This is a genomic window from Micromonospora sp. NBC_00330 (genome assembly GCF_036136635.1).
GTDB classification, from domain to species: domain Bacteria; phylum Actinomycetota; class Actinomycetes; order Mycobacteriales; family Micromonosporaceae; genus Micromonospora; species Micromonospora salmantinae.
This window is the reverse complement of sequence record NZ_CP108012.1, coordinates 3,720,377-3,777,143: the sequence shown is the minus strand read 5'-3', so window position 1 is coordinate 3,777,143 and position 56,767 is coordinate 3,720,377. Positions and strand designations below refer to the sequence as shown.

53 protein-coding genes and 1 riboswitch (1 of these 54 only partly in view) are annotated in these 56,767 nt (G+C 72.3%); of the genes, 26 read left to right on the top strand and 27 right to left on the bottom strand.

All coding sequences use genetic code 11. The features are described 5' to 3' along the window. Positions 1 to 90 precede the first annotated feature (90 nt). A complete protein-coding gene (corA, locus tag OG598_RS16935) occupies positions 91 to 1,221 on the top strand; it encodes a magnesium/cobalt transporter CorA (protein WP_328650070.1) in 1,131 nt (376 codons plus the stop codon). Between the two features lie 15 nt (positions 1,222 to 1,236). Here the strand turns inward: corA and OG598_RS16930 are convergent, their stop codons facing one another. Both OG598_RS16930 and OG598_RS16925 read right to left on the bottom strand, forming a co-directional pair. Then, positions 1,237 to 1,422: a hypothetical protein gene (locus tag OG598_RS16930; RefSeq protein ID WP_238677098.1), complete on the bottom strand. Its 186-nt coding sequence runs from the start codon at positions 1,420 to 1,422 to the stop codon at positions 1,237 to 1,239. Positions 1,423 to 1,631: 209 nt separating this feature from the next. Further along, positions 1,632 to 2,147, bottom strand: a complete 516-nt coding sequence (locus OG598_RS16925) for a 2'-5' RNA ligase family protein (RefSeq protein ID WP_328650069.1) — start codon at positions 2,145 to 2,147, stop codon at positions 1,632 to 1,634. Positions 2,148 to 2,225: 78 nt separating this feature from the next. On the opposite strand from OG598_RS16925, the gene OG598_RS16920 reads away from it, so the two are divergent. The 3 genes from OG598_RS16920 to OG598_RS16910 all read left to right on the top strand — a co-directional run bounded on the left by OG598_RS16920 (position 2,226) and on the right by OG598_RS16910 (position 5,277). Then, positions 2,226 to 2,735: a mycothiol transferase gene (locus OG598_RS16920; RefSeq protein WP_328650068.1), complete on the top strand. Its 510-nt coding sequence runs from the start codon at positions 2,226 to 2,228 to the stop codon at positions 2,733 to 2,735. 80 nt (positions 2,736 to 2,815) lie between these two features. Beyond that, positions 2,816 to 3,223, top strand: a complete 408-nt coding sequence (locus OG598_RS16915) for an SCP2 sterol-binding domain-containing protein (protein ID WP_328650067.1) — start codon at positions 2,816 to 2,818, stop codon at positions 3,221 to 3,223. Next, entirely contained in the window at positions 3,220 to 5,277 is a 2,058-nt protein-coding gene (locus tag OG598_RS16910; RefSeq protein WP_328650066.1) for an amylo-alpha-1,6-glucosidase, read from the top strand. The genes OG598_RS16915 and OG598_RS16910 overlap by 4 nt, the downstream gene beginning before the upstream one ends. A gap of 43 nt (positions 5,278 to 5,320) precedes the next feature. Here OG598_RS16910 and OG598_RS16905 read toward each other — a convergent pair whose 3' ends face one another. After that, entirely contained in the window at positions 5,321 to 5,824 is a 504-nt protein-coding gene (locus OG598_RS16905) for a DinB family protein (RefSeq protein WP_328650065.1), read from the bottom strand. 134 nt (positions 5,825 to 5,958) lie between these two features. On the opposite strand from OG598_RS16905, the gene OG598_RS16900 reads away from it, so the two are divergent. Continuing rightward, positions 5,959 to 6,864 carry a DUF72 domain-containing protein gene (locus tag OG598_RS16900; RefSeq protein ID WP_328650064.1) on the top strand — a complete coding sequence of 302 codons (906 nt, stop codon included), beginning with the start codon at positions 5,959 to 5,961 and terminating at the stop codon, positions 6,862 to 6,864. A gap of 54 nt (positions 6,865 to 6,918) precedes the next feature. Here OG598_RS16900 and OG598_RS16895 read toward each other — a convergent pair whose 3' ends face one another. Next, positions 6,919 to 7,290, bottom strand: coding sequence for a hypothetical protein (locus OG598_RS16895; protein WP_238677105.1), 372 nt, complete (start codon positions 7,288 to 7,290; stop codon positions 6,919 to 6,921). Between the two features lie 198 nt (positions 7,291 to 7,488). Further along, positions 7,489 to 8,115, bottom strand: coding sequence for a hypothetical protein (locus OG598_RS16890; RefSeq protein ID WP_091401358.1), 627 nt, complete (start codon positions 8,113 to 8,115; stop codon positions 7,489 to 7,491). Positions 8,116 to 8,312: 197 nt separating this feature from the next. Here OG598_RS16890 and OG598_RS16885 point away from each other — a divergent pair, with 197 nt between their 5' ends. Beyond that, the gene (locus OG598_RS16885; protein WP_158629581.1) at positions 8,313 to 8,483 is read left to right on the top strand and encodes a hypothetical protein; all 171 of its coding nucleotides are present in this window, start codon (positions 8,313 to 8,315) and stop codon (positions 8,481 to 8,483) included. A 19-nt stretch (positions 8,484 to 8,502) separates the two neighbouring features. Here OG598_RS16885 and OG598_RS16880 read toward each other — a convergent pair whose 3' ends face one another. From OG598_RS16880 to OG598_RS16870, 3 genes are all read right to left on the bottom strand, one after another. Continuing rightward, positions 8,503 to 9,366, bottom strand: coding sequence for an alpha/beta hydrolase family protein (locus OG598_RS16880; protein WP_328650063.1), 864 nt, complete (start codon positions 9,364 to 9,366; stop codon positions 8,503 to 8,505). A gap of 140 nt (positions 9,367 to 9,506) precedes the next feature. Continuing rightward, positions 9,507 to 10,763 (bottom strand): hypothetical protein, encoded by a 1,257-nt coding sequence (locus OG598_RS16875; RefSeq protein WP_328650062.1) that lies wholly within the window; start codon positions 10,761 to 10,763, stop codon positions 9,507 to 9,509. A 184-nt stretch (positions 10,764 to 10,947) separates the two neighbouring features. Then, entirely contained in the window at positions 10,948 to 11,646 is a 699-nt protein-coding gene (locus OG598_RS16870) for a hypothetical protein (RefSeq protein ID WP_328650061.1), read from the bottom strand. Positions 11,647 to 11,922: 276 nt separating this feature from the next. Here OG598_RS16870 and OG598_RS16865 point away from each other — a divergent pair, with 276 nt between their 5' ends. From OG598_RS16865 to OG598_RS16855, 3 genes are all read left to right on the top strand, one after another. Beyond that, a complete protein-coding gene (locus OG598_RS16865) occupies positions 11,923 to 13,980 on the top strand; it encodes a DNA gyrase/topoisomerase IV subunit B (RefSeq protein ID WP_328650060.1) in 2,058 nt (685 codons plus the stop codon). A 92-nt stretch (positions 13,981 to 14,072) separates the two neighbouring features. Then, on the top strand, positions 14,073 to 16,556 hold the full coding sequence (locus OG598_RS16860) for a DNA gyrase/topoisomerase IV subunit A (RefSeq protein WP_328650059.1): 2,484 nt from the start codon (positions 14,073 to 14,075) through the stop codon (positions 16,554 to 16,556). Between the two features lie 424 nt (positions 16,557 to 16,980). Next, the gene (locus OG598_RS16855) at positions 16,981 to 17,358 is read left to right on the top strand and encodes a TrmH family RNA methyltransferase (RefSeq protein WP_328650058.1); all 378 of its coding nucleotides are present in this window, start codon (positions 16,981 to 16,983) and stop codon (positions 17,356 to 17,358) included. Positions 17,359 to 17,365: 7 nt separating this feature from the next. Here the strand turns inward: OG598_RS16855 and OG598_RS16850 are convergent, their stop codons facing one another. From OG598_RS16850 to pseB, 7 genes are all read right to left on the bottom strand, one after another. Continuing rightward, positions 17,366 to 18,001 carry an alpha-ketoglutarate-dependent dioxygenase AlkB gene (locus OG598_RS16850; RefSeq protein ID WP_328650057.1) on the bottom strand — a complete coding sequence of 212 codons (636 nt, stop codon included), beginning with the start codon at positions 17,999 to 18,001 and terminating at the stop codon, positions 17,366 to 17,368. Between the two features lie 80 nt (positions 18,002 to 18,081). After that, positions 18,082 to 19,239, bottom strand: coding sequence for a PseG/SpsG family protein (locus OG598_RS16845; RefSeq protein ID WP_328650056.1), 1,158 nt, complete (start codon positions 19,237 to 19,239; stop codon positions 18,082 to 18,084). Beyond that, a complete protein-coding gene (locus OG598_RS16840) occupies positions 19,236 to 20,009 on the bottom strand; it encodes a glycosyltransferase family protein (RefSeq protein ID WP_328650055.1) in 774 nt (257 codons plus the stop codon). Before OG598_RS16840 ends, OG598_RS16845 begins: the two co-directional genes overlap by 4 nt. Then, positions 20,006 to 21,832, bottom strand: coding sequence for a class I SAM-dependent methyltransferase (locus OG598_RS16835; protein ID WP_328650054.1), 1,827 nt, complete (start codon positions 21,830 to 21,832; stop codon positions 20,006 to 20,008). Before OG598_RS16835 ends, OG598_RS16840 begins: the two co-directional genes overlap by 4 nt. Next, positions 21,822 to 22,670 carry a hypothetical protein gene (locus OG598_RS16830; RefSeq protein ID WP_328650053.1) on the bottom strand — a complete coding sequence of 283 codons (849 nt, stop codon included), beginning with the start codon at positions 22,668 to 22,670 and terminating at the stop codon, positions 21,822 to 21,824. Before OG598_RS16830 ends, OG598_RS16835 begins: the two co-directional genes overlap by 11 nt. 10 nt (positions 22,671 to 22,680) lie before the next feature. Next, entirely contained in the window at positions 22,681 to 23,838 is a 1,158-nt protein-coding gene (locus OG598_RS16825; protein WP_328650052.1) for a DegT/DnrJ/EryC1/StrS family aminotransferase, read from the bottom strand. Next, positions 23,835 to 24,818 carry a UDP-N-acetylglucosamine 4,6-dehydratase (inverting) gene (pseB, locus tag OG598_RS16820; RefSeq protein ID WP_210816822.1) on the bottom strand — a complete coding sequence of 328 codons (984 nt, stop codon included), beginning with the start codon at positions 24,816 to 24,818 and terminating at the stop codon, positions 23,835 to 23,837. The genes OG598_RS16825 and pseB overlap by 4 nt, the downstream gene beginning before the upstream one ends. Positions 24,819 to 25,183: 365 nt before the next feature. On the opposite strand from pseB, the gene OG598_RS16815 reads away from it, so the two are divergent. After that, on the top strand, positions 25,184 to 26,920 hold the full coding sequence (locus OG598_RS16815) for a hypothetical protein (RefSeq protein WP_328650051.1): 1,737 nt from the start codon (positions 25,184 to 25,186) through the stop codon (positions 26,918 to 26,920). Between the two features lie 101 nt (positions 26,921 to 27,021). Here the strand turns inward: OG598_RS16815 and OG598_RS16810 are convergent, their stop codons facing one another. After that, complete coding sequence (locus tag OG598_RS16810) at positions 27,022 to 27,531, bottom strand: GNAT family N-acetyltransferase (protein ID WP_328650050.1); 510 nt, start codon at positions 27,529 to 27,531, stop codon at positions 27,022 to 27,024. 100 nt (positions 27,532 to 27,631) lie between these two features. Here OG598_RS16810 and OG598_RS16805 point away from each other — a divergent pair, with 100 nt between their 5' ends. Genes OG598_RS16805 through OG598_RS16790 form a run of 4 tightly spaced genes read left to right on the top strand, consistent with a single transcriptional unit; the run spans position 27,632 to position 30,419 of the window. Beyond that, entirely contained in the window at positions 27,632 to 27,883 is a 252-nt protein-coding gene (locus OG598_RS16805; RefSeq protein ID WP_091401397.1) for an acyl carrier protein, read from the top strand. Beyond that, the gene (locus OG598_RS16800; RefSeq protein WP_328650049.1) at positions 27,880 to 29,160 is read left to right on the top strand and encodes an AMP-binding protein; all 1,281 of its coding nucleotides are present in this window, start codon (positions 27,880 to 27,882) and stop codon (positions 29,158 to 29,160) included. Before OG598_RS16805 ends, OG598_RS16800 begins: the two co-directional genes overlap by 4 nt. Next, entirely contained in the window at positions 29,153 to 29,908 is a 756-nt protein-coding gene (locus tag OG598_RS16795; RefSeq protein WP_328650048.1) for an SDR family NAD(P)-dependent oxidoreductase, read from the top strand. The genes OG598_RS16800 and OG598_RS16795 overlap by 8 nt, the downstream gene beginning before the upstream one ends. After that, positions 29,892 to 30,419 carry a hypothetical protein gene (locus tag OG598_RS16790; protein ID WP_328650047.1) on the top strand — a complete coding sequence of 176 codons (528 nt, stop codon included), beginning with the start codon at positions 29,892 to 29,894 and terminating at the stop codon, positions 30,417 to 30,419. Before OG598_RS16795 ends, OG598_RS16790 begins: the two co-directional genes overlap by 17 nt. Before the next feature lie 173 nt (positions 30,420 to 30,592). Here OG598_RS16790 and pseI read toward each other — a convergent pair whose 3' ends face one another. Both pseI and OG598_RS16780 read right to left on the bottom strand, forming a co-directional pair. Further along, on the bottom strand, positions 30,593 to 31,645 hold the full coding sequence (gene pseI / locus OG598_RS16785; protein ID WP_328650046.1) for a pseudaminic acid synthase: 1,053 nt from the start codon (positions 31,643 to 31,645) through the stop codon (positions 30,593 to 30,595). A gap of 133 nt (positions 31,646 to 31,778) precedes the next feature. Continuing rightward, positions 31,779 to 32,942: a glycosyltransferase family 2 protein gene (locus OG598_RS16780; protein WP_328650045.1), complete on the bottom strand. Its 1,164-nt coding sequence runs from the start codon at positions 32,940 to 32,942 to the stop codon at positions 31,779 to 31,781. Positions 32,943 to 33,238: 296 nt separating this feature from the next. Here OG598_RS16780 and OG598_RS16775 point away from each other — a divergent pair, with 296 nt between their 5' ends. The 5 genes from OG598_RS16775 to OG598_RS16755 all read left to right on the top strand — a co-directional run bounded on the left by OG598_RS16775 (position 33,239) and on the right by OG598_RS16755 (position 38,270). Further along, positions 33,239 to 34,474 carry an acyltransferase family protein gene (locus OG598_RS16775; RefSeq protein ID WP_328650044.1) on the top strand — a complete coding sequence of 412 codons (1,236 nt, stop codon included), beginning with the start codon at positions 33,239 to 33,241 and terminating at the stop codon, positions 34,472 to 34,474. Positions 34,475 to 34,566: 92 nt separating this feature from the next. Further along, positions 34,567 to 34,989 (top strand): hypothetical protein, encoded by a 423-nt coding sequence (locus OG598_RS16770; protein ID WP_328650043.1) that lies wholly within the window; start codon positions 34,567 to 34,569, stop codon positions 34,987 to 34,989. A 133-nt stretch (positions 34,990 to 35,122) separates the two neighbouring features. Further along, positions 35,123 to 35,893: a hypothetical protein gene (locus tag OG598_RS16765; RefSeq protein WP_328650042.1), complete on the top strand. Its 771-nt coding sequence runs from the start codon at positions 35,123 to 35,125 to the stop codon at positions 35,891 to 35,893. A gap of 284 nt (positions 35,894 to 36,177) precedes the next feature. Next, a riboswitch (cyclic di-AMP (ydaO/yuaA leader) is annotated at positions 36,178 to 36,318 on the top strand. Positions 36,319 to 36,551: 233 nt separating this feature from the next. Beyond that, positions 36,552 to 37,400 (top strand): C39 family peptidase, encoded by an 849-nt coding sequence (locus OG598_RS16760; RefSeq protein ID WP_328650041.1) that lies wholly within the window; start codon positions 36,552 to 36,554, stop codon positions 37,398 to 37,400. 123 nt (positions 37,401 to 37,523) lie between these two features. After that, a complete protein-coding gene (locus OG598_RS16755; RefSeq protein ID WP_328650040.1) occupies positions 37,524 to 38,270 on the top strand; it encodes an alpha/beta hydrolase in 747 nt (248 codons plus the stop codon). Positions 38,271 to 38,276: 6 nt separating this feature from the next. Here the strand turns inward: OG598_RS16755 and OG598_RS16750 are convergent, their stop codons facing one another. The 4 genes from OG598_RS16750 to OG598_RS16735 all read right to left on the bottom strand — a co-directional run bounded on the left by OG598_RS16750 (position 38,277) and on the right by OG598_RS16735 (position 43,348). Beyond that, a complete protein-coding gene (locus tag OG598_RS16750; protein ID WP_328650039.1) occupies positions 38,277 to 39,947 on the bottom strand; it encodes a CDP-glycerol glycerophosphotransferase family protein in 1,671 nt (556 codons plus the stop codon). Between the two features lie 33 nt (positions 39,948 to 39,980). Beyond that, positions 39,981 to 41,498, bottom strand: coding sequence for a bifunctional cytidylyltransferase/SDR family oxidoreductase (locus OG598_RS16745; protein ID WP_328650038.1), 1,518 nt, complete (start codon positions 41,496 to 41,498; stop codon positions 39,981 to 39,983). A 145-nt stretch (positions 41,499 to 41,643) separates the two neighbouring features. Continuing rightward, positions 41,644 to 42,420 (bottom strand): ABC transporter ATP-binding protein, encoded by a 777-nt coding sequence (locus tag OG598_RS16740; RefSeq protein WP_036412239.1) that lies wholly within the window; start codon positions 42,418 to 42,420, stop codon positions 41,644 to 41,646. 34 nt (positions 42,421 to 42,454) lie between these two features. Then, positions 42,455 to 43,348, bottom strand: a complete 894-nt coding sequence (locus OG598_RS16735; RefSeq protein ID WP_112585543.1) for an ABC transporter permease — start codon at positions 43,346 to 43,348, stop codon at positions 42,455 to 42,457. 180 nt (positions 43,349 to 43,528) lie between these two features. On the opposite strand from OG598_RS16735, the gene OG598_RS16730 reads away from it, so the two are divergent. The 3 genes from OG598_RS16730 to OG598_RS16720 all read left to right on the top strand — a co-directional run bounded on the left by OG598_RS16730 (position 43,529) and on the right by OG598_RS16720 (position 48,390). Further along, positions 43,529 to 44,167 carry a TetR/AcrR family transcriptional regulator gene (locus OG598_RS16730; protein WP_328650037.1) on the top strand — a complete coding sequence of 213 codons (639 nt, stop codon included), beginning with the start codon at positions 43,529 to 43,531 and terminating at the stop codon, positions 44,165 to 44,167. A gap of 125 nt (positions 44,168 to 44,292) precedes the next feature. Continuing rightward, positions 44,293 to 46,404, top strand: coding sequence for a DUF6077 domain-containing protein (locus OG598_RS16725; RefSeq protein WP_328650036.1), 2,112 nt, complete (start codon positions 44,293 to 44,295; stop codon positions 46,402 to 46,404). A 228-nt stretch (positions 46,405 to 46,632) separates the two neighbouring features. Beyond that, a complete protein-coding gene (locus tag OG598_RS16720; protein ID WP_328650035.1) occupies positions 46,633 to 48,390 on the top strand; it encodes a CDP-glycerol glycerophosphotransferase family protein in 1,758 nt (585 codons plus the stop codon). Positions 48,391 to 48,471: 81 nt separating this feature from the next. Here OG598_RS16720 and OG598_RS16715 read toward each other — a convergent pair whose 3' ends face one another. Then, entirely contained in the window at positions 48,472 to 48,810 is a 339-nt protein-coding gene (locus OG598_RS16715) for a DUF952 domain-containing protein (protein WP_328650034.1), read from the bottom strand. Between the two features lie 113 nt (positions 48,811 to 48,923). Between OG598_RS16715 and OG598_RS16710 the strand changes: the two genes are divergently transcribed. From OG598_RS16710 to OG598_RS16700, 3 genes are all read left to right on the top strand, one after another. Continuing rightward, on the top strand, positions 48,924 to 49,235 hold the full coding sequence (locus OG598_RS16710) for a hypothetical protein (protein ID WP_328650033.1): 312 nt from the start codon (positions 48,924 to 48,926) through the stop codon (positions 49,233 to 49,235). Positions 49,236 to 49,332: 97 nt separating this feature from the next. Next, complete coding sequence (locus OG598_RS16705; RefSeq protein WP_091401433.1) at positions 49,333 to 49,989, top strand: response regulator transcription factor; 657 nt, start codon at positions 49,333 to 49,335, stop codon at positions 49,987 to 49,989. Positions 49,990 to 49,998: 9 nt separating this feature from the next. Next, entirely contained in the window at positions 49,999 to 51,429 is a 1,431-nt protein-coding gene (locus OG598_RS16700) for a sensor histidine kinase (protein WP_328650032.1), read from the top strand. A 10-nt stretch (positions 51,430 to 51,439) separates the two neighbouring features. Here the strand turns inward: OG598_RS16700 and OG598_RS16695 are convergent, their stop codons facing one another. The 4 genes from OG598_RS16695 to OG598_RS16680 form a co-directional block, all read right to left on the bottom strand. Then, on the bottom strand, positions 51,440 to 52,396 hold the full coding sequence (locus OG598_RS16695; protein WP_442931299.1) for a TAXI family TRAP transporter solute-binding subunit: 957 nt from the start codon (positions 52,394 to 52,396) through the stop codon (positions 51,440 to 51,442). Between the two features lie 64 nt (positions 52,397 to 52,460). Beyond that, on the bottom strand, positions 52,461 to 53,213 hold the full coding sequence (locus tag OG598_RS16690) for a hypothetical protein (RefSeq protein WP_328650030.1): 753 nt from the start codon (positions 53,211 to 53,213) through the stop codon (positions 52,461 to 52,463). Between the two features lie 106 nt (positions 53,214 to 53,319). After that, positions 53,320 to 54,117, bottom strand: coding sequence for a peroxide stress protein YaaA (yaaA, locus tag OG598_RS16685; protein ID WP_328650029.1), 798 nt, complete (start codon positions 54,115 to 54,117; stop codon positions 53,320 to 53,322). Positions 54,118 to 54,182: 65 nt separating this feature from the next. Beyond that, complete coding sequence (locus OG598_RS16680) at positions 54,183 to 55,838, bottom strand: ArnT family glycosyltransferase (protein WP_328650028.1); 1,656 nt, start codon at positions 55,836 to 55,838, stop codon at positions 54,183 to 54,185. A 174-nt stretch (positions 55,839 to 56,012) separates the two neighbouring features. On the opposite strand from OG598_RS16680, the gene OG598_RS16675 reads away from it, so the two are divergent. Further along, positions 56,013 to 56,767: the 5' portion of an App1 family protein gene (locus OG598_RS16675; protein WP_238686268.1), read on the top strand. 286 nt of this gene lie beyond the right edge of the window; 755 of the gene's 1,041 nt are visible here — the first part of the coding sequence; the start codon lies at positions 56,013 to 56,015; its stop codon lies beyond the right edge, outside the window.

Genomic DNA, 56,767 nt, shown 5'->3' with positions numbered 1-56,767 from the left:
AGCCGACGCCGCTGCGGGTTTCAGGGCCCGGGACACTGGGGAAGCAGCGCCCCGGGCTGGATCGGACGGCACCGGGGGAGGGGACAGGGCATGGTCGGCGGCCGTCGCTTCCGCCCGGGTGGTGGCTTCGGCCGCCAACTCGACGAGTACGAGACGACTGTCGGTGTGCCGCCGTCCACGGAGTCGCCCGCCGCGTCCCAGGGCGGCCTGGTGGACAGCGCTGTCTACATCCGGGGGCACCGGTTCGCCTCGCCGTCCGGCCTCGCCGAGACGTACCGCTGCCTCCAGGAGCAGGACGGCGCGATGGCCTGGATCGGGTTGTACCGGCCCGACATCGAGCAGATCACCTCGCTGGCCCGGGAGTTCCGGCTGCACGACCTGGCGGTCGAGGACGCGATCAACGCCCACCAGCGGCCCAAGCTGGAGCGGTACGGGCACACCCTGTTCGTGGTGCTCCGCGCCGCCCGCTACGACGACCTCCGGGAGGAGGTCGAGTTCTCCGAGCTGCACCTGTTCATCGGCCCGGGCTTCGTGGTCACCGTCCGACACGGTGAAGCGCCCGACCTGGCGGCGGTGCGGCGGCGGCTGGAGACCGAGGCGCAGATGCTCGCCCGAGGGCCGGAGGCGGTCCTGTACGCGATCCTCGACCAGGTCGTCGACGGGTACGCGCCGGTGGTGGCCGGACTGGAGAACGACATCGACGAGATCGAGACCCAGGTGTTCGGTGGCGACCCGAACGCCAGCCGCCGCATCTACGGGCTCAGCCGAGAGGTCATCCAGTTCCAGCGGGCCGCCCGCCCGCTGCTCAGCGTGCTCGACGCGCTGGCCGACGGCGCCGGCAGCGCCAGCGCCGACGAGGAGCTGCGCCGCTACCTGCGCGACGTGACCGACCACCTGACCCAGGTGGTGGAACGGGTGGACGGTTTCCGGCACCTGTTGCAGAACATCCTCACCGTCAACGCCACCCTCGTCTCGCAGCAGCAGAACGAGGAGATGCGCAGCCTCACCGCGGCCAGCTACAGCCAGAACGAGGAGCTGAAGAAGGTCTCCTCCTGGGCGGCGATCCTCTTCGCTCCCACGCTCATCGGCACCGTGTACGGCATGAACTTCGTCCACATGCCGGAGCTGAACTGGCGCTTCGGCTACCTCTTCGCGCTGCTGTTGATGCTGCTGGTCTGCGGCACCCTCTATGTGATCTTCAAGCGGCGCGGCTGGCTCTGAGCCACGCGGCCGGGATCACTCGATGCCGCGCAGGATGTGCCGTTCGTCCTCGACGTCGTCGTCGCCGGCACTGATCCGGCCGAGCAGTACGGCGGCCGCCCAGATCGTCAGTGGTGTGGCCGCCCCGGTCATTCCGCCGCCGGTCCGGTCGTCCCGGGTCTGGCTCCGCTCCGTGCGCGGTGGCCTGCGCTGAGCCTGCATGGGCCCTGCCTCTCCTCGTCGAAGCCGCCGTGGGTGGCGCGGGGTGACCTCGCGCCACACCGGCCGGGCGGACCGCCTGTGAGCAGCCCACCACCGGTACGACAGCCACTCGAACCTTCCCACGCCCGGCCGCATCCGCACCGCTTGTTTTCGGGTTTCCGACTGTCGCCCGCCAAACCGGACATTACGCCTCGACGGTCGAGGGGCGGTCAAGGCAGCGGGTGGGCGATGCCGCGCGCGTGGTCGGTGAGCGCCGCGCCGACCACTGTCGCGGCCAGCGGCAGCACCTCCAGACAGCGGCGCACCGCGGCGGCCATCAGCGTGTTCGGCACCCGCATGGAGAGCGTGCAGTGCGGCACCCACCGACCCGGCTGGTAGTGCTCGGCGAGGGCGATGCCGGCGCCGGCGAGCCGGTCGTGCACCAGCCGGTGGTGCGCCAGCAACTCCGGGGTGGGCGCCGGGCCGAGCCAGAGCACCCGACCGACGAACTGGCCGGCGTGCTGGAAGTCGAGCCGCAGCGGGGTGGCCACCACCGTCCCCTGTAGCGCCTCGGCGACCTGCTCCGGATCGAAACGGGGCGCCACCATGAGCGAGACGTGCGGACGGTGGCGCTGCTCCAGCAGCGAGCGCATGCTCTGCACCCCCTCGGCCTCCAGCGCGTCCCAGAGTACCCGGATCCGGCGGGTGGCGTCCGGGTCCAGGTACAACTCCACCGCGGCGACCATTCGATCACCGTAGCGGCCGAGGTTTGCGCGCCCTGGTCCGGCGGTACCTGTTCGGAAACCGACCAGGAAGGCGTACCCGTGGACGTGAGTGACCTGCTGACCGAGGCGTACGACCGGCTGCCCGACCTCGTCCGCGCGGCCGTCGACGGCCTCGGCCCCGAGCAACTGCGCCACCAGCCCGGGCCGGGCGCCAACTCGGTCGGCTGGCTGGTCTGGCACCTCACCCGGGTGCAGGACCACCACGTCGCCGACCTGCTCGACGCGGAGCAGATCTGGGTGAGCGGCGACTGGGCGGGTCGTTTCGGGCTCGCCGCCGACCCCGACAACACCGGCTACGGGCACTCGCCCGCTCAGGTCGCCGCGGTGCGGCCGGAGAGCGCGCAGGCGCTGATCGACTACTACCAGGCGGTCGCGGCGCGTACCGGAAGCTTCCTGGCCGGCCTGGGCCCGGCGGACCTGGACCGCGTGGTCGACGAGGCGTGGGACCCGCCGGTCACCCTCGGTGTCCGGTTGGTCAGCATCGTCGACGACGACCTGCAACACGTGGGCCAGGCCGCCTACGTGCGCGGCCTGATCGAGGCGGGCTGACGCACCCCTCACCCTTTCCAGGTGAGCCGGGATCACCCCGACGGGGGTGATCCTGCGGGAAACCGTGGGGAGGGGACCCGATGGGCGCGACGGCGGAGCAGTACCTGCGACAGTTGGACACCGGTCGGCGGCCCGACCTGCCGGAGACCACAGCGGGGACGCTGCGGCTGGACGTCCGCGACGACGGCAGCACCGATCACTGGTACCTGAGCATCGCCGACCAACAGGTCCGGGTGACCCGCTCGGCCGACGACGCCGAGCTGGTGGTGCGGGCCGACCGGGCGGTCTTCGACCGGATGGCCCGCGGCGAGCTGCACCCGGGGGCGGGCCTGCTGCGCAACGAGCTGACAGTGCAGGGCAACATGCAACTGCTGATGCTGCTGCGGCGGATCTTCTCCGGGCCGGACGGCGCCCGTCACCCGCACGAGCTGGGCCGGGCCGCGCTGGTTGGCCGGGCCGCGACGACCGCTCGGGATGAGCGGTCGTGAAGCAGGAACTCGTGCACGTCATCGCCGGCAACCTGTTCGCGATCAGCGACGCCCAGGGCGACATCGAGGCCGATCCGCAGGCCCCGCTCGGACTCTTCGCGTACGACACCCGGTTCCTGTCGCACTGGGTGCTCAGGATCGACGGTGAACGGATCAACGCGCTCTCCCGCGACGACCTCACCTACTTCGAAACCCGGTTCTTCCTGGTCCCCGGTGCGGCGAGCCACTACGTCGACGCCGACGTGTCGATCATCAGGCACCGTTCGGTGCACGACTGCTTCCACGAGAACATCACAGTGCTCAATCACTCGTCGGAGCCCGCCGAGTTCACCGTCCGGGTGGAGATGGCCAGCGACTTCACCGACATCATCGAGGTAGGGCAGCTCCGGCGGCGGGCCGTCGAGGTCAGCGCCGACTCGGCGAGCCAGCAGCTCGTGCTGCGCTACCAGCGGGACCGGTTCGTCCGCGAGACCACAGTGCGCAGTACCGTCCCCGCCGAGGTGGACGAGCGGGGGATGACGTTCCGGATCCGGATCGCACCCGACGGCACGTGGGAGACCGACCTGCACGTCAGCGTGACGATGGGCGGCGAGGGCGGCCGGGATCTCCGCGCCGACCTCCAGTCGCACCAGCAGATCGTGCGGACGGGGATGCGCGAGGACCTGGCGCAGTGGCTGGACCGGGCACCGCAGCTGGTGGCCGAACGCAAGGGCCTGGAGGAGCTCTACCAGGGCAGCCTCGCGGACCTGGCGGCGCTGCGCTACCGGCCGCTGTCGTACCGCGAGCGGGTGCCGATCGGTGGTCTGCCGTGGGCGATGGGGTTGTGTGGACGGGACGCGATCATCACCTGCCTTCAGACGATGGCCTTCACCCCCGAACTGGCTCCCGCGACGCTACGGATGCTGGCGCTCATGCAGGGCGGCCAACTCGACGACGCGCTGGACGAGGAGCCCGGCAAGATCCTGGCCCAGCTCCGGTACGGCGAGACGGGGGCGTTCAGCGACCGGGCGAGCGCGCTGTACTACGGCGCGGCGGACACCACCCCGCTCTTCGTCGTGCTGCTCGACGAGTACGAGCGCTGGTCCGGTGACGCGAACCTGGTCCGCGAGCTGCGCCACCCGGCCCGGATGGCGCTGGACTGGATCGACGAGTACGGCGACCTGACCGGGGACGGCTACCTGCGCTACCAGCGTCGCAACGAGCGCGACGGCACGATCAACCAGTGCTGGAAGGACTCCCCGGACGCCATCGTCGACGCCCACGGTCGGCAACCCGCCTTCCCCCGCGCCACCTGTGAGTTGCAGGGCTACGCGTACGACGCGAAGCGGCGTGGCGCCCGGCTGGCCCGGGAGTTCTGGGGTGACCCCGCGTACGCCGACCGGTTGGAACGGGAGGCGGCAGCGCTGAAGGAGCGCTTCAACCGGGACTTCTGGCTGCCACACCGGGAGTACTACGCGTTGGCGCTCGACCCGTACGGCGAACCGGTCGATGCGCTGGCCTCCAACATGGGGCATCTGCTCTGGAGCGGGATCGTCGCGGACGACCGTGCGGAGGCGGTCGCCGAGCACCTGGCCGGGCCGCGACTGTTCAGTGGGTGGGGAGTACGCACGTTCGCCACGGGGCAGCGCACGTACAACCCGGTGGGCACGCACCTGGGCGCGGTGTGGCCGTCGGACAACGCGCTGATCGCCGCCGGGTTGCGCCGCTACCGCCTCGACGTGCAGGCGGCCCGGATCGCACACGGCATCTTCGACATGGCGCAGACGCTCGGTGGCGCGGCGCCGGGAGTGATCGCCGGCTACGAGCGCGACCTGACGACCTACCCCGTGCGGTTGACGACGAGCTGCCGCCCGCAGGCGTGGGCGTCGGGGGCGCTGCTGATGCTGCTCGGCACCATGCTGGGGCTGCGACCCACCGGCGACAACCTGTTGGTGAACCCGGCGGTGCCGGAGGGGTTCGGTCGACTGGAGCTGTTGGACATCCCGGGCCGTTGGGGTCACTCCGACGCCTACGCGAGGGACCGGACCACCGAACGCCGGCGCCGCCTGCGCTGAGGGGGCGCGGCAGCGCCCGGCCCGGCGACGGTCGGCGTCGGAGTCAGCCCATGGTCTTGGCGCCGTCGATCGACTCCCGGAGGATGTCGGCGTGCCCGGCGTGCTGGGCCGTCTCGGCGATCAGGTGCAGCAGCACCCGGCGGACCGTCCACCTCGCCCCCGGCTCGAACCAGGGCGCCTGCGGCAGCGGGTGCGCCGCGTCCAGGTCGAGGGTGGCTGTCAACTCGTCGGTCTGGGCGGCCACCTCCTGGAAGCGCTCGACCAGCCCGGCGAGGGTCTCGCCCGGCAACATCTGGAACTGGCCGACCCAGTCGATCTCCTCGCGGCCCATCGCCTCCGCGCCGCCGACGGCGAAGAGCATCCACCGGTGCTCGACGCCGGCCACGTGCTTGATGAGGCCGCCGAGGCAGAGCCCACTGACGGTGGGGCGGCTGGCCGCCTGCTGGTCGGTGAGCCCGTCGACCGTCTGCAAGAGGAAACCGCGATGCCTGCGGAGTGTCTGCAGGAGGTCGGCGCGCTCACCGGTGAGCTGCTCAGTGCTGGTCATGCCGTCACCCTTCGTTGATGTCCACCCGGTGCCACCGTAGGGCGAGGCACCGACACTTCCCGGGCACGACACCTCTTCGACCGAAGACCCGCCAGCGGTTGCCGATCCGCGCCGGTGGCGGTCCACTGAATGACATGGGTGTGATTAAGGTGGGCACGTCGTCCTGGGCGGACCAGTCCCTGCTGCGCTCCGGGTGGTACCCACGCTCGGCCAGCACGCCGGCCCGTCGACTGGGCTTCTACGCCAGCCAGTTCCCGATGGTCGAGGTGGACACGTCCTACTACGCCATCCCCGTGCCGGAGACGACCCAGGGCTGGGTGGACGCCACACCTGACGACTTCACCTTCGACGTCAAGGCGTTCAGCCTCTTCACCGGGCACCCGACACCGGTCGCCGTGCTGCCCCGGGACCTGCGACCGGCCGCCGGTCCGAGCCGGATCCGCCGCCGAGACCTGCCCGAGCCGGCGTACGACGAGCTGTGGGCCCGGTTCCGCGCGGCCCTCGACCCGATCGCTGCGGCCGGCAAGCTCGGTGTGGTGATGTTGCAGTTCCCGCCGTGGCTGGTGCGCGGCCCTGCGGCCGAACGCCGGATCGTCGAGCTGGCGCAGCGCTGTCGCCCGTGGCGGGTCGGTGTGGAGCTGCGGCACGGCTCCTGGTTGGACGACGACGCCGCGTCGGACACTCTGGACCTGCTACGCGCCCACGACCTGTCGGTGGTCTGCGTCGACATGCCACAGGGGCACCCGTCGTCGCTGCCGCCGATCCTGACCATGACGGCGGAGCCGGCGATCGTCCGGTTCCACGGTCACAGCGACGCCTGGGGCGAGGGCGACAAGCAGGAGAAGTTCCGGTACGCGTACGCCGAGGACGAGCTGCGGCACTGGGCCGGGCTGCTGGCCGAGTTCGCCGATACCCCCGATGAGCTGCACGTGCTGTTCAACAACTGCTGCGCCGGGCAGGCCCAACGCGACGCCACACGGCTGGCGCAACTGCTCGCCGAGACGTTGCTCGTCGAGCAGGCCGTCCCGGCGACCGGCTGATCGCCGCACCGGCCACCCGGGCGGCGCCGGCCACCCGGCCGGACGCCGGTCCGCTCAGGACCGCCGTCCCCGGCTGCGCAGGGCGTCCTGGGTCGACTCGCCGATGTCCGCGTCGTCGGGGAAGCTCCGGCCGCTGGGGGCGGGATCGGGTGGGGCACCCGGTCCGGCCATCGTCGTACGGGTCGGCTCGACCGAGCCGAAGCCGTGTCGTCCCGCCGGGTCGGACCGGCCTGCCGGAGCACCCGCGCGTCGTTCGCCGCGTCGTCCCTCGGGCACCGCGGTCTCCTCGCTGCCCTCGTCCATCGGTGAGTCGTCGTCAGTGCCCCAGGGCGCGTCGGCGTCGAAGCCGTCGCCGGTGCCCCACGGCTTGGTCGCCTCCGGCTCCAGCCGGTCGTTGTCACCGCTGCGTCCCTTGTGCGCCGTCATGGCCACCCCGCTCGTCGGTCCGCCGCCACGGCGGACGATGTGCCGTCCTCGGGCCGGGACCGCCCGCCCGAGCGCGGCGCACGACATGTCGCCGGCACGCCGCCGCGCGCCCGGGACCCGTCATCGCTCCGGTGCGCGCGTAGGGCCGACCAGCGCCCCGCCGTCGAGGTGGCGGCGGGACGCCGGTCGGCCCGACGTTCAGCGTCCGGCCATCGCCATCGGCCGCTTGCCGTTGCTCATTCCCATCTTGATCATGCTCTTCGAGGCGCCCTTCATCCCACCGGCGCGACCGAGCATCCCGCGGAACACCTGGCCGGGCTTCTGCTGCTCACCCATGTACGCGGTGACCACGACCAGGGTCCCGGTCAGCGCCGGAATGGCCCACTGGAGCAGCTTCATCTGCCGCTGCGAGGAGGCCACACTGGCCGGGGTCTGGTGGTTCGGCTCGGTGGCGCCGCTCACCGACGGGCCGCCCGCCTTCTCCAGCCGCATGCCGATCAACCGGCTGTAGCCGGTGACCGCCAGCGCGCCGATGGTCAACGCCGTCTTGATGGCGCTGGCCCGGGCGACGCCGGACTGGGCCGCCACCCGTGGGCTCTCGGTCACCAGCTCGCCGACCGCGCCGGCCAGGTGCGCGCCGATCGCGGCGGCGTTGACCGGTGTCCACTTGGACCACCCGGCCGAGGCGACCGGGAGCCGCTGGGTCGAGTCGCTGATTTTCGCAGCTGCGCCGTTGACGCCGAAGGCCCCCATGAGGGAGCCGCCAAACCAGGCCGCCAGGCCCAGATCGTGCATCGAGCGCAGTGCGGTATGCCGTTCGGACATGTGATCCCCTTCCGCCGTGTCGGGCGGTGCGGCTTACCCGCCGGTCGGGCGGCTAACCCCGCCCCGGGCGGGCCGATCCCCGCCGTGGCGGGCCGCTACCGGACATCCGTGACCTCGGCGGGTCGACCTGCCCCGAGCAGGAGTCGTTCGCCCGGTGGCGGGTAGATCCCGAGCGACGCCGACGAGAGGGGAACGCGATGTCGCAGCCGGACGAGAGCCGGGAGAAGACCCCCAAAACAGACGCGGTGCTCATGCACCCCGACAACGACCCACACCGGAACACCGCAGAGGTCGCACCCCGCAAGGAGCACGCCGAGATCCAGGTGGAACGGGACGGTGAACTGGTGCCACTGGACCAGGACGAGTGAGCCGACCGGCCGGTACGGCTCAGCGGGGCGGCAGGTCGCCGACGAAAACGGCGATCTGCCGCGCCAGCGGGACGCTGGCGCGGACCCAGGTGAAGTGGTCCAACGTCGTACCGGCCTGCTCCACTGTGTACCGCTCCCGGGTCACCGGCGCGTCGGCGAGCTTCGCGCAGAGGTGGTCCATGGTCTCGTGCGGGGTGAACTGGTCGTCGTCCACGCTGACGGCCAGCACCGGGGTCCGCACCGCGCGGACGGCGGCCTCGGTGTCCGTACCGTCGAGCCGGGGGAATCGGCCGGTGCGCGCGGTGTGGGCCCAGTCGCGGATCACGCCGCGTGCCTGCCGACCGCCGAAGCCCCAGCCCGGCCAGACGCCGAGCAGCGCCGCCGTGGCGGCGATCCCCTGGGTGTAGGGCAGTACGCCGAGACCGCGCCGGCCCGGGTAGCTCCGCCAGTACGGGATGCCGACCGCGACCAGCGCCAAACCGTCCACCTCGCCGCTGCCGTGCAGGGCGAGGTGCAGCAGCGCGGCCTGCCCGCCGAGCGAGTGCCCGAGGAGCAGTCGGGTGCGTCCGTCCAGACGTGGCTTGAGGGCGGCCAGGACGGCGCCGACGTCGCCGGCCAGTTCGGTGTAACCGTGCCGGTCCGCCCGACTCGGCGCGGGCGTGCTCGCCCCGGTGCCGCGGAGGTCGGCCACGACCACTGCCAGTCCGGCGGCGCGCAGCGCGGCGGCGAAGGGCCGGTAGTACCGGGCCCGGACCCCCATCGCGGGCCAGATCACCACCACCGGCGCGCCCGGCGCCCCGGCCGGTTCCGGATAGACCTGCACACCCAACCGGCCACCGTCGACGTCGACGAACTCCTGCGCGTACTCCGGGTCCCCGTTCACCGGCCCAGCCTACGGCCTGACGTTACCGGCGGGTAGCAGCAGGCCGTGGGGTCCCCGACAGCGGTGGGCGGACGTGCCGCGCTCGACGGACGCGACGGAGGGCCCCGCCGAGTGGCGGAGCCCTCCGAGGGGCGTTGCGGTCAGGAGACCGAGATCGCCCCGTTGCTGGCCCGTACGCAGGCCACCGCGCGGGCGCTGGTGGAGGCCGCCCCGCTCAGGCACTGGCCGAGCACCTGGTGCCCGGTGGCGTTCGGGTGCCACGACTCCTGGCAGGTCTGGAAGTAGGTGACGCAGGTGTTCGCGATGCGCTGGATGGCGATCTTGTCCTTGCCGGCGAGGCTGGTGACGAAGGTGCCGGTCGCGCCGTCCTGAAGCCGGATCGGAGTGGCCAGCGCGCCGCTCGGGCTGCTGGTCTGCTCGCAGAGTCGGGCACCGTTGAAGGCCTGCTGCACGCTCAGGTACACCAGGTCGTCGGCGGGGAACTCGGCGGCCAGAGTGTCCCGGGTGGACTTCACGATGCTGCCCAGACCCTGGGAGAAGCGGTGCCCCGGCGCCAGGCTGGCCCGGTGGATCGGGCAACCGGCCGCGTACCGCTCGGCACCCAGGTCACGGAACTTGTCCCGGGTGTCGTCCCGGCTGTCCTCCTCGTGGAACTGCTGGTTCAGGTCCAGCGGCAGCGGGTTCGTGTAGTCCTGGAACACCACACGGTGCTGCCCGTCCGCGTCCACCTGGTCGAGGGTGGTCAGGATCTGGCGTACGGCCGCGGTGGTCTCCGCGGTCGCGGCGCTGAGCTGCGCGGCGGTGGCCAGGTCGGCGTCGCTGCACGGCTTCTGCTCCACCGGCCCGTTCAGGTACGCCCAGAACTCCCACCAGCCGGTCCAGGCGTCGGCGATGAACCGGTTGGCGCACTTCTCCGCGACGCTGCCGAAGGTGAACGAGCTGTTGTTGGAACCGAGGCCGACCAGCACCAGGTCGATGTCCTGGGTCTGCGCGACGGCGCGCAGCTGACTCAGCTGCGAGGCGACGGTACGACCGTTGGTCCGCGCCTGGGAGTCGTTGGCGATGTCGTGTGGCTGACCACCGGAGCAGGCCAGGTTGAACCGGTTCTGGATGCCCGGCAGGTTGGCCTGGTTGAGCGAGGCGTTCGCCGAGCGGTGGCAGAAGAACGCGTTGTTGTTCGCCGCGGTCCAACCGGGGAAGCCCTGGCTGACTCCGTTGACGTCGACGACCGGGGTGTAGGCCCCGGCGCCCTCGCCACTGATGAAGCTGTCCCCGAGGGCCACCGCGGCGGTGGGCAACGCGGCGGACGCGGGTGCGGGCAGCGCGACGGCTGTCGACAACGCGGCCATGGCGATCGTTAGTCCCGCGGCGAGCGCGGTACGCCGGAACCTGGGCATGGGGCCCCCAACCATCGAAAGATGAAAGATTCTCTGAGAGCGCGATCAGATCACCCCGGCGCGACAGGCGTCAATGGCCCGTAACAGATTCGTTCGACGAAAGACACGCGCCCGTAGGCATGACGGGCTACGGCGTCGAGATAGGACCCGTGCCCCGGGTTGTCGACCGCCCCTCGGCGTGGAGTCAGCGACCGGTCGGGCGGTCGCGGCGGCTCAGCAGGGCCGCGCCCACGGCGTTCAGCCCGACACCCCAGATCAGGAGTACGCACAACCACTGCACCCACGCCACGGCGCTCATCTCGCCGGAGAGCAGGTTGCGCACGCTGCCGAACGGGGTGAGCCACGGCTGCGCCGGACGGAGCGCGTCCACAGCGCCCAGCAGCGCGAACAGCGCCAGCGGCAGGATGATCGTGGCCAGGAACGCCAGCACCACCGAGCGCAGCAACAGGCCCAGCCCGGTGCCCACCAGACCGGCCACGACATGCACCAGCACACTGCCCAGCGCGACCGTCCCGGCGAACCGCCACGGCGCGTCGGCGACGTCGGCCGGGGTGAGGGCCAGCGTCGCGGCGCAGATCAGGACACCGACCACGCCGATGACGACCGCCGGCAGCCCCACCGCGAGCACTGTGGGCACCACCGGGGGGCGGACGGGCGCCCGGCGCAGATCGCGGACCAGCAGGATGCCGAAGAGCGGGGTCGCGACCGACGTCAGGCTCTGCACAGTGTCCGAGAGTTCGGCGAAGGTCCGGTCGGCGGGATCCGCAGCCGCGACCAGCGCCACGGCGGCCAGCAGCCCGATCACCAGGGTGCCCACCAGCAGCCACCGCCGGGCCGGCGTGCCGAGGGAGCGCCGCAGCGCGTCGCGAATCGTCTCGTCCACAGCGACCGCCTCCTGATCTCCCGATCCGGACGGCGTGCACCCCGCGCACACACCGGCCGCGATCATGGCTGAGCGTACCGGTGGCGGTGTCTCTGCGTGGTCCCGTGATCACCCGGCGGCTGTTCGTTGGCTCACGTCCGGAGGGCCGCGCGCGGCGGGTCGCGTAGGTCCTCCGGTGGTTGTCCTAGCCTCGGGCTAGGCTCGCTGCGGCGCGCCACGCCGGCTGATGTCGCCGGTGACCGGCAGCAGACCGCCGAGACCGGGGAGTACGACCAGTTGACCGCAGAGCCTGACACCCTGTACGGGGCCGATGACCTCACCCACCTTGAGGGGCTGGACGCTGTCCGCAAGCGGCCCGGCATGTACATCGGTTCCACCGACAGCCGTGGCGTGGGTCACCTCGTCAACGAGATCCTCGACAACTCCACCGATGAGGGTGTCGCCGGTCACGCCAGCCACGTCGAGGTGATCCTGCACGCCGACGGCTCGGTGCAGGTCGACGACGACGGCCGGGGCATTCCCACCGACGTGCACGCCAAGTCCGGCATCTCCGGCGTCGAGCTGGTGCTGACCCGGCTGCACGCCGGCGGCAAGTTCGGCGGCTCCGGCTACAAGACCTCCGGGGGTCTGCACGGCGTCGGCGCATCGGCGGTCAACGCGCTGTCCCGCCGCTTCGACGTGACAGTCCGCCGGGCCGGCAAGATCCACGCGATGTCGTTCCGGCACGGCGTTCCGGGCATCTTCGACGGCGACGGGCCGGACGCTCCGTTCACCGCCGGCCCCGGGCTCCAGGTGGCCGGCGCCATGAAGCGCGGCCAACGCACCGGCACCTCGATCCGTTGGTGGCACGACGCCCGCTACTTCGAGACCGGCGCCGCGCTCGACGTCGACGCCGTCCGGATGAAGCTGCGCAACACCGCTTTCCTGGTCCCCGGCGTGACCTACCTGCTGCGCGACCTGACCGGCGAGGCGCCCGCCGACGAGCGGTTCCACTACCCCAACGGGCTCAGCGACATGGTGGAGTTCCTCGCCCCGGCCGGCGACCGGCCGGTCTCCGGCACCCTGCTGGTCAACGGCGAGGGCACCTACCGGGAGAACGCCGCCGACGCCAACGGCGTCATGCAGTCCAACGTGCAGCGGCGCGCCGAGGTCGAGGTGGCGTTCCGGTGGGGCACCGGTTACGAGCGCACCGTCGAGTGCTTCACCAACACCATCCGCAACGCGCACGGCGGCACCCACCGCAAGGGTTTCGAGCGGGCCCTCGTCCGCGCGCTCGCCGACGCGATCCGCAACACCCGCGGTCTGCTCAAGGCCAAGGAGGAGCCGCCCACCCTGGACGACGTCCTGGAGGGGATGACGGCGGTGGTGCACGTGCGGATCCCCGAGCCGCAGTTCACCTCGCAGACCAAGGACGAGCTGTCCACCACCGGCATCACCAAGGTTCTCCAGTCCCTGGTCGACGCGCACATCAAGGCATGGCTGGAGGACCGGCGCACCAAGGCCGAGGCGCGCACCGTCCTGCAGAAGATCGTCGACGCCGCCCGGGTGCGACTCACCCAGAAGCAACAGAAGGACGCCGCCCGGCGCAAGACCGCCCTGGAGGGCGCGTCCATGCCGCCGAAACTTGTCGACTGCCGGGCCACCGGCATCGATCGCAGTGAGCTGTTCATCGTCGAGGGTGACAGTGCCCTGGGCACGAGCCGGATGGCCCGTTCCTCGGAATACCAGGCGCTGCTGCCGATCCGCGGCAAGATCCTCAACGTGCAGAAGGCCAACCTCCAGCAGGTTCTGGACAATGCCGAGTGCGCGGCCATCGTGCAGGTCCTCGGCGCCGGGTCGGGGCGCACCTTCGACCTCTCCGCGCTGCGCTACGGCCGTGTGCTGATCATGGCCGACGCCGACGTGGACGGCGCCCACATCCGTACGCTGCTGATCACCCTGTTCGCCAGGTACATGCGGCCGCTGATCGAGGCCGGTCGGCTCTACGCCGCGATGCCGCCCCTGCACAAGATCACCACCAAGGGGCGCAGCCCGCAGACCGTCTACACCTACACCCAGGCCGAGATGGAGACGACGGTCCGCAAGCTGGAGAAGGCCGGCAAGCAGATCGTCACGCCCATCCCACGGTTCAAGGGTCTCGGTGAGATGGACGCCGACGAGTTGTGGGACACCACGATGAACCCGGCCACCCGGGCCGTCCGCCGGATCACCCTCGACGACGTCGACGCCGCCGAACGCATCCTCGAACTGCTGATGGGCGAGAAGGTCGAGCCGCGCCGCAACTGGCTCATCGACTCCGCCGACCGCGTCGACCGGGATGCGATCGACGCATGAGCGAGCGAATTTTTGGTACAGCGCGATGGTGCCTCATGCCGTTGCGCAGCGACGGCATGAGCGCCCGTTCCGTTCCAGTGGAGAGCTGAGTCATGGCACGCCGTAAGGAAAACAAGGTCGACCTCTCCTCGTTCGACCAGGCCGGCGCGCGGGTCTTCGACAACCCGCTGGTCACCGAGGTCTCCGACTCCTACCTGGAGTACGCGTTCTCGGTCATCCACTCCCGCGCCCTGCCCGACGCCCGCGACGGCCTCAAGCCCGTGCACCGGCGCATCCTCTGGTCGATGTACGAGCAGGGCTACCGCCCCGACCGTGGGCACGTGAAGTCTGCCCGAATTGTCGGCGATACGATGGGAAAGTACCATCCGCACGGCGACACGGCGATCTACGACGCCATGGTCCGCCTCGCGCAGGACTTCTCCCTCAACGTGCCGCTCATCGACGGGCACGGCAACTTCGGCAGCCCCGACGACGGCCCGGCCGCCTCGCGTTACACGGAAGCACGCATGTCCCGCGAGGCCATGCTGCTCGTCGGTGAGCTGGGCGAGGACACCGTCGACGTCGAGCCCAACTACGACGGGTCGCTGACCCAGCCGACAGTGCTGCCGGCGGCCTTCCCCAACCTGCTGGTCAACGGCGCGTCCGGGATCGCGGTCGGCATGGCCACCAACATGATCCCGCACAACCTGGCGGAGGTCGTCTCCGCGGCCCGCTGGCTGATCAACCACCCGGACGCCACTCTGGACAAACTCATGGAGTTCGTCCCCGGCCCCGACCTGCCCACCGGTGGGGTGCTGCTCGGCCTCGACGAGGTGCGTCGGGCGTACGAGACCGGGCGTGGCGTGGTGCGGATGCGCGGCAAGGTGGAGATCGGCCCCATCGAGGGCAGCCGGGGCCGTCAGGCGATCACAGTGGTCGAGCTGCCCTACGGCGTCGGCGCGGAGAAGGTCATCGCCGCGATCACCAACGAGGTCACCAAGACCAAGCGGCTGACCGGCATCGCCGACGTCAAGGACCTCACCGACCGGGAGAGCGGCACCCGGCTCGTCGTCGAGTGCAAGGTCGGGGTCAACCCGCAGGCGTTGCTCGCCGACCTCTACCGGCTGACCCCGCTGGAGCAGTCGTTCGGCGTCAACAACCTGGTCCTGGTCGACGGGCAGCCGCGCACGCTGGGCCTCAAGGCGCTGCTGGAGGTCTTCCTGGCCCACCGGTACGAAGTGGTCACCCGGCGCACCTCGTACCGTCGGCGCAAGCGTCAGGAGCGGCTGCACCTGGTCGACGGTCTGCTGATCGCGCTGCTGGACATCGACGAGGTGGTCCGGCTGATCCGGGGCAGCGACGACGCGCAGGCCGCAAAGGACGGGCTGATGAGTCGGTTCGGCCTCTCCGACATCCAGGCCACGTACATCCTGGACACTCCGTTGCGCCGGCTCACCAAGTTCGACCGGATCGAGCTGGAGGCCGAGCAGGAGCGGCTGCGCTCCGAGATCGCCGAGCTGAGCAAGATCCTCGACGACGAGCGGGTGCTCAAGAAGGTGGTCTCCGACGAACTGGCGGCCGTGGTCAAGCAGTTCAGCACCGAACGTCGTACGACGCTCGTCGACGGTGACCTGAAGGAGGTGCTGGCCGCGTCCGCGCCGGCCGGCCCCCTGGAGGTCGCCGACGACCCGTGCCAGGTGATCCTCTCCGCGACCGGGCTGGTCGCCCGGACCGCTGCCGAGTCGGAGGAGAGCTCCGAGGGGCGCCGACGCAACGGCCGGGTCAAGCACGACACGGTACGCGCCATCGCGCACTCCACCGCCCGTGGTCGGGTGCTGCTGTTGACCAGCGCCGGTCGGGCGTTCAAGGTCGACGTCCTGCCGCTGCCCGTGCTGCCCGAGCAGGCGGGCACCGTGTCACTGCGTGGCGGCATGTCAGCGGCCGAGCTGGTGCCGTTGGCGGCGGGGGAGACGGTCGTCGGCCTGGCCCCGCTCGGCGGGCAGGCGGAGGGCTCACCGGGGTTGGCTTTGGGCACCCGGCAGGGCGCTGTGAAGATCTGCTCGCCGGAGTGGCCGGTGCGCTCCGACGAGTTCGAGGTGATCGGTCTGCGCGACGGTGACGAGGTGGTCGGGGCGACCTGGCTGACCGACGGCACCGAGACGCTGACCTTCGTCACCTCGGAGGCGTCGCTGTTGCGCTTCCCCGCCGGGTTGGTCCGGCCGCAGGGCCTCAAGGGCGGCGGTATGGCCGGCATCAACCTGCCGGCCGGGGCGCGGGTCGCGTTCTTCGGCGCCGTGCGCACCGACGACCCGGGGCATGGCGAGCCGATGGTGGTCACCTCCACCGGCGCGACGGTCAAGGTGACGCCGTTCAAGGCGTACCCGGCAAAGGGCCGGGCGACCGGCGGTGTGCGCGCGCACCGCTTCCTCAAGGGTGAGACGGACGTTGCCGTCGCCTGGGTGGGCCCGCGACCGGTCGGCGCGACCGCCACCGGCGACCCGGTGGAGCTGCCCACGGCGGACCCACGCCGAGACGGCAGCGGCTTCGCGGTGATGCTCGGCCCAACGGTGGTAGGCCACCTGATCGAACGCGACTGACCCTCCCACCCGGGTTGTCGCGCCGTCCCCAGCGACGCGTCCGGCGTGCCCGAAATGCGTCCGGCGTGCGCACGGCGCGCCCCAAGATCGTGCTCGATCCTGGACGTAGTGGTTTCACCGACGCGGTGATGCCACTCGATCCTGGATCAAGCACGATCATGCGGAGTGGGGCGTCCGCCAGCGCGCTATGGTGGGGGCCCTCTGTTGTCGGTGATGGTCCGGGTGCACCGCGAAGCACCCCTCAACATGATTTCTTCTCTGTCCGGCGGAGTCGCCGGCGCGGCGTGAGCGCCGCCATCCGGGTCCGGCCGAGGCGTGAGCTCCGCGCCGCCCGCCGTCCCCGACCACACCGCTGTTGGGGTCACCTGATCGCCGCGCCACTCTGGCCGATGCACGGCGCGAACCTGGGCACCCTGTTGCGGACGTGCGACGCGGTCGGCGCCTGCCTCGCCGTACCCCCGTTCCGTTGGGTGGACGAGGCAGTGGCCCGGGGCAACACGCTGCGTCGGCCGGGGTGCGTTCACCGGGTCGGCAGTCCGCTGCGCTGGCTGGCCGCCGAACGGGCCGCCGGCACCCGGATCCTCGGGGTGGAACTGGCCGACGAGGCGGTCCGGCTCGGGATCTGCCCGCCGCGCGGGGCCGCACAGTGGTGCTGTTGGGGCACGAGGCGACCGGCATCCCGCCCGAGGCGCTCGACCAGCTGGACCTGGCGGTGGAGATTCCCATGGTCGGTCATGGCCACAGCCTGAACGTCGCGGTAGCCGGCTCCCTGGTCCTCTACAAACTCGCCGGCCTCCTCTAGCCCTGGATCAGGCGACGTTGTGGGGGCGGAACTGGACGCTCACCCGTGGGCCGACGGGGCGGCTGGTCTTGGGGATGGCGTGTTCCCAGGTGCGTTGGCAGGAGCCGCCCATCACGATCAGGTCGCCGTGGCCCACCGGGAAGCGCAGGCTCTCGCCGCCGCCGCGTGGGCGCAACAGCAGCGGTCGGGGTGATCCGAAGGAGACGATCGCGACGATCGTGTCGGTGTGCGCCGAGCGGCCGATGGTGTCGCCGTGCCAGGCCACGCTGTCGCGCCCGGACCGGTAGAGGCACATGCCGGCGGTGACGAAGGGCTCGCCCAGCTCGGGCGCGTAGTGCTCGGTGAGTGCGACCCGCGCGGAGGTGAGGACGGGGTGGGGGAGTTGCCTCGCGCCGTCGTACCAGCAGAGCAGGCGGGGCACGTCGACCTCGGCGTCGTACATGGTGCGCCGTTCGGCACGCCAGGGCACCTCGGTGAGCAGGGTGTCGAGGACCGTGTCGGAGCCGCGCACCCAGCCGGGGAGGTGGTCGACCCAGGCGCCCCGGCTGAGTTGGTGCCGGCGGATCTGGCCGGGCAGTGGCCCCAGGGTCGGCCCGGCGTCGGCCAGGTCGAGCATCGACGGCTGGTAGGCGGCCTGCGTCATGCAGCCACCCTAGCAGCACTTTAGTACACCCGTGCTAGCGCCGAACGGTGCCGACCCGCTCCGACCTTGGCCCGCTGCGGTCAGCCCGGGACGGTGGCGGCGCGCACGGCGTCGAACACCGCGTCCACCACCCGCGCCCGGCCCTGCCCGTCGACGGTGGACCAGGCGCGAGCGGCGAGCGTCGCGCGTCGCTGCGGCGAGCTGAGCAGCCCGTGCAGGGTCCGTGCCGCCGTCGCGCGGGCGGCTCGTCCGGCGACGCCGCCGGCGGTCAGCTCCGGCAGCTCGCCGAGGCCGGCGGCCAGGCCGTGCCGCACCACCCGGGTGTACGACTCACGTTGGTTGTCGACCACGCAGACCAGCGCGCTGGGTGCGCCGAGGCAGCAGAGTTCCCAGGTGGACGTGCCGGCGGCGCTGACCACGAGGTCGGCTTCGGTGATCAGCGCCGGCAGCGAGGTGGTGGGTGGGACCGGTCGGATGGTCTGCCCCCGGCCGGGGGCGACGTCGTCGACCTCCGCCTCGATCTCGGGTCGCCCGACGATGACAGTGAGGTCCATCGGGTGACCGGTGGCCACCAGCACCCGGGTCAGGACCGGCGCCGCGCCGACCGCGTCGGTGCCGCCGAAGAAGGCCAGCACCCGGGGGCGGCTGACCGCCGTGGCGGGCGGGACGACCGGCGGCCGGGCGCTGATCACGGTGTCGCGCAGCAGGGCGTACCCGCTCCCGGCGAGCAGCCGGCCGGGCAGTTCCGCCCCGGAACCGGGCCCGGGCAGTGCCACCGCAGACCCCAGCCCGGGCAGTGCCACCGCAGACCCCAGCCCGGGCAGCTCCGCCCCGGAACCTGGCCCCGGCAGCTCCGCTCCGAAGTTCTGGTCGAGGTAGAGGTCCGCGACCTGGCCGCGGCTGTCGCCGTCGATGATGGCGAGGGTGTAGACGCCGGCGGCGCGCAGGGCGCCGGCCCCGGCCGGGTCCAGTTCGTAGGAGTCGAGGACCAGCACGTCCAGGTGGTGTCGGCGGGCCGCCTCGACCAGTTCGGCCGCCGAGTTCGGGCCGGGAAGCAGCGGGATGCCCCGCGCGGCCAGCTCCGCGGTCGCCCAGTCGAGCCGTTCGACGGTGCCGAACACTGTGACGTCGGCGCCCCGGGCGAGGAACTCCTCGGCGAGCGCCAGGCAGCGGACGAGGTGGCCGACGCCGCGCCGTGGCCCGGCGTCGCAGCGCAACCCGACCCTCAGGGTGCTCACGACTCCTCCAGGTGCTTCTGTCGTACGTCGGCGTTGAGCGCGCGCAGCCGGGGCTGACCGTCGAGCCAGTCGGAGAGCTTGGCCAGCGGCACGCTGACGTCGCCGAAGTGATCGATGATCGCGCTGACCAGCGCCCAGTCCTGCTCGGTGTCGAGGGTGAGCCGCAGCGCGGAGCGGTCCGGGGTGAGCGTCACCCCGAGCACCCGGAACAGCTCCGGGTGGGTGTACGCGTACGAGGTGACGTGCACCCGGTGGTGGTCGGTGGCGAGCCGGCCCAGGGTGCGCAGCGTCTCCGCTCGGATGATCTCGACGTCCAGCCCTCGGGGCAGGGTCCGGGCGATCGACGTGCTGGCGTAGTCCAGCCCGGGGACCGCCCGGTACACCGACGCGACCACTGTGATGATCTCCGGGTCGAGCAGGGGGCAGTCGGCGGTGAACCGCATGACGGCGTCTCCCGGGTGCGCGGCGAGGGCGCCCACGAACCGGTCCAGCACGTCGTCGACCGGCCCGCGGTGGCACGGCACGTCGAGCCGCGCGCACTCGGCGGCCACGGCGTCGTCGACAGCGTCGGTGCTGGTGGCGACGACCAGGTCTGCCAGGACGCCACTGTCGCGGGCGGCACGTACGACCCGGCCCAGAACGGACCGTCCGGCGAGCGGGCGGAGCACCTTGCCGGGCAGCCGGGACGAACCCATGCGTGCCTGCACGATGCCGACGATCCGTGGCTTGGCGTCGTCCGTGGCGGCCCCGGGCACCGGTACGGCGGTCACTGCTGCTCCTCCTGCTTGGGGGCCAGCACCGCTGTGGCCCGGCGTTTGGCGGCGCGGGCGCCCCGCTTGGCCAGCCGGGCCGGGGTGATGGCGAGCCGGCCCACCCGGTAGCTGAGCGACCCGCTGAGCAGACCGATCGTCGTCTCGGCCCGGCGTAGCGCCCGTTCCCGCGAGGTGAGCAACTCCTCGGTCCACGCGGTCAGCGCTGCCAACCGGGTGAGTTCCTCGCGCTGGCGTAGCCACGCCTCGCGCAGCTGCTGGTAGCTGTGCCCGCCGATCGGCGGGTCGGTCGGCGCGACGGCGTGCAGTTCGGTGGCGAGGCCGACAGTGGCGCCGGCGTCCAGCCCGTCCAGCGCGGCGGCGATGGCCGCCTCGACCTCGATCGCCTCGCTGACCGTCGCGCGGTCGAGGTCGTGGCCGGCGAGTCCGCCGAGCACCACGGTCAGGCCCGTAATGTCGAGAGTGGACGACCACGGGTGGGCGTACCCGCCGGTGAGCAGGCCCGCCGCGAAGCGCCACAGCCCGCGGGCGAGCACCACGTCGCCGGGCAGCGCGGCGGTGGCCCGCCAGCTGGGGTCGAGCACCGCGTACCGCTCGCCGTCGACCACCACGTTGTCGGTGCCGGCCAGCGCCGCCGCGCCGGCGATCCGGCCGTCGGCGTCGGCCTGGTCGGCGAGCCAGCCCGCGTAACCGCGCAGCAGCGCGCGCAGGGTGGCCAGGTCGCGGCGCAGGGCCGCGTCGAGCAGCAGGGTACGCAGCAGCCGGCCGGCCGGCACCGGTCCGGACAGCGCGTCCGCGTCCCGGTACGCGGCTTCGCGGCTCGCGAACGGCGCGACGGCCGGCGTCGTCGCGTCGGTGGCCCGGATGAGCCCCCAGCGCCAACCGGAGGGGCCGTGCAGCACCTCCAGCACGCCGATCCCGGGGCGACCGGTCTGCACGAGGGCCACCGGCAGGTCCCCGTCGACGGCCGGCGTGGTCGGGTCCGTGGGGTCGGCGGGCCGGTGGGCGAGCGTCAGCCAGCCCGGTGCGAGGTCGGCGGCGCGCCCGGCGTGCAGCGCGTCCACCGCGAGCCGGGCCGGGTCCTGGAGCACAGTGGCGCTGGTGAAACCCCCGGCGCAGGCGCCGTGCAGCACCGCGTCGAACAGGCCGGAGCCCGCGTCCCGGTCGAGGTGGTCGGCGTCCAGCAGCGCCGTCGGGGTGGTGACACCGGGGTACGCCGCCCAGCACGCGGTCGGCCGCAGTCCCGCCGCGCCGAGCCGCTCGCGCAGTTGGTCCCGGTTGGCCGGGTGGGTGCGGTCCAGCACGCCGCCGATCACCCAGGCGGAGTCGTCGCGGCTGGCGTACCAGGGGGTGGTGTCGACAAGCCGGTGCAGGCCCAGCGGGTTGTCCAGGCGCAGCAGCAACGTGCCACCCGGTCGCACCGCGGCGACGAGTCGCGCCAGCACACCGTCCCAGCCGAGCCGGGTGCCCTCCACCGACTCGACCGGGTCCAGCCCGGCAGCCGCGATGACCACGTCGTACGTCTCGTCGTCGGGCAGCCCGGCCGGGCCGCCCACCACCACGCGGGCGGCCCGGTGCGCCAGCGCCACCGCGTCCGGGTGGCTGCGCAGCAGGCAGGTGACCTCGGCGTGGGTGAGCTGGTCGAGCAGTGCCGGGTCGTGTGGACCGGCCACCAGGACCCGGGCGCCGGGCGGCACCAACCGTGCGGCCAGCGCGGCGAGCGGCCCGCCGTTGGCCAGCCGTTTCTGCGGCAGGTCCGACCAGGCCAGCATCTCGCCGCCCGGCAGGGTGATCCGGTCGGCGGGTGCCGTCTCAGTCGTCACGGTCTTCCTCTTCCTCCTGGAGGTTCGCCCAACCGAGCAGCTCGCGAAGCTCGGCCGGCGTGCAGCGGTTGTCGGTGCCCAGTTCGGCGCGGGCGATCTCGACAGCTGTGGGCAGGTCGACTGTGGTGCCGTGCAGCTGCGGCCACTGCCGTCGGATCCGAGCGGTGCCGCCGAAGGTCGGGTCCTCGTTGGACAGGATCATCGGGTCGCCGTAGACCGCCGGCTCGCACCCGGCCGCGATGCCGTAGAAGATCGCGCTGGTCAGCCGGTTGGATGCTACCCGGCGGTGACGGCGCAGCTCGGTGAGCTGCCGGTCGAGGAACTCCGGATCGGTGTCCTTCCACCAGTGCCCTCGGTAGCCGTGGCAGATCACCCGGAACCCGGCGCGCTCGTAGAGCCGGCGCACGTTGCGCATCCGGTACTCGTGCCAGTAGAGGCAGACAGTGACCGGGCCGGGCTCGGTGTCCTTGATGAGGGCGATCAGTGTGCGGTGGTCGCCCTTGACGTGTTGACCCTCCCAGCCGTGGAACGGGTACCAGATGGTGCCCTCCCGCTCCTCGGCCGGTGGATCCTCGGGTCGCATGGCCAGCAGGTAGCTGAACGGCGCGCCGATGACGACAACGTTGCGCCGCCCCACCGACCAGGCCCGGCGGCGGGTCTGCTCCGACCAGAGCAGGCTGGGGGTGCGGTCGGCGTACGGGTGGCCGGGGGCCAGGCCGTCGCCGATGTTCCAGCCGTGCTGCACGTACCCGTTGATCCGGGGTGGGTGCCGGTCGCCGAGGCCGGCGTACCGGGCCAGCACGTGCGCGTGGCCGTAGAAGTGGTTGGCGTGGTGCATCAGGTTCCCATCAGGCGGCGGAACGCACCGAGCTGCCCCGCACCACGGCGGTCAGCGCGTCGATGACGCGGTCCTGGTCGGCGTCGCTGAGCCCCGGGTAGAGCGGCAGCGACAGCTGCTGGGAGTAGAACGACTCGGCCACCGGGCAGGACCCGCGCCGGTAACCCAGGTCGGCGAAGGCCGGGTGCCAGTGCACCGGGATGTAGTTGACCTGGACGCCGATGCCGGCGGCCCGCATCCGGTCGTACACCTCACGGCGACGTCCGTCGAGCACCCGGATCGGGTAGAGGTGCCAGGCCGGGTCCGCCCACGACCTGCGGTTTGGCAGCAGTACGCCGTCCAGGTCGGCCAGTGCCTCGTCGTATCGGGCGACCAGGGCGCTGCGGCGGGCCGTGAACGCGCCGAGCCGACGCAGTTGGCTGCGGCCCAGGGCGCAGAGCACGTCCGGCAGCCGGTAGTTCAGCCCGAACTCGTGCACCTCCTGGTGCCAGCCGCCCTCGTCCGGGAAACGCAGGTCGTCGCGTTCGCGGACCACGCCGACGCCACGGAACCGGCGGGCCCGCTTCAGGATCTCCGGGTCGAGCGCCGCGACGGCGCCGCCCTCGGCGGTGGTCAGGTTCTTCGTGGGGAAGAACGAGAACGTGGTCAGGTCGGCGAGCGAACCGACCGGCCGACCGTGGTACGTCCCGCCGATCGAGTGCGCCGCGTCGGCGAGCAGCAGCGCGTCGCTGCCTGCGACCGACGTGCGCAGCGCGTCGTAGTCGGCGGGGTGGCCTGCGTAGTCGACAGCGGCGACGACCTTCGTCCGCGAGGTGACAGCGGCGGCGGCCGCCGCCGGGTCGAGGCAGAACGTCTCGTCGTCGACGTCGGCGAACACGATCTTCGCGCCGAGGGCGACCGCGCTGCTGGCTGTCGCCACGAACGTCATCGGCGGGACGACCACCTCGTCGCCCGGCCCCACCCCGGCCGCCGCGTACGCCACGTGCAGCGCGGCGGTGCCGTTGGAGACGGCGGCGACACCGACTCCGCCGGTCCACCGGGCGAGGTCGGCCTCGAAGGCGTCGACCTGCGGACCGGTGGTGAGCCAGTCGCCGCGCAGCACGTCGGCGACGGCGGCGACGTCGTCCTCGCTGATCGACTGCCGGCCGTACGGGAGCATCCCCGTCATCCGTTGATGCCGAGCATGTCGCGCAACTGCTCGACGGTGAGCCACTCGTCGTTGGTGTCCGACTGGTAGGCGAAGCCGTCCGGCACCGGGTCGCAGTCGACCGGCGCCTGGTAGCCCCAGGTGGCGATGGTCGGCTGGACGATGAACCGGCCGTCGGCGCGCAGCGTCCGCCGGCTGTCGTCGGGCGCGATCATCTCCTCGTGCAGCTTCTCGCCCGGCCGGATCCCGATCTCGTGGGTGGTGGCGTCCGGGGCCACGGCCTCGACCAGGTCGAGGATGCGCATGCTCGGGATACGCGGCACGAACAGCTCGCCGCCCTGCATCTGGTCGAACGAGTCCATGACGAACTGCACGGCCTGGTCCAGGGTGATCCAGAAGCGGGTCATCCGCTTGTCGGTGATCGGCAGGCTCTTGCCCTCGGCGGCCAGCCGGCGGAACAGCGGAACCACCGAGCCGCGGCTGCCCACCACGTTGCCGTAGCGCACCACCGAGAACCGGGTGGGGTGCTGGGCGGCGTAGTGGTTGGCCGAGACGAACAGCTTGTCGCCGACCAGCTTCGTCGCGCCGTACAGGTTGATCGGGCTGGACGCCTTGTCGGTGGAGAGCGCGATGACCTTCTTGACGCCGGCCTCGATCGCCGCGTCGACGACGTGCTGCGAGCCGGTGATGTTCGTGGCGATGTACTCCGAGGGGTTGTACTCGGCGGTGTCCACCTGCTTCAGCGCGGCGGCGTGCACCACGTGGTCGACGCCGTGCATGGCCCGGGTGAGGCGGTGCCGGTCCCGGATGTCGCCGATGAACCAACGCAGCCGCGGGTCGTCGCCGAGTTGCTGGCGAAGCTCGTACTGCTTGAGCTCGTCGCGGGAGAACACCACCACGCGGGCGGGGTCGGCCTCGTTGAGGATGTGCCGGAGGAACGTCCTGCCGAAGGAACCAGTTCCGCCGGTGATCAGAATGGACGATCCATTCAACTCACTCAATGTGGTGCTCCCGTGTTCGTGGATGAACGAGCGGCCCTGGGCCGGCCGACCGGGGTGACACGCTAGCCATGGCGGGTTAACTCCTCGGCGCTCGCGGGTGAACCGCAACCTTTGCTCCCGTGAATGCCGAACACCGCGCAGGCGAACACTTCCGACCGCCCCGGGTGTGGGCTGACCTGGCCGGATCGGGCCGTTACAGTGACCGCGCGAACGACCCGTCGGCCCGGCGCGCAGCCGGGTCCCCCGTTCACCCGACATCCACACCGGCTCGGTGCGAGCGGGCCACCCCGGGCGTCACCGACGCCGGCCGGTGGGCCCGTCGGATCAGCGCGGGCCCGATCCGGCCGGCAATTCTGGAGGCGTTCATGGCACCCGGTAGTGACGTGGTCGAACGGCCGGTGGTGGTGGCCGAGACGCCGAGCGGCCCGACCGCCCGGCGTTGGCTGGTGCCGCTGCTGCTGGTCGTCGGTTGGGTGCTCAGCGTGGCCTGGCGGATGTGGTGGTCCCGGCACGTCGTGCTGCCGATCGCGCACACCGACGAGGACAGCTACCTGAACACCGCCCGCGCGTTGGCCGGCGGTCCGGGGGGCTTCAGCAGCGAGAACGACCTGCTGCGCCGGGTCGGCTACCCGATGCTGATCTCGCCGGCGTTCCTCGGGGACCGGGACTTCACCGACAGCTACCGGATCGTCCAGTTGATCAACGCGATGGTGAACTCGACGCTGCTGCCGCTGGCATACCTGTTCGGTCGCCGCCTGTTCCAGCTGCGCCGCTCGTACGCGCTGCTCGGCGCGGTCGTGGCGGCGACCCTGCCGGCCACCGCCTTCTACGCGGGCGTGGCCATGATCGACGCGGTGATGGCGCCGCTCGTGGTCGCCTGGCTGCTCGCCGTGCACCGCTGGATCACCCGGCCCGGCCCGCTCGCCGCCGCCACAGTGGGCCTGCTGGTCGGCGGGTTCCACCTGCTGCACTCCCGCGGCCTGGTGATCGTGGCCGTGCACGCCGGGCTGGTGCTGCTGCTGTTCGTCCGCCGCCGGATCAGCCCGCCCGTGGTGCTCGCGGCGCTGCTGCCGGTGCTCGCCATGGCGCTCGTCAACGAGGCCGCCATCCACTACCTCGGCGGCAAGGTCTACCTGCTCGGCAGCACTCCCGGCGGCAGCACGCTCGACGCGATCGCCTCCGCCCAGGGCGTGGCCCGGGTGAGCGCCGCGGTCACCACCCAGCTCTGGTACCTCGTGGTGATCACGTTCGGACTGGCCGGGGTGGCCTGGGCCGGGGCCGTCCGCGAGCTGTGGCGTCCGCGGCACGGCGACGCGGCCCGCTGGACGATGGGCGTGGCGCTGGTGGTGACCGTCGGGGTGGCCGGCGGCGCGTCGGTGATCCTGTCCGGCATCACCGGCAAGCCGCTGGACGCGATCTACGGCCGGTACGTGCAGATGCTCGCGCCGTTCTGGCTGCTGGTCGGGCTGGGGGTGCTGTTCACCGCCGGGTGGCGGGTGGTGCTGCGCCGGGTGGCCGTCGCGGTGGCGTTGCTGGTCGGCGGCGGCGCGCTGATCGCGGCCCGACTCGCGTACGTGGCCAGCCAGGGCCACCAGTTGCGCTACGGCGGTTTCAGCGCGCCGGACCTGGTGGCATTGACCGGGGGCTGGCGTGAACTGCGACCGGTGGTCGGGTCGCTGGTCGGCATCGCCGGCTGTGTGCTGCTCGTCGCCGCGGCCCGGGTGCCCCGCCTGCGGCTGCCGATCCTCGGCGCCCTCGTGGTGGTCAACCTCGTCACGATGCAGGTGATCGACGAACGGATCGTGCGACCGGCCGCCGAGAGCACCGCCCCGACGCCCCGGGTGGCCGACGTCGGCGTACGCCCCGGCGAGCGGGTGTGGGCCTCGACCGGCGTGCACTACGTCCTCCGGTTCAACCTCAGCCACCAGGTGACCTGGACCGACGTCCGGTGGTTCGGCGACAAACAGCCGCCGGCCGCGGCGCAGGTCGTGTTCGCCCGCTGGGCACCCGGGCAGGTCGACGACTGGGACGGGACGGCGTACGGCTTCGTCCGACTCGGTGGCAACCCGGAGCAGCACTGGGCCGCCTGGCGGCGCGCCTGACCCACCGCACCCGGTGGACACCGCTATCCGTTAACGGCGGATGTCCACCGGGAGCACTGTCGGTTAATGGTTCCCGTCCATTGCGGTAAAGGGGCCGAGAATCAGCGCTGGCGACGGTCCGCCCGAGCCAGGGAAATCGGGACGACGGTGATGTCCCGGCCGTCGGACACCTCCTGTCGCGGCGTGCCCTCGACGAATCGGAAACGTCGGTTCATCTGCCGTACGACGGTATTGTGACCGAGCACCTCGCCGTCGAGTCGGTCCAGGTGCAACCCGTCGAAGGCGTACTCGACGGCCTCCCGCATGACCCCCAGCCAGGCCGGCAGTGTCTCGCCCCGCCCGTCCAGCCCCTCCGCGTCGAGATAGAAGCCCCACGCACCGGTGCGGGGGCCGTCCAACCGCAGGTCGAAGAAGGTGACCACACCGCAGGGACGGTCGTCGCGGACGTACACCAGCACTCGCCGGGACGGGTCGTCGCGGACCGCCGACCACCACCGGGCGTGCTCCTCGGCGGAGATCTCGTGACTGGTCTTGCTGACCTGTCGATTGGTTTCCTGATTACGCCAGGACAACATCAGATGAACGTCGTCCGTCGTCGCTTCGCGCAGCACGTGCGTCTCGCTTTCCTAGCCGTTCACGTCGGGCTCCGGCACCTTACCCGGGCCTACCGGGAAATCAGATATGCATTCGTTGGGTTGTAGACTGCGGCGCATGAACGAATTGAGTCGCGCGCAGATCCGCGACCTCATGGCTCAGGTGCTGAAGAATCAGGACAAGGAGCTGCCCGCTGACGACGCGGCGCAGTTGCGGGAGATCGGCTTCCGGTCGCTCGACTTCTCCGAGCTTGCCCTGCGGGTGGAGGACGAGACGGGGGAGGAGCTCAACTTCGACGCCCCCGGGCTGCGTCGCATCGCCACCGTCGGGGACGTCCTCGACTTCCTCGTCGAGCTTCAACACCAGTGACCGTCGCGACGTCGCGCCACCTGACCCCCGCCGGCCCGGAGCCGGCCGGTGTCGACAACCGGCTCGTCGTCGGTGGCGCCGCGCTGACCTGGCGTTCGCTGCCGACGCCCACACTGCCCGACCCGGCGGCGGTGCTCGCCCGCTCGGCCGTGCACGCGCTCACCGCGGCGCGGCAGCACGCCGCGCACGGCACCGAGCTGCTGCTCAGCACCGCGAGTCGGGTCGACGCGGTGATGCGCACCGAGCTGCTGGAGGCCGGGTTCACCGTCGGCGTCCTCGACGACGACGGCGTGCACCCGAGCGCACCGGCCCGGCCGCGAGCCGCCGAGCCGGGCCGGCTCTGGCTGCTGACCTCGGGCTCCACCGGGCGTCCGAAGCAGGTCGGGCACACCCTCGACACGCTGACCACGGTACGGGCCGACCAGCCCGACCGGACCTGGCTCTGCCCGTACGCCCCGGGCACGTACGCCTGGTGGCAGGTCGTCACCCTGTCGCTGACCCAGCCCGGCCAGCACCTGGTGGTGGTCGAGCCCGACGAGTTGGACGACTGGCCCACCGTCGCGGCCACCCACGGGGTGGACGCGGCCTCCGGCACCCCGACCTTCTGGCGGCGCACCCTCTACCGCGACGCCGAGGCCCTCGCTCGGGTGCCGCTGCGCCAGATCACCCTCGGCGGGGAACCGGTGGACCAGGCGATCCTGGACCAGCTGCGGGAGGTCTTCCCGACGGCCCGGATCTCCTGGATCTACGCGTCCTCCGAGGTGGGGGCGTCCATTGTGGTGCACGACGGGCGGGCCGGGTTCCCTGTCGACTGGCTGGACCGGGAAACCCCGGGCCGGCCGACGCTCTCCGTCCGCGACGACGAGCTGGTGGTCACCTCCCCGTACCACGGGGCCGGTCTCGCCGGCCCGATCCGCACCGGTGACCGGGTGCAGGTGCTCGACGGCCGGGTGCTGATCACCGGCCGACTGGACTCCGACGAGATCAACGTCGGTGGCAGCAAGGTCTCCGCCGGTGTGGTCCGCGGCGTGCTCGCCGGTCATCCGGCGGTGGCCTGGGCCCGGGTGACCGGCCGCCGTGCCCCGGTGCTCGGGCGGATGGTGGTCGCCGAGGTGGTCCTCGCCGCCGCCGACCCGTCCGATGCCGACACCGGTGCGCCGGACGAGGCCGCGCTGGTCCGCTGGTGCGCCGACCGGCTCCCCGAGCACGCGGTGCCGCGCCGCATTCGCGTCCTGACCGACATTCCCGTCAAGGAGACCCTGAAGAGCGATGTCTGAGCCCGCCGACACCCAGCTCGTCCCGCCCAGCTCCGTGGTCCTCGTCTCCGGCGGTTCCCGTGGCCTCGGTCTGGCCATCGTCACCGACCTGCTCGACGCCGGCGTACGCGTGGCCGCGTTCGCCCGCACCATCACCCCGGAGTTGGAGAAGCTCGCCGCCGAGCATCCCGACCGGGTGCACGTCGGCTCGGTGGACGTCACCGACCTGCGCGCCGCGCAGAGCTTCGTCCGCGAGGTGGAGCAGCGCCTCGGCCCGATCGACGGCATCGTCAACAACGCCGCCATGGGGCAGGACTCCCTGCACGCGCACACCGCCACCGACGACATTGCCCGGATCATCGAGACCAACCTGACGGCCCCGCTACAGCTGACCCGGCTGGTGATCCGCCGGATGCTCGCCAAGGGGCTGCGCGGGCGGATCGTCAACATCACCTCGATCTGCGGGCAGCGCGGTTTTCCCGGCCTCGTCGCGTACTCGGCCACCAAGGGCGGCATGGACGCCGCCACCCGCTCGCTCGCCCGCGAACTGGGCGGCCGGATGCTGGTCAACTCGGTCGCGCCCGGGTTCTTCGCCTCGGAGATGTCCGCCGTGCTCGGTCCGACCCAGCTCGACCAGATCGTGCGCCGCACCCCGACCGGTCACCTGACCGAGCCGGTGGAGGTCACCCCGGTCGTGCGGATGCTGCTGCGGGAGCACACCAACATCAACGGCCAGGTCATCGTGGTGGACGGTGCCGCCGCCATCTGACCTGCGGTTGGTTCCGCTGCCGGTGCAACAAGCGCGGCACGGCGGGATTGCCGTGCCGCCCCTGTCGTCGGGGGCGGTCGGCGGGGCCGTGCCGCGTCCGGTGCCGGGGCTGCTCGCCGCCGCCGAGCGGCACCTGCGCATCGGCACCCCCGCCGACCTGGCCGACGCGGCGACCCGTAGCCACCTCGACGACGGCCGCTGCGTCGGCTGGTACGGCCCATCGACGCCCGGTTGGCGGGTGGCCATCGACGCGGAGCGCGCCGACGCCCCGGTGCCGCCGGCGTTGGCCCGCCGGTTCGGCGCGGCGGACTTCTGGGCCCGGTGGACCCGGGCCGAGTGCTGCTGCAAGTTGGCCGACGTGCCGGTGGCGGCCTGGTGGCGGCGTCACGGCCTGGGTACGCAGGCAGCGGGCTCGGCGGTCTGGCGGACCCTCCGGCTGGCCGACCTGGTGCTCACCGTCGGCTTCGCCCCGGACGGTCAAGGTGCCGCAGCCGACGGCCGACCCCTGTAGACCCAACCCCCACCCGCCCCACCCGGCCCCCACCCGCCCCGCCTGCCCGCCGCACCCGGTCGATCATGGAGTTGTGGTGCCTCACGATGCAGGCACGCGGGGTCTGAACGCCCACCACAAGTCCATGATCGACAGGGGCAGGCCGCGTACGGGCCGGGCGGGGGCGGGATGGGTTAGATCTGGTTCCAGCTCAGGGGGGTGCCGCGGGGGACGTCAGTGGTGAACGTGCGGCCCAGGACCCGGTCGATCTCCACGGGCGCCAGCCCGCCGGCCGGCCGGATCGAGCGGACGTTCTGCGCGGTCACCGGATCGCCGGCCCGGACGTCCTCGACCACGAAGAGCGACCGGCGGAACCGTAGCCCCTCCCGCTCCGCCGGGGTCGGTCCGATGGCGGTGCCGCCCAGCGCCTCGTACGCGCGGCCGGACTCGGCGACCAGGGCCGTGAGCTCCGCCGGGTTCAGGGAGAAGTCCGAGTCCACGCCGCCGTCGGCCCGGTCCAGCGTCACATGCTTCTCGATGAAGCAGGCGCCGAGCGCCACCGAGGCGACCGCCACCCCGATGCCGGGGGTGTGGTCGGAGAGCCCGACCGGCACGTCGAACGCGCCGGCCAGCACGGGCAACCGGCGCAGGTTGCTGTCGGCCGGCGGGGCCGGGTAAGACGCGGTGCAGGCCAGCAGGACGATGCCCGCCGCGCCGCCGGCCCGGGCGGTGCGCACGGCGGCGTCGATCTCGGCGACCGTCGCCATTCCGGTGGAGATGACCATCGGCTTGCCGGTGCTGGCCACCAGTCGGATCAGCGGCAGGTCGACCAACTCCGACGAGGCGATCTTGTACGCGGGCGCGTCCAGCGACTCCAGCAGCTCCACGGCGGTCGCGTCGAACGGCGACGAGAAAACGGTCAGGCCCCGCTCGCGGGCCCGCTCGAAGATCGGGGCGTGCCACTCGTACGGGGTGTGCGCGCGCTCGTAGAGGCGGTACAGGTTCTCCCCGCCCCACAGCTCGTGCCCGCTGGAGATCCGAAACGCCGGGGTGTCGACGTCGATGGTGATGGTGTCCGGCCGGTACGTCTGGAGCTTGAGCGCGTGCGCCCCGCTCGCGGCCACCGCGTCGACGATGGCCAGCGCCCGGTTCAGATCGCCGTTGTGGTTGCCGGACATCTCGGCGACCACGAACGGTCGCTCCCCGGCACCGACCGCGTGCGGTCCGATCTTGATTGTCGCTGTCATTCCGACCTCTGCTCGGGTACGCCCGCACCGGGGTGCGGTGGTGCTGTCGTCGTCCACCCGGCGGGCGGACGACCTGGGAAATCGGGTCGCCGGGAGCCGCCCCGGCTCCCGGCGTGCTCCACTGTGGGGTCGTTCACGGCAGCCGGCCGACGGCCAGCGCGTCGTGCCGCTCCGGCGTGAGCCCACCGTCGCGCGTCGGCCCGGCGCTCGCCCCTCGCCCCGGGTCCTCGTCGGCGGCGACCGAACCGCCGTCGGCGCCGCCCACCGTGCCGGACCGACGCAGGCGACCCGCGACCCGGTGGGCCTGGCGCAGCGCCGAGTACGCCACCCAGTCACCCCGCCCGACGAGGCGGTGCTTGAGCCCGGCCACGCCCGGGGGCAGCGGGTAGCCGCCGGTGGGCAGGTACCGACGGTAGTGCGCGGCGGCCCGGTGGAAGAAGTCGCGCCGTAGATGTGGGTGCAGCCGACCGTCGTTGCCCACCACCACCAGGTAGTGGCTGATCATCAGCTCGAACAGCTCGGCCTGCAACCGCTCGTCCGGGTGCTTCCGGGCGACCCAGTCCAGCAGCCGCTCGTACTGGGCGAAGGCGTCGAAGTGCCGGCCGCTGCGGGTGGAGGTGATCGCGCCCTGGCGGCCCTGGCGGTACAGGTAGCAGACCCGGTCCAGCACGGAGATCTTCTCGGCCCCGATCAGCAGGGGGTGGCTGAACGGGATGTCCTCGTACCAGCCGGGGAAGAACCGCAGCTCCAGCTCGTCCATGAAGTCCCGGCGGACCACCTTGTTCCAGGCGGTGTGCTGTACCCGCAGGAGCTGCGGCTGGTCGGCCAACCGGGTCACGCCGGTGATGCCGCGCAGCAGCGGGCTGCTCGCGTCGACCTCCCGCCGGCCGTCCTCGTGCACCCGCAGGTGGTCGAGCATCAGCACGTCGGGCTGGTGCTGACGCAGCCGGTCCAGCACCGCCGCGATCGTGCCCGGTGGCAACCAGTCGTCGCTGTCGACGAACCAGACGTACCGGCCGGTGGCCACGTCGAGCCCGGCGTTGCGGGCCAGCCCCAGACCCACGTTGCTGCTCAGGTGCACGACGCGCACGCCGTCGCGGCTGACCGCGTACGACCGGAGCATGTCGCCGCAGCCGTCCGGGGAGGCGTCGTCGACGGCGATCAGCTCGACCGCGTCCGACTCGCCCGCCGGGATGTCGGCCCGGATCGACTCGAGGCACTGGTACAGGTACGCCTCGACGCCGTACACGGGCACGACGATGCTCAGCAGCGGTGCGTGCGTCGGCTCATTGACCACGTCCGCCACCTTCGACGACCCGGGTGGCCGGCCCCGGAACCTGACGTTGCCGCCGATGGTGGACTCTCTGAACTCCCGACCAGCGGAAGGTTAACGCCGGGCCGGTGGGCGGTTTCCGGCCCGGGGAACGCGGGCTGGTGGGGCGGGTGGGATGCGTCCGGTTCACCCGGGAGTGACCCGGTAGGGTGCCTCGGTGCGGCCCTGCCGGGTCGTCGTGGGCGTCGCCGTCGCGCCGTCCGACGCCGCGACGAGGAGGCTACGACCGTGCTGGTGACGCCGAGCGCCGGGATCCCGGCATGACGAGCGTCGCCGCGACGTCGGCCGCCCGGCCCGCACCGGCCCCGCCCCGGCTGCCCTCGCTGACCGGGCTGCGCTGGATCGCCGCTCTGCTGGTCTTCGGCTTCCACGCCGGCACCATGCGGATCATCGCCGAGCCGGACTACAAGGCAGTCATCGACGCGCTGTTCACCCTCGGTCTCTCCGGGGTGCAGTTCTTCTTCATCCTCAGCGGTTTCGTGCTGGTCTGGTCGGCCCGCGAGGGCGACTCCCGGCGTACCTTCTGGCGGCGACGGATCGCCAAGATCTACCCGAACCACCTGGTGCTGTTCGCGGCGACGCTGGTGGTCGCCTGGTGGTTCGCCGACCCGGTCCTGCCGGCGGCGGCGCTGGAGAACCTGCTGCTGTTGCAGGCGTGGGACCCCCGGCCGGGCTGGTTCTACAGCATCAACACCGTCAGCTGGTCGCTGTCCTGCGAGTTCTTCTTCTACCTCTGTCTGCCACTGGCGCTGCCACTGCTGCGCCGGGCCCGACCGAAGCTGCTCTGGGCGCTGATCGTCGCGCTGCCGCTGCTGATCCTCGCGCTCTGGCCGGCGCAGGAGTTGGTGCCGGAGGTGAGCCGCTGGTGGTTCACCCAGATCTTCCCGCCGGTACGGTCGCTGGAGTTCTGGTTGGGCGCGGTGGCGGCCGAGCTGATGCGCCGGGGGCTCTGGCGTGGCCCCGGCCTGACGGTGGCCAGCGGGATCTTCCTGGTCACCTGGGTGGCGGCCGCGCAGTGGATCCGCGCCGAGCTGTGGACCACGCTGCTCGCTGTCGCGTACCTGTTGGTGATCACCGCGGCCGCGGACGCGGACGTGCGGGGTCGGCGCTCGCCGTGGCGGTCCCGGCCGCTGGTCTGGCTCGGTGAGGTCTCGTTCGCCTTCTACCTGGTGCACGTGCTGGTGATGACGAGCGTGCTGCGCTGGAGCGGCACCTGGGGGATCGGCTTCGCGGGCTGGCGTGGCCCGGCCGTGGTGCTCGGCTTCCTGGCGGCGACCCTGATCCTCGCCGGGCTGTTGCACCGCTTCGTCGAAACCCCGATGATGCGCCGGCTCGCGCCGCGCCGTGCGGCCCGTCCGGCGCCCGTCCCCCGACAACGCGCGGCCGGCGACGACGACGCACGGGACCCCGGAACCAGCGCCCGCGCCGAGGTCGACGGATCTGCCGACGAGGTCGGTCAGGCCGGCGGTCGATCACCGTACGTCGACCTGCGCTGACAACGTCCACCCTGGTCAACGGGGTCGGCGCGGCGTGATCCGACACGCCCGTGGTCGGTGCGCCCGGGTCGGCGCGACGGTAGCGTTGGGACGTGCTTCCGGTCGCGTTCACCTGTCCGCTGTGGTGGGTGGCGCGCTGGGCGACTCGGGTGCTGACCAGCCTCGCCGTCGTCGCGGCCCTGGCGCTCGGCGCAGGCCCGGCCACGGCCGCCACGACAACACCCGGCCCGGTGCCGACGTCGAGCGCGGTGCCGGCCTCGGTCGCCGCCGGATCGCCGTCGGCCTCCTACCGGCACTGCGGGGCACCCGGTGCGGCCCGCCCGGCCCCGGCGATGCCGCCGGAGGCCCCCGAGGAGTCGGTCCCGACCTGGTCGGTCGACACGCCGGTGGCGCTCCCCGGCGATCAGGGCACCATCGCGGCCGGCGTGCTGCCGGTCCGCGCGGCCGAATCCGGCCGGCTGCCCCTCGTCGACGGTACGGGCGGTCGGGCTACCCGAGCCCCACCCGGGCGCTGAGCCACCGGGACGACCGTCCCGTCACCGCGCCCTGTCGACCCACCCGCTCCCTGACCCGCCGACCCGTGGCCCACAGTGGCCCGCTGGTCGGCGCGGCTCCCCATCGCACTGCTCTCTCCCCGAGGTGCCGACAATGGAGACCGTCGTCTTCTACCAGTTCGTGACCGAGATGCCGCGGGCCGCCGCCATCTGGTCGACGCTGTTCCTGCTGACCCTGGGCCTGCTCACCGTGCTGGCCGCCCGCCCCGAACGGGACCGGCCCACTGACGACCCGCTCCCGGCCGCGCCCACCCCTCGGGAGCTGGCCGCCGCCGAGGCCGTGGACAGGCGCCGCTACGCCGAGGAGGTGGCCGTCGCCGCGGCCGGCGCGGCCACCACCGCCAAGCGGCGGCGCGCCGCCTGGCTGACCGCTCAGGAGCGGCTGGAGCGGGCCTGGATCGGGTACGACGAGGCGGACACCGCCGCGCGTCGCTTCGCTGGCGCCGGGGCGCTGCCCACCCCGCAGACCCCGCACACCCCCGCCGAGTACGCCGCCCGGGAGCGCTATCTGCACCGGGCGGCGATGGCGGCGTACTGGCGGGGCGACCTGACCATGGCGCAGCTCGGCGACGTGTTCGGGCACCGGCGCGGCTGGGATCCCCGGCGACACCCGGTCGAGCAGGAGGTGCTGATCAGTCGGGTGGTCCGGGATGCGCGGCTGGCCGACTACCAGGTGGCCGTCGACAGTGAGCGGGCCGCCTGGCGCGACGCGGAGTTGGCCGCCGAGTCGGCTCGTGCCCTCGCCGAGGAGGCGTACGCGGCGGCGGCCCGGCTACGCCCGACCCTGGCCCCCGCGCGCCGCACGGTGGCCGGGGCGTTGCGTCCCGCCGTCGTGGCACTGTGGCGCCCGGCCCGGGTGGGTTGAGCCCAATCCGTGATGTGAGGCCGGTCACCCAATCGCGAAATCGGACGTCCGACGCGATCGGCGGGATTGTTCCCGCGATTGTGGCCGCGTTCTTTACGGCCTGTCCGGTTGTCGCCCGCAGGCGTCGCCGTAACCGGTTGTCCCATCGAGTCACATCATCGGCAATACGCGCAGAAATTGTCGCGCCAATTGGGGTTTACGCAGGTGAACCTGGCTTGGCAGGGCGTTGAGACGCCAGTAGTGTCGTCCCGTCCGGTGCGGTAACCGATCGCAAGACGCGACGCCGCATCGACCCGCTTAATCGTGATCAACGAACCGGGGACCCACCAGTAAGTCCGGGGTGAATCCGCGAGCCACGGCCCGCGGTAGGGCGTCTTCCCGCCCGAATCCGTCAGCTAACCCGGTAGGCGGTGTCGGAAGGAGTCCCATCCTCGTGCAGCACCTTTCCACCCCTCGGTTGTTCCCTCGCCTCCACGGCGCGGCGGTGCACCCGCTCATTCGTCGCGTGACGGTGAGCTGACCCCCCGGGTCATCGCCTTCCCCGCCCGGCCGCGCCGGGCGTTCCCCTGAGCGGTTCACCATCCGCGGACCACGGTCCGCGCGCTGGCGCCTGCCCGGATACCGGTCCGGCCCCGGTGTGCCGCTCTCCCCCCGATCCGTGGAGGACCCCGTGAAGCACACCCTGCAGCGTCAGCTCCGCCGCCTCGCCACCGAACGCCCGTACCAGATCGTCGCCGCCTCCGCCGCGGCCCTCGCGATCGCCACCACCACCGGCGCCCTGCTCACCACCGCCGACGACGCCCCGGCCGGCCAGCGCACCGCGACCACTGTCGCCGAGATGCGCAGCGACGTCGCCGCGTCCCGCGGCGAGGCTCGGGACGCGTCCCCCTCGGCCAGCGCCGCGCCGACCACTGCCGCCCCGGCCACCAGCGCCGCGTCGCCCGCCGCCAAGGCCAGCAGCAACCCGGACCTCACCCGCAAGCCGGAGCGGCCGAAGCCGCCCGCGACCAAGGTGCTCGACTACGACTACGAGGCGCAGAACACCTACTACAACTGCGGCCCGGCGGCCACCCGGAACGCGCTCAGCGCCGCCGGCATCGACCGCACCCAGGAGGAGCTCGGCGCCGAGCTGGGCACCACCGAGATGGGCACCAACTCGGCCGAGGACACCACCCGGGTGCTCAACGCCGAGGTGAAGGGCTCCCCGTACCGGACCCGGATGTTCCCCGGCGCGCCCAGCCCGGCCCAGATGGACCGGCTCCAGGCCGACGTGGTGAAGGCCATCACCGACGGCCGGGGCGTGGTGGCCAACGTCGTCGGGGACGCCACCGACACCGACGGCGGCTGGCACTCCTACGGCGGCGGGCACTACATCGCCGTCGTGGGCTACAAGGACAACGGCCGCACCGTACGGATCGCCGACTCGGCGAACCCGGCCGACCCGTCGTACTGGATCACCACGATCGACCTGGCCAACTGGATCACCAGCCGGGGCTACTCCGCCTGACCCGGGCACGCTGACCGCCGCGGGCGCCGTCCCCCACAAGGGGCCGGCGCCCGCGGCGTCTGTCCGCGCGGTCGGTCATCGACGGCTCTCGTACCCGACAGTGAACCGTGGGAGACTGCGGCCGTGGTGGAGAAAACGGGTGGTCACGCCGGCCGCAGGCCGGTCCTGCTGCTGCTGCACGGCATGGGAGCGACAGGGGACGTGTGGTTGCCCTGGGCCCCGTACCTCGAGCAGCACTGGCCCGGGCGGTGGCTGGCACCGGACCTCGCCGGCCACGGCTGGGCGTCGCCGCTGCCGTCGTACTCCTTCCCGGGTTTCGCCCAGCAGATCGCGCAGGCCCTCGCCCCCGACGACCGGCTGGTCGTGCTCGGGCACTCGCTGGGTGGGGTGGTCGGCCTCGCGCTTGCCGCCCGCGACGCCGGAACGCCGGTGGACGCTGTCGTCGGGCTGGGCATCAAGGCACTCTGGTCGCCTGCTGAGCTGGCCCGTGCCGCCGAGGTCGCCGCCCGCCCGGTGAGCTGGTTCGCCAGCCGCGCCGAGGCGGCTCGCCGCTACCTGCGGGTCTCCGGTCTGGTCGGCCTGGTCTCGCCGGACCACCCGGTGGTGGACGCCGGGCTGCGCCAGGTCGACGGCCGATGGCGCCTCGCCATGGACCCGACCGCCTTCGCCGTCGGCGAGCCCGACCTGGCCGCACTGCTGGCGGCGACCGACGTGCCGGTGGTGCTGGCGCGCGGGGAGAACGACCCGATGGTCACCGACGAACAGCTCAAGGAGTACGGCGTACCGGTCGCCACGCTGCCCGGCCTCGGGCACAACGCGCACGTGGAGGACCCGGCGGCGGTGCTGGCGCTGCTCGATCCGTACCGCTGAGCGGGGCTACGCCGGTGTCGGCGCGGTCAGGGTCTCGGCCGGTGCCAGCTCCCGGCGGGCGGCGGTCAGGAACGCCTCGGCGTACGCCTCGGCCGGGAAGTCACCGAGGTAGCGGCGGCGGGTGGCCCAGCGGGCCTCGGCCAGCGGGTCGGTGTCCAGCAGTGCGGTCAGCACCTCGTCCACGTTGGACATGTCCCGGCGCAGCACGTAACCCGACCCGGCCAGCGGGAAACGCTCCACGAACCGGTCGCCCTCGTCGCCCATGTCGGTGACCGCGTACGGCTTGCCGGAGTAGAGGAAGTCCGAGATGACGCCGGACACGTCGGAGACCAGCGCGTCGGCGGCGTTGACGCACTCGGTCAGGCTCAGCTCCCGAGCCGCCGCGCCGACCACGTGCTGGCGGCCGGTGCGGGCCCGGTCGGCGACGAGCAGCTCGGTCAGGCGGCCCAGTTGGCGGGCCGATGCCGGGTTCTGCGTGGTGTACGGGTGGGCTCGCAGGATCACCGTCGCGCCGCGATCCAACAGTCGGCGCAGCAGGCTTTCGGCCACCGGCAGCGAGCAGTAGTCGGCGTCGGCGTGGTGCCCGGTCCAAGTCGGCGTGTAGAGCACCGTCGGGTGCGCCAACCCTCGCGTGGGCTCCGGGCGTACCTCGATCGACTCGACCTGTGGGCGACCCACCACCACGAACTTGTCCGCCGGGATCTGCACTCCGGCGCGGGCGTACCTGTCGATCGCCGCCTGCCCGGCCACGAAGATCCGGTCAAAGATCCCCGAGACCGGGTTGGCGCTCGGCGCCTTGTCGCTGTCGCCGTGGTGCAGCTGGATGTGGGTGAGCTGGGCGAAGCGGACGCAGTGGCTGTTCTTCGCACCGTGGTTGACGTAGAACGCCGCCCGCAGGCTCGGCACCAACGCCTCGTCCATCGCCCCCAGGGTGGGGCAGTAGACCACCGGCGCGTCGGTGGCCGCCGCGATCGGGGCCAGGAACTCCGGCTCGCGCAGCACGACCATAAACGGCCGGCCGATCCGTTCCAGGTACGGCAGCCACATGGTGACCTGGTATTCCGAGCCGGGAGGCGCGGAGAAGTAGAGCAGGAACTCCGGCTGGTGCCGGCGTAGCGCGGCGGCCACCGGCCCGCCCCCGGACCGTGGCCGGAATCGTCGCCGGGCCAGGTCCAGCGCGACCGCACCGGCGCCCGCGCCGACGAGCAGGCTGGCGGCCAGCGCCACACCGGCCGGCAGGGCGAGCGCGGCGGCGAGCGCCAGGGCGGCGAGCAGCCCGAGCAGGGCCGTGCCGAGCCGGTCGGCGATCAGCGGTGTCCGGGCGCGTACCGGCAGGTTGGCCACCCGGATCTCCAGACTGCCGGCGGTGCGCAGCGGCCCCACCAGCAGCACAAGCCCCAGCAGGACCAGCCCGGTGGCGACCAGCGCGAGGTCGAGCCCGTCGTCCAGCCGCCGGGAGTAACCGACCAGGATCGCCGCGGCGATCAACGCGGTCTCCGCCACCAGGTCGGCGCTGGGCCGGATCCGCTGCTCAGCGGCCGAGGCGGCCAGCGCGGCGACGGCCAACGCCAGCCCCCAGCCGGTGGCGTCGGTCAGCGCCAGCACGACAAAGGCCAGCACGGCCAACCCGGTGGTCAGGCACCGGGCGGCCAGCTTTCGGACCAGGTCGCCGCGCATGTCGCTCCGTTCGTGGTTCCGCAGCCGTCGGCGTCAGTTGGCGGACGTCGCGCCGGCTGGTGCCTCGACCCGACCCGACCCGGACTGCGCCGGCACGCTCGGCGTGGGCCCGTCGCCGGGTGCCCGGCGTACGTCGATCACCTGACCGGTCAGGTCGGAGATCAGCACGTCCAGCGACGACTGGGCGACGGCCTCCGCGGCGAGCAGGGTGTGCTCCGGCTCCTCGCCGAAGGCCCGCGTCCGCATCGGGGTGGCGGTGCGCTCCGGGTTGATGCAGTTGACGCGGACGCCCACGTCGGCCCACTCGTCGGCGAGCGCCTGGGTGAGGTTGACCAGGGCGGCCTTGGTGGCCGAGTAGAGCGCGTAGCGGGCCCGGCCCCGGGTGTAGGAGCTGGACGTGTAGAGCAGCAACTGGCCCTTGGTCTGCTGGAGGTACGGGAGGGACTGGCGGGCGATCGTCACCGGGCCGACGAAGTTGACCTGGAGCAGCCGGTCCATGGTCTCCTCGTCCATCTCGGCGAGGGCGCCCTTCTCCAGGATGCCGGCGGTGACCACCACGTGGTCGATCCGGCCGGTGGCCTCGAAGGCGGTCGTCAGCGCGGCCTCGACGTCCTCGGCCCGCTCCACGTGGGTGCCAGTGCTGGAGCGGCTGAACGGGAAGACCTGGGCGCCGTAGCGCCGGGCCAGCTCGGTCAACTCGTGGCCGATGCCGTAGCTGCCGCCGAACACCACTATGGTCCGGCCGGTCAGTTCCTCGCTGTAGCTGCGGTGGTCGGTCAGTCGCGGGGCCTGCGCGGCGGCGAGCTGGAAGAGCTTGTCCGCCAGGTGCACGTCGACCGGGTGGGTGACCTTGATGTTCTCGTCCGAACCGTCGATCACCTTGATCGGGGTGCCGGGAAGGTAGCGCAGCACCACGCCACAGTCGTCGGTGGCGGCGAAGTCCGGGTCGTCCTCGGCGATCTGGTACGCCGCACGGATCGTGGGGGAGCGGAACGCCTGCGGGGTCTGACCACGGCGCAGCCGGGAGCGCACCGGGATGTCGGTGATGCAGTCGTTCTCGTCGACCTGGATGATCGTGTCCGCGGACGGGATGGCCACGTCGACGGCGTCGTAGCTCCAGAGCGCGTTGACGCACTCGCGCACGATCCGGCCGCTGAGCAGCGGGCGTACCGCGTCGTGGAAGAGGATGTTGCAGTCTTCCGGGCCGACCGCGTCCAGCGCGATCCGGGTGGTGGCGTTGCGGGTGTCACCGCCCTCGATCACCTTGGTGACCTTGCGCAGGCCGGCCTTCTCGACGATCTGCCGGGCGTCCTCGACGTGGCCGGTGGCCATCAGCACGATGATCTCGTCGATCTCCGGTGCCGCCTCGAAGACCGCCAGGGTGTGCTCGATGATCGGCTTGCCGGCGATCTTCAGCAGCTGCTTCGGGATGCCGAGGCCCAGCCGGGTCCCGGTGCCGCCGGCCAGAACCACCGCCACTGTCCGTGAGGGCCGCCACGGCGTCGGGGTCTCCGCTTCGGCGTCCGGGCCAGGGGTCTGGTCCTGCGTCATTGCCGGATCCTCACTCTCAGGGATGCGTTAACGGAAGGTTCCGCCCGAGCGGCGACGGAATGAACCTTAACGCGCGGACCGCGTCGCCCCAACGCGGGCGACGCGGTCCTCAGGTGCATGTCGATGCCGGACGTTCGCCGGAACTCTACTTGCTGTTCGCGTACGCCTCGTACGCCCGGATGACCTCGTCGGTGGGGCCGTCCATCCGGATGACGCCCGATTCCAGCCAGATCGTCCGTTCGCAGGTGTCCCGTACGGAGGAGAGCTGGTGGCTGACCAGGAACACCGTCCCCGCGCCCTCCCGCAGCTCCCGCACCCGCTGCTCGCTGCGCTTGCGGAAGCCCTTGTCGCCGGTGGCGAGCGCCTCGTCGATGAGCAGCACGTCGTGCTTCTTGGCGGCGGCGATGGAGAACCGCAGCCGGGCCGCCATGCCCGACGAGTACGTCCGCATCGGCAGGCTGGCGAAGTCACCCCGCTCGTTGATCCCGGAGAAGTCGATGATCCCCGCGGCCTGCTTGGCCACGTCGTCGGGGTGCATGCCCATGGCCAGGCACCCGAGGACGACGTTGCGCTCCCCGGAGAGGTCGTTGAGCAGGGCGGCGTTGACGCCCAGCAGCGACGGCTGCCCCTGGGTGTGGATGGCGCCCCGGTTCACCGGCAGCAGACCGGCGATGGCCCGCAGGATGGTGGACTTGCCGGAGCCGTTGCTGCCGATCAGCCCGATCGCCTCGCCCCGGTACGCGGTGAACGAGATGCCCTTGACCGCGTGCACCTCCCGGACGTTCGGCGCGTGGGTGCGCTTGACCAGCCGGCGCAGCGCTGCCACCGGCGTGGTGCCGCCGGCGGCGCCCTGGTGCACCCGGTAGATGATGTGCGCGTCGTCCACGACCACTGTCGGGATGCGTTCCTGGGTTCGGGTCATCGTCGCGCTCGCCTCGGTGGGGGCGTCGAAGTGATCAACCACGGCCGTACTCCTGTTCGCCGCGCCAGAAGTAGATGAAACCGCCGATGCCGGCGACCAGCGCCCAACCGGCGCCGACCAGCCAGAGCTGGGTCAGCGACTCGTTGAGCAGCGGAGCCTCCTCGAGCAGCGAGTACCGCGCCAGCTCGATGTAGACCAGCAGTGGGTTGTACTGCACCACCGTCGTCGCCCAGCCGGGCAGCCGGTCGAAGAGGCTGACGCTGTAGAGGACGCCGGAGCCGTACATCCAGGTCCGCATGATGAACGGCATGACCTGCTTCAGGTCGCTCGACTTGGCGCCCAGTCGGGCCACCAGCAGCACCACGCCGGCGTTGAACACCGCCTGCAGCAGCAGCGCCGGCACCAGCAGCAACCACTCCCAGGTGAGCGGCTCGCCGGTGACCAGCACGATGCCGACCAGCACCACCATCGAGGCCAGCAGTTGCTGGAACTGCGTGATCGTGGTGGACAGCGGCAGGCTGGCCCGGGGGAAGTGCAGCGCCCTGATCAGCCCCAGGTTGCTGCTGATCGACTGGGTGCCGGCCAGGACCGCGCTCTGGGTGAAGTTGAAGATGAACAACCCGGTGGTCAGGTAGGCGATGAAGTTCGGGATGCTGTTCTGTGCCAGCACCACCCCGAAGATCAGGTAGTAGACCGCCGCGTTGGTCAGCGGGGTGAGCACCTGCCAGAGCTGACCCAGCTTGGCGTTGCTGTACGAGGCGACGAGCTTGGCATTGGCGTACGCGGCGATGAAGTGCCGGTAGGCCCAGAGTCGGCGGCTGTACTCGACGAGGCTGGGTCGCTCACCGGCGACCCGTAGCCCGTGCCGAGCGGCCAGCTGCGCCTGGGTCAGGCCCGTGTCGGGGTCGACCAGCGCGGTGGTGGCCATGGAAATGGCGCTCCGATCTTTCGTGCAGACGGGGGTTGCTCGCGACGATCGAATCCTAGTGGGAAATTTGCGCGGGGCGCCGCCTCGTCGCTGCGAGGACAGTAGTCCGAAACACGTCGGGACGCAACCGTACCGTCGTTGCGCTACGCTGTCCGGCGTGACCTGCGATAAGAGCCCTCGATGACCACCGAAAAGAGGCGGGCGCCGGCCGGCGCGGCGGTGCTGCGCGACGAGATCACCACGGCGATCCGCCGGGCGCTGATGCAGGAGCTCGCCGCGGTCGGCTACGGCCGGCTCTCCATCGAGGCGGTGGCCCGGCGCGCCGGCGTCAGCAAGACGGCGATCTACCGACGGTGGAGCTCGAAGCTCGACCTGGTGCTGGAGGTCGTCGCCGCCGCGGCGCACGGCAAGCTCCCCGCACTGGACACCGGCACGCTGCGCGGTGACCTCGCGCTGCTGTTCCAGGCGGTGGCGCACGCACTGCGCCACCCACTGGCGTCGCAGATCATCCCGGACCTCCTGGCCGAGGCCGCCCGCAACCCCAGCATCGACGCGACCCTGCGTCAGGTGCTGCACGCCCGGCAGCAGGAGATCGGCGGTCAGCTGGTCACCCGGGCCGTGCAGCGTGGCGAACTACCCGCCGGCACGGAGCTGGACGCCGCCGTCGACCTCATCGTGGGGCCGCTCTACTGGCGGCTCGCCATCGCCCGTCTCCCACTCACCGACGGCTACCTCGACAACCTGGTCGAATCCGTGGCGGCCGGGCTCGGCGCCGACAGCGTGCTGCCCCGCCCCCGGGCGGCACCGATGGCGGGTTGACCAACCCCACGACACTCGGTCGCCGGCAGCAGCGGCCTCACTGCCCGATTCCGCTACGCTGCCCCCTTGACACCCGGCCGTCACCGTGCCGATGCCCCTCATCCGCCTGACGAGTAAGGACGCCCGTGGCCAACGTCGACAGCATCGCCGTAGCGCCCGCCGAACCGGATCCGACGCCGCGGCCCAGGCAGGCATCCCGGCCCGCCGACGCCCGCGCCGGGCTGTCCCGGGTACGCGCGCTGGTGGCCGTCGCCCCGGCGGTGCTCACCGATGGCGCGGTGATCGCGTTCGCGCTCTTCACAGTGCTCTACCACCTGGCCTTCCTGGGTGACCTGCGTCCGTCGGTCACCTTCCGGATCTGGCTGCTGGCCTGTGCGGTGCTCGCGGTCGTGGCCGTGCTGCGCGCCCGCCGCCGCGGCCCGGCCGACAGCACTCCGGCCGACAGCGCGCCGACCGCACAGGAAGATGCCGTCAGCGCGCCGCCCGCCGCCGACCGCCGCCTGCTGATCGGTGTGCTGGTCGCCGCCGCCGTTGCCGCCGTCTCCGCCGGTCTGGCCAACACCAGCGTCAACGTCTCCTGGTGGATCCCTGCCGTGTCCGGCCTGCTCGCGGCCGTCGGCGGGCTGCTGCTGGTGCGCCAGGCCTGGCTGGGCGGCCCCGCGCCGACCCCGGCCGCCCCGGCACCCACCCCGGCGCAGTCGGCGTACGCGCTGGTCGTCTCGGTCCTGGTCGGCATCTCGTCGTTCTTCCTGGCTCGCAACACCCCGGACGACGTCTACTACGTCGGCAAGTCGGTGTGGATCGCCGAGCGCGACCTGATCCCGCTCAACGACTTCCTGTTCTCCGAGAACGTGCTGCCGTCGATGGGCTCGCAGCCGCCGATCCCGTCGATCGAGGTGTTCGACGGCGCGTTCGCCAACGTCGTCGGCATCCACGCCAGCTCGGCCCTCTGGTACGTGCTGCTGCCGATCATGGCGGTGCTCGCCGTGCTGGCGCTGTGGCGGCTGACGCACCGGTGGGCCCCGCGCCGCCCGGTGCTCGCCTTCACAGTGGCGATCGCGTACCTCTACCTCGTCGCGGGCGGGGACGCCGCACTGGGCACGTTCCACCTTCCGCGGCTGCACGAGGGCAAGGGCATGTTCGTCTCGGCGGTCATCCCGCTGATGTGGCTCTACCTGACCGAGTGGTTCGACAACCGGTCGAGGCGCAGCCTGCTGCTCATCGTGGCGCTCTCGATCACCGCGATCGGGCTCACCAACACCGCGGCGATCATCCTGCCGATGCTGGTCGGCGCCGCCGGGTTCGCCATGCTGCTGGTCGGCCGGTGGAAGGCGGCGGTGGTCGCGGCGGTCGCCGCCCTCGCGTACCCGATCGGCTCGCTGGTGGTCTCCCGCCTGGTACTCGGCGGGATGAGCGCGACCGGCGCGGACGACGCCTTCTTCGACGCGGCGTACACCTACCGGCGGACCCTGCTGTTCGGCGTGGTCGGGGTGATCAGCGGTCTGGCGCTGTGGTGCGGCGCGTTGCTCGCCCGTCGGCGTACGCCAGCGCTGCTCGCCGCCGGCGCCGCCCTCGCGCTGAGCGTGTTGTTCGTGCCCGGCGTGCTGGAGTTGCTGAGCGCGTTGAGCGGCATCTCGGTGGTGCTCTGGCGCGTGCCGTGGCTGCTCGCCCTGCCGACGCTGATCGGTCTGCTCTGCACCGTGCGCGTGCCGGCACCGACCCGGGCGCTGCGCCGGGCGGCGTCCGGGGGGATCGCGGTGCTGCTGGTCGCCTCGTTCGCGCTGTTCGCCACCCCGATGTGGTCGGCGAAGAGTTGGGTCGACGTGCACGACCGCCCCACCTGGAAGCTTCCGCAGCAGCGTCAGGCGATCGCATTCTGGATCAAGGACCTGGACCGTCCGCAGGGCCTGCTGCTCGCCCCGAAGACGATCATGCGCACCACGCCGATCGTCACCAGCGAGGTCCGGGTCGTCCTGCCCCGCGACTTCTACCTCGTCGAGTACGACCTCAACTCCCAGTTCGCCAAGGACCGACTGCTGCTCGCCGGCTTCGCGGACGGCGCCGCCAGCCCGACGCCGGCAGAGTTGACGCCGGCACTGGACCGCCTCGACGTGGGCACCATCTGCGTCTACAACGGCAACCAGTACGCCCGCGACACCGCGCCGCAGTTGGGCTACCAGGAGTTCGCCAAGCGCAAGGCGCCGGGCGCGATGACCTGCTTCCGGCGGGTCGGCTGAGCGCTTCACCCGCACCGAGCGCCCGACCCCGTGGTCGGGTCGGGCGCGCCCCGGTGCGGAACTTTGCCCGAAATGGTGCCGGATACCCGAGCGACACCGAGCTGTCCTCTCGCGTTAAGGTCGCAGTCACACGCAGCCGGCCGCGACTGAGCCGCTGTGCGACGGGGGAGTGACGTCGGTCCATCACGGGCACCGCCCGCAACGAAATCTCGTAGGGAGCGAACTCGTTTGTTCGGCACGTTGACAGGACGCCTCGGGGTGGCCGCCCAGAGTGCGCTACTGGTACTGGCCTACCTGGTCATGCTCGTCGGTGGCGTATTCGGTTGGATCGGCCTGTTCGCCGTCGCCGGGTTGGCCGCCATCATCGGCGAGTTCGCCGTCGCCCGCTGGTCACCACCGTCGCAACTGCTGTTGGAGAAGGTGGGCCTGCACTGGTCGTACCGGCAGCTGACCCGCGACCTCGCCGCCGTGTTGCTGGTCGTCGCCGAGGTGCGGCTCAGCGGCGGCGAGCTGACCCTCCTGCTGGTGCTGCCAGCCGCGGTGTGGGTCGTGTCGGTCTTCGCGGGTGCGCTCTCCACCATGATCGAGCGTCGTAACCCGCTCTCCGCCATGGTGCGCAACATCGAGCTGGGTCCACTGTCCAGCGCCCCCCAGCCGCCCGCCTGGGCGGCGGCGGTCGCCGGTGACCGGATGCCCCTGCTCAACCTGCTGCTGGTGCCGGCCGGCGTGGCCGCCGCTGTGCAGCACGATCCGACGCCGTTCTTCGTGGCCGGCGCGGTGGCGGTCGTGGCGACCGGTCTGGTGGGCGCCATCATCGCGCTGACCTGGCTGCGGGGTCGGGGCGCCGGGCAGGGTCCGTTGCTGCCGGCGGTCCAGCGCTGGCTGGACAACTACCGGCCGGAGGTGGCACTCTACTTCGCCGGCCCGGCCAAGGACGTCTACCAGGCGAACATGTGGCTCGCCCCGACCGAGGCGCTCCAGCAGCGCGCTGTGGTGCTGATGCGCAGCCGGGAGGCGTTCCTGGAGCTGGCCGACACCCGGCTGCCGGTGATCTGCGTACCGGCCGGCGTCGACTTCATGAACCTCGACCTCGGCGGCATCCGCGCGGCGCTCTACTCCGCGAACGTCGGCGCGAACATCCACATGCTCCGCGAGCCGGGTACGAAGCACGTCTTCGTCGGGCACGGCGACAGTGACAAGCAGGCCAGCGTCAACCCCTACAGCAAGGTGTACGACGAGGTCTGGGTCGCCGGCCTGGCCGGCCGGGAGCGCTACGCGCGGGCCGGCGTGGGGGTGCTCGACGCGGACATCGTCGAGATCGGCCGGCCGCAGCTCGCCGGGGTGCACACCTTCGGCGCCGAGTCGGTGGACCGACAGTTCACTGTGCTCTACGCGCCCACCTGGGAGGGTTGGCTCGACGACGACCCGTACCACACCTCGCTGGTGCTGATGGGTGAGCGGATCGTCAAGGGGCTGCTCGCCACGAATCCCCGGGTCCGACTGATCTACAAGCCGCACCCGCTCACCGGGTCACGGTCCAAGGCGGCGAAGGCCGTGCACGACCGGGTCGTCACGGCGATCCGCGCGGCCGGCGGCAACCCGGACGCGTCCTCGCTGGACGGCACCGAGCACCTGGTGGTCACCGGCCGCACACCGGCGCTGTTCGACTGCTTCAACCAGACCGACCTGCTGATCAGCGACGTGTCCAGTGTGGTGTCCGACTTCGTGCAGAGCCAGCGGCCGTACGTGGTGGCCAACCCGGCCGGCCTGTCGGAGGACGATTTCCGCCGCGAGTACCCGACGGCGCGGGCCGCGTACCTGCTCTCCAAGGACTGCGGCGAGCTGGAGAAGATCGTGTCGGTCACCCGGGCCGGTGACGACCCGATGACCGAGGCCCGCCGGGAGCTGAAGACCTACCTGCTCGGCCCGGCCGAGGCGAACCCGATGGACCGGTTCCAGCAGGAGATCGACCGGCTCTGCCACTGAGCCCCGTCACCACGGCATCGCGCCCGGCCCGACACTGTCGGGTCGGGCGCGTCCGTGTCGGCCAGCAGAGCGGCCACCGGGTCAGCCCAGCAGGGCGGCCACCGCGTCGGCGGTCGGAACGTCCGCCGGCAACGCCCGCGCCGCCACCACCGCCGCGGCCGGCAGCGGGCCGTACACGTGTGGGAAGAGCTGCCCGCCGCGCGACGGCTCCCACCGCAGCGCGTCGCCCAGTCGCTCCTCCTCGACGCTGAGCAGAGTCAACCCGGTCGCACCGGTGAAGTACCGCCGCGCCGTCTCGACCACCTGGTCGGCGCCGGAGAGATGGATGAAGCCGTCCTGCCGGTCCACCGCGGAGCCGGTGAAGGCACCGGCGGCGAGGGCGTCGTCCCATTCGGCGCTCGACAGCAGTTTGTAGATCACCACAGCAGCGTACGGGGCCGTGGTCGGCGCGCCCGCCCGGTTTTCGCCGGTACCGCCGCGCCCGTCGCCTCCCGCCGGGCATGCTCAGGTCAAGGGCCGCGGAGGGATGGGCGATGCAGAGCTATGACGATGACTGGACCGACAGCCAGCGCGCGCTGTACGACGAGTGCTACCAGGCCGGCGGCGAGTGGGCCGACGACCCGGACACGTCGTCCGACGACGTGCAGCACGTGATCAACCTGGCCGAGGCGGACGACGACGCCTTCCAGGACGCCGAGATCGACTATCCGGCCCTGGTCGACGCGGTCACCCAGGCCAGCGGGGTCAACGTCACCAGCGTGCCGGCCAGCCACGAGGACCCGGGCTTCCGCGGGTTCACCGACGGGGTCCGGGACGCCACCGCCGACGACACCTTCGGCCTCTAGCGGCCGGTAGCCTGCCCGGCGCGGGTGGGCGGCCTCCCGGTCCGCGCGCACTTCTGCCACCATTCGCAGAACAGCGCTGCGAGGGACGGGGGCACGGGTGCGGATCCTGCTGGTGGAGGACGACCGCCGGGTGGCCGCTGCGTTGTCCTCCGCACTCACCCGTCGGGGGTACGAGGTCGAGCACGCCGCCACCGTCGCCGCCGCGCTCTCCGCCGCACCCTGTGACCTGGTGCTGCTCGACCTGACCCTGCCCGACGGGGACGGCACCGACCTGTGCCGGGAGCTGCGTCGGCGCAGCAGTCAGCTCGGCATCATCGCGGTGACCGCTCGGGGTGAGGAACGTGACCGGGTGCTGGGTCTGCGCCTGGGCGCGGACGACTACGTGGTCAAGCCGTTCTCGATGGTGGAGTTGCAGGCCCGGATCGAGGCGGTGTTGCGCCGCGCCGCGAACGCCGCGCCCGAGCGGCACCTCATCGAGGCCGGGCCGGTCCGCATCGACGTGGCCGCGCGGACGGTGACCGTCGACGGCCGTGCCGTCACGTTGACCCGCAAGGAGTTCGACGTGCTGCTCTCGCTGGCCCGCCAGCCCGGGGTGGCGGTGCCCCGCGATCGGATCCTGCTCGACGCCTGGGGCACCACCTGGGCCGACCGGCACACCGTCGAGGTGCACGTCGGGTCGCTGCGCGGCAAGCTCGGCGACGCCCGTCTGGTGGAGACCGTACGCGGCGTCGGCTACCGGCTGCGCGACGCGTGAGGAGCTGACGTGCGCCGTCGCCTGGTGATCAGCTATCTGCTGCTGATGGTCCTCGTCCTCATCGCGTTGGAGACGCCACTGGCCGCCACCATGGCCAGCCGCGAGACCGAACGGGTCCGCGCCGACCGGCTCGCCGACGCCACCCGGTTCGCCTCGCTGGCCGGCCCGGCGTTGCGCGACGGCGGGCCCGGCCCGATCGAGTCGGAGCTGACCAGCTACGACGACCTGTACGCGATCAGCGCCGCGATCGTCGACCGGGACCGGAACATCCCGGTCTCGTCGCCGAGGTGGCAGGCCAGCCCGGGGACCGCGACGGTGCTGGACGTCGCGCTGTCCGGGCAGCAGACCAGCGCCCCCGAGTCGGTCTGGCCCTGGACGATCGACCCCGTGGTGGTGGCGGTACCGATCAACGACGGAGGTGAGGTGCTCGGAGCGGTGGTGATCGTGACCCCGGCCGGCCCGATCCGCCGAGCCGTCGTCGCGTGGTGGCTGCTGCTCGCTCTGGCCGGTCTGCTCGCCGTGCTGGCCTGCGTGCTCACCGCGTTCGGGCTGGCCGGTTGGGTGCTGCGCCCGGTCACCGAACTGGACGCGGTCACCCACGAGATCGCCGAGGGCGACCGGGGCGCCCGGGTGCAGCACCGGCTGGGACCGCCGGAGCTGCGCCGCCTCGCGGCCAGCTTCAACCACATGGCCGACGTGGTCTCCGACGTGATGGACCGGCAGCGTGCCTTCGTCGCGCACGCCAGCCACCAACTGCGCAACCCGCTCACCGCGCTGCGGCTGCGGGTGGAGGAGTTGGGGCCCAGCCTCACCGACCCGGACGGTCGGTCCGAGCACCGGCTGGCCCTGGAGGAGACCGACCGGCTCGCGCTGGTGCTCGACGCGCTGTTGACCCTCGCCCGGGCCGAACGGGAGGAGAACGAGCGCGTCACGGTGGACGCCGCCGCGGTGGCTGCCTCCCGGGTGGCCGCGTGGGCGCCGCTGGCCCGGCACCGGTCGGTCGCGTTGCGGCTGGCCACGTCCGACGCCCCGGCGTACGCGCAGACCGTGCCGACCGCCGTCGACCAGGCGCTGGACGCCCTCATCGACAACGCGGTGAAGTTCAGCGGGGCGGGCGGGGCGGTGACGGTGACGGTGGCCTGCCGCGACGGCGGGGTGGCGTTGGAGGTTCGCGACTCCGGCCCCGGCATGACCGAGAGTCAGCTCGGTCAGGCGACCGAGCGGTTCTGGCGGGCCCCGGACGCGCAGAACGTGGAAGGCGCGGGGCTCGGCCTGACCATCGCCGCCGTGCTGGTGGACGCCTCGGACGGGCGGCTCACCATGCGCCCGGGGGAGTCGCGGGGGCTGATCGCCGCCCTGTGGTTCCCGACGCCGACCCTTGCGGCGGAGCCGGCGGAGGAGGAACCGGCCGCCGACCTGCGACCCTCCCCGACGCGGTGAGGCTCCGCCGTCACGGTTTGGTGGCGCGGTACCAGGACGCGGCGCCGGGGTGCAGCGACAGCGGCGCGGTGACGATCGCCGAGCGGGGACTCATCCGTCCCGCCGCCGGATGGGCGGCGGCCAGCTCGGCCCGGCGTTCCATCAGCAGCCGGGTCACCTCACGGACCAGCGGCTCCGGCAGGTCGGCCCGGACGATCAGGTAGTTCGGGTCGGCCACTGTGGTCACCGCGTCCACCCCGTACACCGAACGGGGGATGTCCCTGGAGACGTAGACCTGGCCGAAGCGCGAGCGCAGTGGTTCGGTCCAGTCGCTGAGGTCCACGATCCGAATGGCGCTGGCGTCGGCCAACTCCTCGATGCCCCGGACGGGCAACCCTCCGGAGAAGAAGAACGCGTCGATCCGCCCGGAGCGCAGCGCCGCCACCGAGTCGTCCAGTCCGAGCCGTTCCCGGCGCACCTCGTCACCACCGAGGCGGGCCACCTCCAGCAGCCGGGTCGCGGTGATCTCGGTGCCCGAGCCGGCCGCGCCGACGGAGACTCGCCGGCCGCGTAGGTCGGCGACAGTGCGGACCGGGCCGCCGCTCGTGGTGACCAGGTGCAGTTGGTCGTCGTACACCCGGGCGACGGCCTCGACAGTGGGACTTCCCGTAGTGCTGGTGGGCAGCACATCGGCCTGGGTGAAGCCCAGCTCGGCCCCGCCGGAGCCGACGAGTTGAACGTTCTCCGCCGAGGCGGCGGTGATCACCACGCTGGCCCGTACGCCGGGGAGTTCCCGGTTGAGGATGGCCGCCAGGGACTGCCCGAACGCGTAGTAGACGGCGGTGGGGCTACCGGTGGCGATCCGGATCGACGTCGGGTCGGTCGGGGTGTCCCGGCAGCTCGCGACGGCCAGGTTCGCGACGAGCAGCACCGTCGACAGGGTCGCCAGGCCGGCACGGCGGGACAGGGTACGACTCACGCGGTGCACTGTGCGCCGTCGGGCGGGTGGGCGCAAGCCCGGGTTGGCGGTGTGCCGGACGGTCGGAACCCGATCAGCAGGCCGCGCGACCCGCCGCCGCCACGCCCGCGCCCCGTGCCGACGCCGGGGTCACCCCGCGCGCCGTCGTCGCCCCGGGTTCCGCCATCGGGCCGCGCGCCGGCTCCAACGCCGCACTGCGCAGGATCCGTTGCCGGTCCGGGCCGTCGGCCACGCTGACCAGGAAGCAACCGGTGCCGGGGCGGAGCCGGGCCGGCACGTCGAGCACTGCCGCGCCCCGGATCAGCACAGCGGCCAGCTCCCGGTCGGTGAGCCGGACACCGAGGATGTGCCGACGGACGTGCCGCCCGGCGGCCAGCAACGCCGAGCGCCAGGCTGCCTCCGCCAGACGGGTCACCAACCGTCGGCGGGCCGGTGAGGCGCCGGGCAGCGGCCCGCCGAGCAGCTCGCGTCGCCCCTGCCACCAGCCCGCGTCCAACATCCGGGTGTACGCGCCCTGGTGCTCCCGGGGCACCCACAGCCGGTGCAGCTCGTAGCGGCGACGCAGGCCGCCGACGGCCACCTCGTGGGTGACCGGGATGTCCAGCCGGTTGAGCAGTTGCCGCATCCGCTGCGCGGCGTCCTCCCTGTTGAACTCCACCCCGGCGGTGTGCTCGGCACGGACCGCGCTGGGCCGGGCGGCGGTCGGTGGCGGTGTGCACCGCAGCAGGCAGGCAGCCTCGAACGCGTCGCCCAGTGTCAGCCAGCCCAGCGGGGACGGGGTGGTCGGGGTGTGGGGCCGGTCGAGCACTGCGGGTTCGTGGGTCAACGGAGGCTCCCTTGTCGGAGTCTGGGTTGCCCTACCGTGGCCCCTGGCACGCCGTTACGGAACCGGTCCGGCCCAGCCTTGAGCAAATCTTGCGGCTGCGGCGCCGCTACAGGTCGGTGACCACCAGGTCCACCTGGCGTACCCGGCCCGCTGCGGTGGCCTGCTCCAGCACCGTGTGCTTCAACTCCCGCAGGGTGCCCACCAGCTCCGCGGCGGTGCGCGGCCGGGCGCCGGCGACGAGCAGGTCCCGGACCAGACGCCCCTTGGTCGCCTTGTTGAAGTGGCTGACCACCGAGCGGACCGGCACGCCGTCGACCTCCCGCTCGTGCAGAACCCGCACGGTGACCGTCCGCTCGGCCAGCTCACCGCGCGGCGTCCAGGTGGCGGCGTACGCGCCGGAACGCAGGTCCAGCACCGGGCCGCGCCCGGCGGCGCCGTCCACCGCCGGCGTCAGCTCCTTGCGCCAGTACGTCGACAGCGCCCCGACGTCGGGCAGGCGGGCGCCGATCGGGCAGCGGTACGGCGGGATCCGGTCGGCCAACCGGACCGCGCCCCACAACCCGGAGCTGATCAGGATCGACCGGCGGGCCGCCCGTTGAGCAGTGGCCGGCAACGAGGCCAGGTCCAACGCCTCGTAGAGCACCCCGGTGTAGAGCCGCTCGGCCGGTGCGGTGGCGGCCTCCCGCAGGCGGGCGTTGCGCCGCAGCTCGCCCCGCTGGCCCTCGCTGAGGCCGAGCGCCGCTCGCGCGGCGTCTTCGTCCGGGCCGGCGCTGAGCGCCACAAGGGCGTCCAGCACCCGCTGGCGGGCCGGGTTCAGCTCGGGCAGCGAGAGCCGGTCCGGGGCCCAGCGCCGTCCGGTGCCGGCGTCGGCCTTTCCCTCCGAGGGCGGCAACAGGATGAGCATGGGTCTCCTCGACGGGCGAAACGGCGGCGCCCCACGCGCCGGCCCGGCCAGCGTACGACCAGCCCCTACCGCCAGGGCCGCACCGGGGTGTCGGGGTGGTACACGCGATAGCCGCCGACCTCCCGCACCGGCGCGGCGTCGGACCGGTCGGCGAGCAGCCGTCGCAACCGCCGGTCCATCGGCGAGTCGATCTCCACCACGTAGCCCGGCCGTTCGGCCCGTCCCACCTGCCGCCAGTACGGCCGGTAGCGGTTCTGCCCCGGCGACAGGTCGCCGTCGAGCACCCCGCAGACCACCGACTCGTCCGTGTTGAAGATCAACCGGTTGCAGGTCCAGTAGTCCCCGTACACCTCGTGGGGTCCGTCGGCGCGCAGGGCGGCGGCCAGCTCCCGGGCCTGGCGCTCCTCGGTCCGCGACGCCGCGGTGCCGGTGGCCGCGAACAGCACGGTGATCACCAGGGTGGTCACTGTCAGCGCGGCCAGCACGGCGGCGGACAGCGCGCCGGTGAGCCGCCCCAGCACGCTGCTGGTGCCCCGCCAGGCGGTGAGCGCCGCCACCCAGAGCGGCCAGAGCACCGCCGGCAGCGACAGTTGCAGCACCGACAGGTAGCGGGCGTTGTCCAGCGGGCTGGTCGCGGCGAGCGGACTGCGCACGTACGACAGCAGTGTCAACGCCGCGCCGGCGATCAGCGCGAGCTGAACGACCGGCCCGACCCGCTCCCCGCGCAGCGCCCCGGCCGCGCGTCCGCCCCGCTCCCCACGCGCCGTGCCGGCGGCGCGACGGTACGCGAGCACAGCGAGTGCCGCGCCGGCCAGCAGCAGCACCGGGTACAGCACGCCGAACCACTGTTGCCAACGTCCGCAGCCGTCCACCGGGCAGAGCCCGTGCGCCAGCGGCACCCCCTCCAGCAGGCCGCCCCGGACCCGGTCGGACCACGGCGGCTGCGGCCCGGCCTTGGTGCTGACCTCCCGGAACACCGACAGCGAGTCGTCACCGGGCCCGGCCCGCAGGTTGTCAACGATCATCGGGGCCACGCCGACGACCACCCCCGTCACCAGCAGCAGACCGGACCAACCGAGCAGCTCCCGCCGTACCGCCCAGACCAGTGCCAACGCGGCCACCGCGAGGTACGGCAGGATCAGCCAGTCCGACCAGACGGCCAGTCCGACGAGCAGCCCGAACAGGCCGATCGCGAGCCGTCGGCGGTGGACGGTGCCGGCCGCCAACCCCACTGTGATCAGCAGCATCAGCAGCACCGCCGGTTTCACCTCCGGCCGCCCACCGACGACGGTGAGCTGGTCGCGCACCACCCGCTCCGGCCCGAGCGCGAGCAGACCCACCACGAAGGCGGCGAACCACGGGGTGCCGAGCCGGCGGGTCAACCGGTGGATCAGGTAGAGGAAGATCGCGTACAGCGCGAGCATCGGCAGGCGCAGCACCGGCCAGCTCGGCCCGAACACCGCCACCAGCGGAGCGGCCAGGTACGACTCCAACATCCCCATGTAGTGCTGGCCGTAGAGGAAGACCGGGTGCTCCCGGCCCCGCGCGATGTGCAGCGCGGCGAGCCCGAAGGTCGCCTCGTCGCTGTTCGACACCGGCACCGTGAACAGCGTCAGGACCAGCCGGTAGACGACACCGGCGAGCCCGAACAGCAGCGCGACGAGCGCCGGCCGATCGAGTCGCGGGCGCCATCGCCCACGGTGGTGCTCTGGATGCGACACGACCAACGCCCCCGTCGTCGTCCCGACCGGAGTGTTTCACGGTCGGTCGGGTCGCCGAGGTGGATCGGCGCAGTCGGGGTGGGGGTGGGTCGACTCCACGGTGGCCGGGCCGCAGCGGCGCGGCCGGGCTCGGCTCGCGTGGCCGTGGCTGTCGACGTGTGGCAGGGTTGGCGCGTGCCACCCACTCCCGCCGGCCAACTGGCCGTTCCGAACCTGCACCGGGCTGCGCGGATCGAGGACGCCGTTCACCAGCTCGTCGAGCGCCGGCTGCGGCGCACCGGCTGGCGGGTCAACATCGTCGCGTACACCGGCTACGGCGCGCCGGGTTGGGTCCGCGTGATGTGTCGGGTGCTGCTGGGCCGTCCGGACACCCGCCAGCGGGGTCGGCTGGACAAGGTCCGCGGTTGGCGCAGCTTCACGACGCTGCCGAACAAGCACGTGACGGTGACCATCGAGGCCGGCGGTGTGCGGCACGAGACGCGGGCCGACCGCAGCGGCTTCGTCGACACGCTGGTCGAGGCGGACCTGCCGCCCGGTTGGGGTACGGTCCGGCTCAGTGTCCCGGACGCCGAGCCGGTCGACGCCCCGGTGCGCATCCTCGACCCGGAGGTCAAGTTCGGCATCATCTCCGACATCGACGACACGGTGATGGTGACCGCGCTGCCCCGGCCGCTGCTCGCCGCGTGGAACACCTTCGTGCTCGACGAGCACGCCCGCAACGCGGTGCCCGGCATGGCGGTGCTCTACGAGCGGCTGGTCACCGCGCACCCCGGCGCACCGGTCTTCTACCTCTCCACCGGGGCCTGGAACGTGGCGCCCACGCTGACCCGCTTCCTGTCCCGGCACCTCTACCCGGCCGGGCCGCTGCTGCTCACCGACTGGGGCCCGACCGCCGACCGCTGGTTCCGCAGCGGCATGGAACACAAGCG

Excerpts from the sequence above, each read along its gene's own strand:
- yaaA (WP_328650029.1), bottom strand. The coding sequence starts at position 54,117 with ATGCTCATCCTGTTGCCGCCCTCGGAGGGAAAGGCCGACGCCGGCACC.
- OG598_RS16740 (WP_036412239.1), bottom strand. The coding sequence starts at position 42,420 with ATGACCCGAACCCAGGAACGCATCCCGACAGTGGTCGTGGACGACGCG.
- OG598_RS16805 (WP_091401397.1), top strand. The coding sequence starts at position 27,632 with ATGAACGAATTGAGTCGCGCGCAGATCCGCGACCTCATGGCTCAGGTG.
- pseI (WP_328650046.1), bottom strand. The coding sequence starts at position 31,645 with ATGACAGCGACAATCAAGATCGGACCGCACGCGGTCGGTGCCGGGGAG.
- OG598_RS16730 (WP_328650037.1), top strand. The coding sequence starts at position 43,529 with ATGACCACCGAAAAGAGGCGGGCGCCGGCCGGCGCGGCGGTGCTGCGC.
- OG598_RS16915 (WP_328650067.1), top strand. The coding sequence starts at position 2,816 with ATGGGCGCGACGGCGGAGCAGTACCTGCGACAGTTGGACACCGGTCGG.
- OG598_RS16875 (WP_328650062.1), bottom strand. The coding sequence starts at position 10,763 with ATGCCCAGGTTCCGGCGTACCGCGCTCGCCGCGGGACTAACGATCGCC.
- OG598_RS16710 (WP_328650033.1), top strand. The coding sequence starts at position 48,924 with ATGCAGAGCTATGACGATGACTGGACCGACAGCCAGCGCGCGCTGTAC.
- OG598_RS16900 (WP_328650064.1), top strand. The coding sequence starts at position 5,959 with ATGGGTGTGATTAAGGTGGGCACGTCGTCCTGGGCGGACCAGTCCCTG.
- OG598_RS16825 (WP_328650052.1), bottom strand. The coding sequence starts at position 23,838 with ATGACGGGGATGCTCCCGTACGGCCGGCAGTCGATCAGCGAGGACGAC.
- OG598_RS16815 (WP_328650051.1), top strand. The coding sequence starts at position 25,184 with ATGGCACCCGGTAGTGACGTGGTCGAACGGCCGGTGGTGGTGGCCGAG.
- OG598_RS16905 (WP_328650065.1), bottom strand. The coding sequence starts at position 5,824 with ATGACCAGCACTGAGCAGCTCACCGGTGAGCGCGCCGACCTCCTGCAG.
- OG598_RS16850 (WP_328650057.1), bottom strand. The coding sequence starts at position 18,001 with ATGACGCAGGCCGCCTACCAGCCGTCGATGCTCGACCTGGCCGACGCC.
- OG598_RS16860 (WP_328650059.1), top strand. The coding sequence starts at position 14,073 with ATGGCACGCCGTAAGGAAAACAAGGTCGACCTCTCCTCGTTCGACCAG.
- OG598_RS16930 (WP_238677098.1), bottom strand. The coding sequence starts at position 1,422 with ATGCAGGCTCAGCGCAGGCCACCGCGCACGGAGCGGAGCCAGACCCGG.
- OG598_RS16890 (WP_091401358.1), bottom strand. The coding sequence starts at position 8,115 with ATGTCCGAACGGCATACCGCACTGCGCTCGATGCACGATCTGGGCCTG.
- OG598_RS16775 (WP_328650044.1), top strand. The coding sequence starts at position 33,239 with ATGACGAGCGTCGCCGCGACGTCGGCCGCCCGGCCCGCACCGGCCCCG.
- OG598_RS16925 (WP_328650069.1), bottom strand. The coding sequence starts at position 2,147 with ATGGTCGCCGCGGTGGAGTTGTACCTGGACCCGGACGCCACCCGCCGG.
- corA (WP_328650070.1), top strand. The coding sequence starts at position 91 with ATGGTCGGCGGCCGTCGCTTCCGCCCGGGTGGTGGCTTCGGCCGCCAA.
- OG598_RS16830 (WP_328650053.1), bottom strand. The coding sequence starts at position 22,670 with ATGCACCACGCCAACCACTTCTACGGCCACGCGCACGTGCTGGCCCGG.
- OG598_RS16885 (WP_158629581.1), top strand. The coding sequence starts at position 8,313 with ATGTCGCAGCCGGACGAGAGCCGGGAGAAGACCCCCAAAACAGACGCG.
- OG598_RS16895 (WP_238677105.1), bottom strand. The coding sequence starts at position 7,290 with ATGACGGCGCACAAGGGACGCAGCGGTGACAACGACCGGCTGGAGCCG.
- OG598_RS16745 (WP_328650038.1), bottom strand. The coding sequence starts at position 41,498 with ATGACGCAGGACCAGACCCCTGGCCCGGACGCCGAAGCGGAGACCCCG.
- OG598_RS16750 (WP_328650039.1), bottom strand. The coding sequence starts at position 39,947 with ATGCGCGGCGACCTGGTCCGAAAGCTGGCCGCCCGGTGCCTGACCACC.
- OG598_RS16795 (WP_328650048.1), top strand. The coding sequence starts at position 29,153 with ATGTCTGAGCCCGCCGACACCCAGCTCGTCCCGCCCAGCTCCGTGGTC.
- OG598_RS16765 (WP_328650042.1), top strand. The coding sequence starts at position 35,123 with ATGGAGACCGTCGTCTTCTACCAGTTCGTGACCGAGATGCCGCGGGCC.
- OG598_RS16735 (WP_112585543.1), bottom strand. The coding sequence starts at position 43,348 with ATGGCCACCACCGCGCTGGTCGACCCCGACACGGGCCTGACCCAGGCG.